Annotated in this window: 57 protein-coding genes, 1 tRNA gene and 1 pseudogene (2 of these 59 cut by a window edge); 23 read left to right on the top strand and 36 right to left on the bottom strand. The window is 69.4% G+C overall.

Translation table 11 applies throughout. The annotated features are described in order from the left end of the window. A protein-coding gene (gene pgi / locus I7X39_RS03640) for a glucose-6-phosphate isomerase (RefSeq protein WP_198109607.1) crosses the window boundary here: on the top strand, nt 1-809 show its 3' portion. It extends 799 nt beyond the left edge of the window; 809 of the gene's 1,608 nt are visible here — the last part of the coding sequence; its start codon lies beyond the left edge, outside the window; its stop codon occupies nt 807-809. Continuing rightward, on the top strand, nt 809-1,435 hold the full coding sequence (locus I7X39_RS23600) for an HAD family hydrolase (RefSeq protein WP_375140732.1): 627 nt from the start codon (nt 809-811) through the stop codon (nt 1,433-1,435). Before pgi ends, I7X39_RS23600 begins: the two co-directional genes overlap by 1 nt. Here the strand turns inward: I7X39_RS23600 and I7X39_RS03630 are convergent. From I7X39_RS03630 to I7X39_RS03595, 8 genes are all read right to left on the bottom strand, one after another. After that, nucleotides 1,423-1,623 (bottom strand): DNA gyrase inhibitor YacG, encoded by a 201-nt coding sequence (locus I7X39_RS03630; protein WP_198109605.1) that lies wholly within the window; start codon nt 1,621-1,623, stop codon nt 1,423-1,425. The genes I7X39_RS23600 and I7X39_RS03630 overlap by 13 nt on opposite strands. Further along, nucleotides 1,620-2,372 carry a cell division protein ZapD gene (gene zapD / locus I7X39_RS03625; RefSeq protein WP_198109604.1) on the bottom strand — a complete coding sequence of 251 codons (753 nt, stop codon included), beginning with the start codon at nt 2,370-2,372 and terminating at the stop codon, nt 1,620-1,622. Before zapD ends, I7X39_RS03630 begins: the two co-directional genes overlap by 4 nt. Nucleotides 2,373-2,386: 14 nt before the next feature. Next, nucleotides 2,387-3,010 (bottom strand): dephospho-CoA kinase, encoded by a 624-nt coding sequence (coaE, locus tag I7X39_RS03620; protein WP_198109603.1) that lies wholly within the window; start codon nt 3,008-3,010, stop codon nt 2,387-2,389. A gap of 12 nt (nt 3,011-3,022) precedes the next feature. Beyond that, complete coding sequence (locus tag I7X39_RS03615; protein WP_198109602.1) at nt 3,023-3,946, bottom strand: prepilin peptidase; 924 nt, start codon at nt 3,944-3,946, stop codon at nt 3,023-3,025. A gap of 6 nt (nt 3,947-3,952) precedes the next feature. Beyond that, a complete protein-coding gene (locus tag I7X39_RS03610; protein WP_198109601.1) occupies nt 3,953-5,173 on the bottom strand; it encodes a type II secretion system F family protein in 1,221 nt (406 codons plus the stop codon). 45 nt (nt 5,174-5,218) lie between these two features. Continuing rightward, the gene (gene pilB, locus I7X39_RS03605; RefSeq protein ID WP_198109600.1) at nt 5,219-6,943 is read right to left on the bottom strand and encodes a type IV-A pilus assembly ATPase PilB; all 1,725 of its coding nucleotides are present in this window, start codon (nt 6,941-6,943) and stop codon (nt 5,219-5,221) included. Nucleotides 6,944-7,052: 109 nt separating this feature from the next. After that, a tRNA-Pro gene (locus I7X39_RS03600) sits at nt 7,053-7,129 on the bottom strand. 40 nt (nt 7,130-7,169) lie between these two features. Next, nucleotides 7,170-8,099 carry a polyprenyl synthetase family protein gene (locus tag I7X39_RS03595; protein WP_198109899.1) on the bottom strand — a complete coding sequence of 310 codons (930 nt, stop codon included), beginning with the start codon at nt 8,097-8,099 and terminating at the stop codon, nt 7,170-7,172. 245 nt (nt 8,100-8,344) lie between these two features. Between I7X39_RS03595 and rplU the strand changes: the two genes are divergently transcribed. The 4 genes from rplU (at nt 8,345) to proB (ending at nt 11,242) form a co-directional block, all read left to right on the top strand. Beyond that, entirely contained in the window at nt 8,345-8,656 is a 312-nt protein-coding gene (gene rplU / locus I7X39_RS03590) for a 50S ribosomal protein L21 (protein ID WP_198109599.1), read from the top strand. A gap of 24 nt (nt 8,657-8,680) precedes the next feature. Next, on the top strand, nt 8,681-8,938 hold the full coding sequence (gene rpmA / locus I7X39_RS03585; protein WP_198109598.1) for a 50S ribosomal protein L27: 258 nt from the start codon (nt 8,681-8,683) through the stop codon (nt 8,936-8,938). Between the two features lie 124 nt (nt 8,939-9,062). Then, nucleotides 9,063-10,115, top strand: a complete 1,053-nt coding sequence (gene cgtA, locus I7X39_RS03580) for an Obg family GTPase CgtA (RefSeq protein WP_198109898.1) — start codon at nt 9,063-9,065, stop codon at nt 10,113-10,115. After that, entirely contained in the window at nt 10,112-11,242 is a 1,131-nt protein-coding gene (gene proB / locus I7X39_RS03575; protein WP_198109597.1) for a glutamate 5-kinase, read from the top strand. Before cgtA ends, proB begins: the two co-directional genes overlap by 4 nt. On the opposite strand, the gene I7X39_RS03570 is transcribed toward proB, so the two are convergent. Further along, on the bottom strand, nt 11,229-11,870 hold the full coding sequence (locus I7X39_RS03570; protein WP_232351685.1) for an RNA pyrophosphohydrolase: 642 nt from the start codon (nt 11,868-11,870) through the stop codon (nt 11,229-11,231). The genes proB and I7X39_RS03570 overlap by 14 nt on opposite strands. A 139-nt stretch (nt 11,871-12,009) precedes the next feature. Between I7X39_RS03570 and I7X39_RS03565 the strand changes: the two genes are divergently transcribed. Further along, nucleotides 12,010-13,752, top strand: a complete 1,743-nt coding sequence (locus tag I7X39_RS03565) for a proline--tRNA ligase (RefSeq protein ID WP_198109596.1) — start codon at nt 12,010-12,012, stop codon at nt 13,750-13,752. After that, entirely contained in the window at nt 13,749-14,357 is a 609-nt protein-coding gene (locus I7X39_RS03560; RefSeq protein WP_198109595.1) for a lytic transglycosylase domain-containing protein, read from the top strand. The genes I7X39_RS03565 and I7X39_RS03560 overlap by 4 nt, the downstream gene beginning before the upstream one ends. A gap of 1 nt (nt 14,358) precedes the next feature. On the opposite strand, the gene I7X39_RS03555 is transcribed toward I7X39_RS03560, so the two are convergent. From I7X39_RS03555 to hemA, 7 genes are all read right to left on the bottom strand, one after another. Continuing rightward, complete coding sequence (locus I7X39_RS03555; RefSeq protein ID WP_198109594.1) at nt 14,359-14,928, bottom strand: UbiX family flavin prenyltransferase; 570 nt, start codon at nt 14,926-14,928, stop codon at nt 14,359-14,361. Further along, nucleotides 14,925-15,239, bottom strand: a complete 315-nt coding sequence (gene grxD / locus I7X39_RS03550; protein WP_198109593.1) for a Grx4 family monothiol glutaredoxin — start codon at nt 15,237-15,239, stop codon at nt 14,925-14,927. Before grxD ends, I7X39_RS03555 begins: the two co-directional genes overlap by 4 nt. A gap of 45 nt (nt 15,240-15,284) precedes the next feature. Then, the gene (locus I7X39_RS03545) at nt 15,285-15,818 is read right to left on the bottom strand and encodes a hypothetical protein (RefSeq protein WP_198109592.1); all 534 of its coding nucleotides are present in this window, start codon (nt 15,816-15,818) and stop codon (nt 15,285-15,287) included. 87 nt (nt 15,819-15,905) lie between these two features. Further along, nucleotides 15,906-16,727 carry a peptide chain release factor N(5)-glutamine methyltransferase gene (prmC, locus tag I7X39_RS03540; RefSeq protein ID WP_198109591.1) on the bottom strand — a complete coding sequence of 274 codons (822 nt, stop codon included), beginning with the start codon at nt 16,725-16,727 and terminating at the stop codon, nt 15,906-15,908. Continuing rightward, the gene (gene prfA / locus I7X39_RS03535) at nt 16,724-17,806 is read right to left on the bottom strand and encodes a peptide chain release factor 1 (RefSeq protein ID WP_198109590.1); all 1,083 of its coding nucleotides are present in this window, start codon (nt 17,804-17,806) and stop codon (nt 16,724-16,726) included. Before prfA ends, prmC begins: the two co-directional genes overlap by 4 nt. Beyond that, on the bottom strand, nt 17,806-18,282 hold the full coding sequence (locus I7X39_RS03530) for a GNAT family N-acetyltransferase (protein WP_198109589.1): 477 nt from the start codon (nt 18,280-18,282) through the stop codon (nt 17,806-17,808). Before I7X39_RS03530 ends, prfA begins: the two co-directional genes overlap by 1 nt. Before the next feature lie 79 nt (nt 18,283-18,361). Continuing rightward, the gene (gene hemA, locus I7X39_RS03525; RefSeq protein WP_198109588.1) at nt 18,362-19,639 is read right to left on the bottom strand and encodes a glutamyl-tRNA reductase; all 1,278 of its coding nucleotides are present in this window, start codon (nt 19,637-19,639) and stop codon (nt 18,362-18,364) included. Nucleotides 19,640-19,666: 27 nt separating this feature from the next. Between hemA and I7X39_RS03520 the strand changes: the two genes are divergently transcribed. After that, entirely contained in the window at nt 19,667-19,942 is a 276-nt protein-coding gene (locus I7X39_RS03520; RefSeq protein ID WP_198109587.1) for a hypothetical protein, read from the top strand. 305 nt (nt 19,943-20,247) lie between these two features. Here I7X39_RS03520 and I7X39_RS23785 read toward each other — a convergent pair. From I7X39_RS23785 to I7X39_RS03495, 5 genes and pseudogenes are all read right to left on the bottom strand, one after another. Continuing rightward, nucleotides 20,248-20,364 (bottom strand): annotated as a pseudogene (locus tag I7X39_RS23785) (ribosomal protein L7/L12); the annotation flags it as partial. A 60-nt stretch (nt 20,365-20,424) separates the two neighbouring features. Next, nucleotides 20,425-21,909: an amidase gene (locus I7X39_RS03510; RefSeq protein ID WP_198109585.1), complete on the bottom strand. Its 1,485-nt coding sequence runs from the start codon at nt 21,907-21,909 to the stop codon at nt 20,425-20,427. Nucleotides 21,910-21,994: 85 nt separating this feature from the next. Further along, nucleotides 21,995-23,614, bottom strand: a complete 1,620-nt coding sequence (locus tag I7X39_RS03505; RefSeq protein WP_198109584.1) for a GMC family oxidoreductase — start codon at nt 23,612-23,614, stop codon at nt 21,995-21,997. After that, nucleotides 23,614-24,108 carry a hypothetical protein gene (locus I7X39_RS03500; RefSeq protein WP_198109583.1) on the bottom strand — a complete coding sequence of 165 codons (495 nt, stop codon included), beginning with the start codon at nt 24,106-24,108 and terminating at the stop codon, nt 23,614-23,616. The genes I7X39_RS03505 and I7X39_RS03500 overlap by 1 nt, the downstream gene beginning before the upstream one ends. After that, entirely contained in the window at nt 24,108-25,523 is a 1,416-nt protein-coding gene (locus I7X39_RS03495) for a coniferyl aldehyde dehydrogenase (RefSeq protein WP_198109582.1), read from the bottom strand. Before I7X39_RS03495 ends, I7X39_RS03500 begins: the two co-directional genes overlap by 1 nt. A 114-nt stretch (nt 25,524-25,637) precedes the next feature. Here I7X39_RS03495 and I7X39_RS03490 point away from each other — a divergent pair, with 114 nt between their 5' ends. The 3 genes from I7X39_RS03490 to I7X39_RS03480 are packed head-to-tail and all read left to right on the top strand — an operon-like array spanning nt 25,638 to nt 28,505. Beyond that, nucleotides 25,638-26,678, top strand: coding sequence for a 6-phosphofructokinase (locus I7X39_RS03490; RefSeq protein ID WP_198109581.1), 1,041 nt, complete (start codon nt 25,638-25,640; stop codon nt 26,676-26,678). Further along, on the top strand, nt 26,678-27,190 hold the full coding sequence (locus tag I7X39_RS03485; RefSeq protein WP_232351684.1) for a GNAT family N-acetyltransferase: 513 nt from the start codon (nt 26,678-26,680) through the stop codon (nt 27,188-27,190). The genes I7X39_RS03490 and I7X39_RS03485 overlap by 1 nt, the downstream gene beginning before the upstream one ends. A gap of 37 nt (nt 27,191-27,227) precedes the next feature. Beyond that, complete coding sequence (locus I7X39_RS03480; protein WP_198109580.1) at nt 27,228-28,505, top strand: GNAT family N-acetyltransferase; 1,278 nt, start codon at nt 27,228-27,230, stop codon at nt 28,503-28,505. Here I7X39_RS03480 and I7X39_RS03475 read toward each other — a convergent pair. Together I7X39_RS03475 and I7X39_RS03470 are read right to left on the bottom strand one after the other, a co-directional pair. Further along, a complete protein-coding gene (locus I7X39_RS03475; RefSeq protein WP_198109579.1) occupies nt 28,495-29,235 on the bottom strand; it encodes a hypothetical protein in 741 nt (246 codons plus the stop codon). The two genes, I7X39_RS03480 and I7X39_RS03475, sit on opposite strands and share 11 nt — an antisense overlap. 8 nt (nt 29,236-29,243) lie before the next feature. Beyond that, nucleotides 29,244-30,101 carry a DUF2167 domain-containing protein gene (locus I7X39_RS03470; RefSeq protein ID WP_198109578.1) on the bottom strand — a complete coding sequence of 286 codons (858 nt, stop codon included), beginning with the start codon at nt 30,099-30,101 and terminating at the stop codon, nt 29,244-29,246. 123 nt (nt 30,102-30,224) lie between these two features. Between I7X39_RS03470 and I7X39_RS03465 the strand changes: the two genes are divergently transcribed. From I7X39_RS03465 to I7X39_RS03455, 3 genes are all read left to right on the top strand, one after another. Continuing rightward, on the top strand, nt 30,225-30,980 hold the full coding sequence (locus tag I7X39_RS03465) for a substrate-binding periplasmic protein (protein ID WP_198109577.1): 756 nt from the start codon (nt 30,225-30,227) through the stop codon (nt 30,978-30,980). Between the two features lie 129 nt (nt 30,981-31,109). After that, on the top strand, nt 31,110-31,829 hold the full coding sequence (locus I7X39_RS03460; RefSeq protein WP_198109576.1) for a substrate-binding periplasmic protein: 720 nt from the start codon (nt 31,110-31,112) through the stop codon (nt 31,827-31,829). 15 nt (nt 31,830-31,844) lie between these two features. Next, nucleotides 31,845-32,618, top strand: coding sequence for a class I SAM-dependent methyltransferase (locus I7X39_RS03455; protein WP_198109575.1), 774 nt, complete (start codon nt 31,845-31,847; stop codon nt 32,616-32,618). Here the strand turns inward: I7X39_RS03455 and I7X39_RS03450 are convergent. The 3 genes from I7X39_RS03450 to I7X39_RS03440 are packed head-to-tail and all read right to left on the bottom strand — an operon-like array spanning nt 32,581 to nt 35,632. Further along, a complete protein-coding gene (locus I7X39_RS03450) occupies nt 32,581-33,276 on the bottom strand; it encodes a serine aminopeptidase domain-containing protein (RefSeq protein ID WP_232351683.1) in 696 nt (231 codons plus the stop codon). The two genes, I7X39_RS03455 and I7X39_RS03450, sit on opposite strands and share 38 nt — an antisense overlap. Nucleotides 33,277-33,302: 26 nt before the next feature. After that, nucleotides 33,303-34,406: a methyltransferase gene (locus I7X39_RS03445; protein ID WP_198109574.1), complete on the bottom strand. Its 1,104-nt coding sequence runs from the start codon at nt 34,404-34,406 to the stop codon at nt 33,303-33,305. Next, nucleotides 34,403-35,632, bottom strand: a complete 1,230-nt coding sequence (locus I7X39_RS03440) for a BaiN/RdsA family NAD(P)/FAD-dependent oxidoreductase (RefSeq protein ID WP_198109573.1) — start codon at nt 35,630-35,632, stop codon at nt 34,403-34,405. Before I7X39_RS03440 ends, I7X39_RS03445 begins: the two co-directional genes overlap by 4 nt. 54 nt (nt 35,633-35,686) lie before the next feature. Here I7X39_RS03440 and I7X39_RS03435 point away from each other — a divergent pair, with 54 nt between their 5' ends. The 3 genes from I7X39_RS03435 to I7X39_RS03425 all read left to right on the top strand — a co-directional run bounded on the left by I7X39_RS03435 (nt 35,687) and on the right by I7X39_RS03425 (nt 38,897). Continuing rightward, complete coding sequence (locus I7X39_RS03435) at nt 35,687-37,123, top strand: cation:proton antiporter (protein WP_198109572.1); 1,437 nt, start codon at nt 35,687-35,689, stop codon at nt 37,121-37,123. 56 nt (nt 37,124-37,179) lie between these two features. Next, on the top strand, nt 37,180-38,112 hold the full coding sequence (locus I7X39_RS03430) for a hypothetical protein (protein ID WP_198109571.1): 933 nt from the start codon (nt 37,180-37,182) through the stop codon (nt 38,110-38,112). A 125-nt stretch (nt 38,113-38,237) separates the two neighbouring features. Beyond that, nucleotides 38,238-38,897: a DsbA family oxidoreductase gene (locus I7X39_RS03425; RefSeq protein ID WP_198109570.1), complete on the top strand. Its 660-nt coding sequence runs from the start codon at nt 38,238-38,240 to the stop codon at nt 38,895-38,897. Here the strand turns inward: I7X39_RS03425 and I7X39_RS03420 are convergent. Continuing rightward, nucleotides 38,870-39,223: a nuclear transport factor 2 family protein gene (locus tag I7X39_RS03420; protein ID WP_198109569.1), complete on the bottom strand. Its 354-nt coding sequence runs from the start codon at nt 39,221-39,223 to the stop codon at nt 38,870-38,872. The two genes, I7X39_RS03425 and I7X39_RS03420, sit on opposite strands and share 28 nt — an antisense overlap. Further along, nucleotides 39,220-40,530 carry an NCS2 family permease gene (locus tag I7X39_RS03415; RefSeq protein WP_198109568.1) on the bottom strand — a complete coding sequence of 437 codons (1,311 nt, stop codon included), beginning with the start codon at nt 40,528-40,530 and terminating at the stop codon, nt 39,220-39,222. Before I7X39_RS03415 ends, I7X39_RS03420 begins: the two co-directional genes overlap by 4 nt. Before the next feature lie 86 nt (nt 40,531-40,616). On the opposite strand from I7X39_RS03415, the gene I7X39_RS03410 reads away from it, so the two are divergent. Then, nucleotides 40,617-43,109: a Lon protease family protein gene (locus I7X39_RS03410; protein WP_198109567.1), complete on the top strand. Its 2,493-nt coding sequence runs from the start codon at nt 40,617-40,619 to the stop codon at nt 43,107-43,109. Here the strand turns inward: I7X39_RS03410 and I7X39_RS03405 are convergent. Further along, the gene (locus tag I7X39_RS03405; protein WP_198109566.1) at nt 43,093-43,959 is read right to left on the bottom strand and encodes an HDOD domain-containing protein; all 867 of its coding nucleotides are present in this window, start codon (nt 43,957-43,959) and stop codon (nt 43,093-43,095) included. The two genes, I7X39_RS03410 and I7X39_RS03405, sit on opposite strands and share 17 nt — an antisense overlap. A 320-nt stretch (nt 43,960-44,279) precedes the next feature. Here I7X39_RS03405 and I7X39_RS23595 point away from each other — a divergent pair, with 320 nt between their 5' ends. Continuing rightward, nucleotides 44,280-45,827: a methyl-accepting chemotaxis protein gene (locus I7X39_RS23595; protein WP_198109565.1), complete on the top strand. Its 1,548-nt coding sequence runs from the start codon at nt 44,280-44,282 to the stop codon at nt 45,825-45,827. Nucleotides 45,828-45,885: 58 nt separating this feature from the next. On the opposite strand, the gene I7X39_RS03395 is transcribed toward I7X39_RS23595, so the two are convergent. After that, complete coding sequence (locus tag I7X39_RS03395) at nt 45,886-46,032, bottom strand: hypothetical protein (protein ID WP_198109564.1); 147 nt, start codon at nt 46,030-46,032, stop codon at nt 45,886-45,888. 171 nt (nt 46,033-46,203) lie between these two features. Here I7X39_RS03395 and I7X39_RS03390 point away from each other — a divergent pair, with 171 nt between their 5' ends. Together I7X39_RS03390 and I7X39_RS03385 are read left to right on the top strand one after the other, a co-directional pair. Next, nucleotides 46,204-47,769, top strand: coding sequence for a methyl-accepting chemotaxis protein (locus tag I7X39_RS03390; protein ID WP_232351682.1), 1,566 nt, complete (start codon nt 46,204-46,206; stop codon nt 47,767-47,769). 13 nt (nt 47,770-47,782) lie between these two features. Then, on the top strand, nt 47,783-49,030 hold the full coding sequence (locus tag I7X39_RS03385; RefSeq protein WP_198109562.1) for a diguanylate phosphodiesterase: 1,248 nt from the start codon (nt 47,783-47,785) through the stop codon (nt 49,028-49,030). Here I7X39_RS03385 and I7X39_RS03380 read toward each other — a convergent pair. The 6 genes from I7X39_RS03380 to I7X39_RS03355 all read right to left on the bottom strand — a co-directional run bounded on the left by I7X39_RS03380 (nt 48,943) and on the right by I7X39_RS03355 (nt 52,264). Beyond that, nucleotides 48,943-49,443, bottom strand: coding sequence for a hypothetical protein (locus I7X39_RS03380; protein ID WP_198109561.1), 501 nt, complete (start codon nt 49,441-49,443; stop codon nt 48,943-48,945). The two genes, I7X39_RS03385 and I7X39_RS03380, sit on opposite strands and share 88 nt — an antisense overlap. After that, a complete protein-coding gene (locus tag I7X39_RS03375) occupies nt 49,440-49,751 on the bottom strand; it encodes a hypothetical protein (protein ID WP_198109560.1) in 312 nt (103 codons plus the stop codon). The genes I7X39_RS03380 and I7X39_RS03375 overlap by 4 nt, the downstream gene beginning before the upstream one ends. Before the next feature lie 13 nt (nt 49,752-49,764). Next, a complete protein-coding gene (locus tag I7X39_RS03370) occupies nt 49,765-50,406 on the bottom strand; it encodes a hypothetical protein (RefSeq protein ID WP_198109559.1) in 642 nt (213 codons plus the stop codon). An 11-nt stretch (nt 50,407-50,417) separates the two neighbouring features. Then, complete coding sequence (locus I7X39_RS03365) at nt 50,418-51,077, bottom strand: carboxypeptidase-like regulatory domain-containing protein (RefSeq protein ID WP_198109558.1); 660 nt, start codon at nt 51,075-51,077, stop codon at nt 50,418-50,420. 115 nt (nt 51,078-51,192) lie between these two features. Beyond that, complete coding sequence (locus tag I7X39_RS03360) at nt 51,193-51,837, bottom strand: class I SAM-dependent methyltransferase (RefSeq protein WP_198109557.1); 645 nt, start codon at nt 51,835-51,837, stop codon at nt 51,193-51,195. Between the two features lie 58 nt (nt 51,838-51,895). Then, complete coding sequence (locus I7X39_RS03355; RefSeq protein ID WP_198109556.1) at nt 51,896-52,264, bottom strand: hypothetical protein; 369 nt, start codon at nt 52,262-52,264, stop codon at nt 51,896-51,898. Nucleotides 52,265-52,380: 116 nt separating this feature from the next. Here I7X39_RS03355 and I7X39_RS03350 point away from each other — a divergent pair, with 116 nt between their 5' ends. Beyond that, nucleotides 52,381-52,803: the beginning of a LysR family transcriptional regulator gene (locus I7X39_RS03350; protein WP_198109555.1), read on the top strand. The gene runs 480 nt beyond the window's last position; the window shows 423 of its 903 coding nt (coding positions 1-423); its start codon is at nt 52,381-52,383; its stop codon lies off the right edge, out of view.

Genomic DNA, 52,803 nt, shown 5'->3' with positions numbered 1-52,803 from the left:
CAGAGCGTTTCCGTGCGCTGCTGGCGGGCGCGCACGCCATGGATCGGCATTTCGCGGAAGCACCGGCCGAGCGCAATCTGCCCGTGCTGATGGGCCTGCTGGACGTCTGGTACCGGAACTTCCTGGGCTTTTCCAGCCGCTCGGTGGCGCCCTACCACCAGGGGCTGCGGCGGCTACCGGCGTACTTGCAGCAACTGGAGATGGAGAGCAATGGCAAGTGCGTCGATCGTGAAGGCAACCCACTGACCTTCGCCACCTCGCCGGTGGTCTGGGGGGAGGCCGGCACGAACGGCCAGCACGCCTACTTCCAAATGCTGCATCAGGGGACGGAGACCGTGCCGGTGGAGTTCATCCTGGTGCGCCAGCCCCGCTACGGCTTCCAGCCTCCGCCCGCGCTGGCGGCGCGCCTGGCGGACCAGCACCGCAAGCTCCTGGCCAATGGCATTGCGCAGGCGCAGGCACTGATGCAGGGCAAGCGTTTCGATGAGGCCTTGGGCGAGAAGGCGCCCACGGCCAACCCGCAGCTGGCGGCAGATGCATTGGCACGGCACCGCAGCTTTCCAGGCAACCGGCCGAGCAGCTTGATCTTGCTGGAGCAATTGGATGCGCACAGCCTGGGGGCGCTGATTGCGCTGTACGAACACCGCGTGTTCGTCAGCGGCGCGGTATGGGGCATCAATAGCTTTGACCAATGGGGCGTTGAACTCGGCAAAGCCTTGTGCAGCCAGCTGCTGCCGCGGCTTGATAGTGGCGATGTGCACGGGCTGGACGGCTCGACGGCCGCCGCGCTGCGCTGGGTCCGTGCTTGATGCTGCCGGTTTTCGACTTTGGAGGGGTGGTGTTTCGCTGGCGGCCGGCCCGGCTTGTGGCCAAGGTTTGGCCTCAGCGAGCCCGCACCGGCGCCGAGCTGGAGGCCACGGTGCAGGCCCTGTTCCAGTCCTACCAGGGCGACTGGGGCCATTTTGATCAAGGCCTGCTGGATGCGGCAGGGCTGATTGAAGCCGTGTGCATTCGCACTGGCTGGGCGGCCGAAGAGATGGAAGCGCTGCTCGCCGCGGTGCCCGAAGAGCTGGTGCCCCAGCCCGAGACGGTGGCATTGGTGCAGGAGCTGCGTGGGGCGGGCCACCGGCCTGTGTTTCTCTCCAACATGCCCACTCCCTTCGTGAGCTGGTTGGAGGCGAACTACCCGTTGGGGCAGTGGTTCGCCGACGGCGTGTTCTCCAGCCGCGAGCGCCTGTGCAAGCCCGACGTGGCCCTGTTCGCCCGTGCGGCACAGCGATTCGGCCGGCCGGCCCACGAATGCCTGCTCATTGACGACCACCCCGTCAATGTGGAGGCTGCGCGCCATTGCGGCTGGGAGGCAGAGCTGTTCACCAGCGCAGAGGCGCTTCGCACGCAGCTGCTCGCGCGCGGCCTGTTGACTCAGTCGGGCTGAAGCGCGTCGTCCTCGTCGGCCGAACTGGGCGCCGCTGGCACACGAAAGCGCTCATCGCCCCAGGCGCCGAGGTCGATCTCGCGGCAGCGCACGCTGCAAAACGGGCGCCAGCGGTTTTCAGGGCTGAAGAGTGCCGGTTGCCTGCAGGTTGGGCAGGGCACCGTGCGGGTGGGCGGCGAAGTGCTCATGTGCACAGGCTCAGCTCAAAACTGGCATCGTCGCGGGCGGCGCGCCAACGGCCTTCTTCCTCGCGCAGCAGGCGGATCGAAACCATCAGCCGGTGACCGCTGATCTCTGGCACCAGGCCCAGCGCGGGGTCGATGCGCAAGCGTAGCAACTGGTGCGAGCGGCTGGCGTTCAGCGTCTGCTGAAATTGCCCGCCCTGCGCCGCCACTTTTTGAGGGACACCGGTCTGGCGCAGCAGCTCCAGCAGCAGGCTGACCGCCTGCGCCACCGGCAGCACGGAGTCCATCCAACCCAGCAGCTGCGGCTGGCGGATCTGGGGTGGCAGCTGCTGCCAAGCGTGGTACGCCGGCAGATCGAATTCACAGGTGCCGCCGGGGACGGCAATGCGGCTGCGCAAGCCGCTCAGCATTTCGCAGCTGGCCAGCGACGCGCCGGGCTTGCCCGGCAGGGCCTGCAAGGAAGCAATCGCGTCTTCAACGCGCCGCAATACGGCCAGCAAGGCCTCTTCGGACACTGCTGGGTTACCCCGGTAGGCATTGAGCTGCTGCTTGTGGCGCTCGAGTTCCTTGAGCAGTTCGCCCTTGAGGTCGGAGCGCGCCGCCACCTCCACCACCTCGAACAGCGTGGTCAGAGCGAAGTGGTGGTCAAGCGCGGAATCGCGTGCCGCCAGCTGAGCCAGGCGATCGAACAGGTGTTCGAGCCGGAGCAGGGTGCGGATGGTTTCGTTTAAAGGGAACTCGTAGAGCAGCACAGCCGACCCTGATTTCAGGGGCGCGATTCTTCCACAGGCCACTGGCGAATTCCCCAGTGGACGGCGACTGCTTGCAACGATTGGTGCAGTTGCTCCAGGCTGAGCCGGCTGTTGTCCAACGTGGCGTCGGCGGCCGCGCGGCGCTGCGCGCGGCTGGCCTGCGCCGCCATGATCGCCTGGACCTGGGCCACGGTCCAACCGGGTCGGGCGCTGCCCCGCTGCAATTGCACGGCTTCGTCACAGTCAATCAGCAGCACACGATCCACCTGGCAGCGCCAGGCGCGACTTTCCACCAGCAGTGGTACGTCGAACACGATCGGCCGGCCGTCAGCCTGGGCTGGCGCGGCCTGCGCCGCCGCGCGCGCCTGAATGAGCGGATGAAGGATCGCCTCGAGATCACGCCGCGCTCCTTCGTGGCTCAGAACCAGCTGCCGCAGTTGCGCGCGATCCAGGCCGAGCTCGGGGTGCAGTACCGAGCTACCGAAGCGTTGGACGATGGCAGGCAGTGCCTCACCCCCGGCCTGCGTCAGCTCCCGAGCCAAGGCGTCGGTGTCGACTAAGAGTGCGCCCCGGGCTTTCCACCAAGACGCCACCGTGCTCTTGCCGCTGGCGATGCCGCCCGTCAGCCCAATGTGCATGCTGGCTTCGCTTCAGGCCCAGCCCATCCAGCCCAGCACACGCGGCGCACCTGCCAACAGCACCACCAACCCGCCGCCGGCAAGGAAAGGGCCAAAAGGCACGAAGCGACCCTCACGCAAAGCGCCGGTCACCTTCATGCCAATGCCGACCACCGCTCCCAGCGCCGATGCGCCCAGGATGATGGGCAGCAGCATGTGCGGACCCAACCAGGCGCCCAGCGCGGCCAGCAGCTTGAAGTCTCCGTAACCCATGCCTTCTTTGCCCGTGGCCAGCTTGAACAGCCAATACACGCTCCAAAGTGACAGGTAGCCGGCGGCCGCACCCAACACGGCATCCGGGAGTGGAAGCGTCACGCCCCACCACGAGGCCAACAAGCCGGCCCACAGCAAGGGCAGGGTGATGTCGTCCGGCAGCAAAGTGGTGTCCCAGTCGACCAGCGAGGCTGCCAGCAAAGTGGCGGCGAATACGCACCACAGCAAGGCAACCGGCTGGGCGCCGAAACGCCAGCCAATGGCTGCAAAAAGCAGGCCGCAGCCCAGTTCGACAAGCGGATAGCGCATCGAAATGCGCCCCTTGCAGGCAGCGCAGCGGCCGCCCAGCCGCAGCCAACCGAGCAGCGGCAAGTTCTCATGCCAGCGCAGAACATGCCCGCACTGAGGGCAGCGCGAGCGTGGGCGCGCCAGACTCAGTGTGGGCCCCGCTTCGAGCGCCGACACGGCCGTATGCGCCTGGGCGGCAAGTGCCTTGGCCTGTGTCGCATCCCAAGAAGTCACTCGCTGCACAGCCTCGGAGTCAGACAGCTGCCAACTCGCATCAAGCAGCCACCGCCGCTCAAGCATGCGCGGTAAACGGTGCGCCACCACATTGAGAAAACTACCGACGCAAAGCCCAAGGACTCCGAGTGCCCACCATTGCAGCAACAGCTCCCAATCCATCTGCACTCAGACCACCTGGCCGAGCTTGAAGATGGGCAGGTACATCGACACGACGATGCCGCCGATGATGGTGCCAAGGATCACGATGATGAAAGGCTCCATCAGGCTGGAGAGCGCCTTCACGGCCTCGTCCACTTCGTCCTCGAAGAACTCAGCGGCCTTTCCCAGCATGTGATCAAGGGAGCCGGACTCCTCGCCGATCGAGGACATCTGCAGCACCATGGTGGGGAAAATGCCCACGCCTTGCATGGAGGCCGTCAGCGAGGTGCCGGTGGAAACTTCGCGCTGGATCTTTTCCGTTGCCTCTGCAAATACGGCGTTGCCCGAAGCCCCGCCCACGGAATCCAAAGCTTCCACGAGAGGCACGCCCGCGGCAAACATGGTCGAGAGCGTGCGGGTCCAGCGTGCGACAGCAGACTTGTAGAGCAGGTCGCCAAAGACAGGCACTCTCAGCAGCAGCCGATCCATGGTCTTCTGCATCTTCTCGCTGCGTTTCCAGGTTTGCAGAAAGAAGTACACGCCGCCGCCGATGGAGCCAAAGATCAGCCACCAATAGGACACAAAGAACTCGGACATGGCAATCACGAACAAAGTCGGCGCAGGCAGATCGGCGCCGAAGGACGTGAACACCTCCTTGAAGGCCGGAATCACGAAGATCATGATGACCGCCACCACCACGAAGGCCACTACCAGCACGGCAATGGGGTAGGTCAGCGCCGACTTGATCTTGTTTTTGATGGCAACTGTTTTTTCCTGGTAGAGCGCCAGGCGCTCCAGCAGCGCCTCCAAGATGCCGCCCGCTTCGCCCGCCTCGACCAAGTTGCAGTACAGGGCGTCGAAGTAAATGGGGTGCTTACGGAATGCGGCAGAGAGGCTGGTGCCGGTTTCCACATCCTGCCGGATGTCATTCAGCAGTTTCGTCAGACGAGGGTTGGTCGACCCGCGCGCCACGATGTCAAAGGACTGCAGCAGCGGCACACCGGCGCGCATCATGGTGGCGAGTTGGCGCGTGAAGACCGCGATGTCCTTTTGCTTGATCGACGAGCCGCCGCTGGTGCGCCGCTTCTTGATCTTGGTGACCATGACACCTTGACGCCGCAACTGTGCGGATACCACCGCTTCACCAGCGGCGCGCGTCTCACCCCGTACGACCTTGCCGTTCCGGTCTTTGCCTTCCCATTCGTAGACCTGCTCTGCGGTCTTCGGGGCCTGTGCTGCCGTTGCCATCGGTTCTCCAATGAGTCTTCTTGTTCAGTCGCGACCGCGATACGTCTATTCGTTGGTGGCCGAAAGCACCTCTTCCAAAGAGGTCACGCCCAGCTTCACTTTGTGCAGGCCTGCTTGGCGCAAGTCGCGCACGCCTTCCTTCTGGCCTTGGCGTGCGATGTCTAGCGCCGTGCCTTGATTCAGGATGATGGACTGCGTTTCCTCGGAGATAGGCATGACCTGATAGATGCCCACGCGCCCCTTGTAGCCCGCGTTGCAAGCGGAGCACCCGACGGCGCGATAGGGCTTCCAACTTCCATCCAACTCCTCTTCGGTGTACCCGGCCTTCAACATGGCGTCGATCGGGTATTCCGCGGGCTGTTTGCAGCTTTCACACAGGCGCCGCGCCAGACGTTGAGCAGTGATGAGGATGACGCTGGATGCGATATTGAACGGCGCAACCCCCATGTTCATCAGGCGCGTCAGGGTGGTCGGCGCATCGTTGGTGTGCAGGGTTGACAGCACCAAGTGACCGGTTTGTGCGGCCTTGATCGCGATATCGGCAGTTTCAAGATCTCGAATTTCGCCGACCATGATGACATCAGGATCCTGTCGCAGGAACGACTTGAGGGCAGCCGCAAAAGTCAATCCGGCCTTGTCGTTGACATTCACCTGATTCACGCCGGGAAGGTTGATTTCCGCCGGGTCCTCCACCGTCGAAATGTTTACACCCGGCTGATTCATGATGTTCAGGCAGGTGTAGAGCGACACCGTCTTGCCGGAACCGGTCGGGCCGGTTACCAAAATCATTCCGTAAGGGCGATGCACGGCATGGAGCAGACGCTCCTTTTCGGTTTTCTCGTAACCCAGCGCATCAATGCCCAATTTCGCGGAAGAGGGATCCAAGATACGAATCACGATCTTTTCGCCGAACAGCGTGGGCAAGGTGCTGACACGGAAATCAATCGCCTTGGCCCCGAACTTCAATTTCATGCGGCCGTCCTGAGGAACCCGCCGCTCGGCGATATCCATGCGCGAGATCACCTTGATCCGGGACGCCAGCTTGTCCTTGATGGCAATCGGAGGCTGCGTAATTTCTCGCAGTTCGCCGTCCACACGGAATCGGACCCGATAGTGGTATTCGTAGGGCTCGAAATGCAGATCGGACGCGCGCATGTTGATTGCATCCACCAGCATCTTCTGGAGGAAACGCACGACCGGTGCGTCCTCCACCTCCGCCATGTCTTGGGCGTCTTCCTTCTTTTCGGAGTCCTCTTCGGCAATGTCGAAATCGAAATCTGCACCCGCCAAACTGTCCAAGGTCTCCGAAGCCGAGGCGCTGGAGTTCTGCAGGAACTTGGCGAGTTTGTCTTGCTCGACGATCACCCAGTCGCACTGCAATTGCGATGCAAACTTGATGCGCTCGACGACCTCTTGATCGGTGGGATCGGCGCCTCCGATCGTGAGGCGGTTCCCGCGGCGTGCCAGCGCTACGACCTGGTATTGCTGAGCCAGTTTGCCTTCCAGGATGTCCCTGGGCAGTCGCTGCGGATCGATCGCATTCAGGTCCAGCAGTGGAATTGCCAGCACCTGAGACAGCGTGTAGGCCAATTCACTGGCGCCAATGGCTCCAGCGCCAACCGCCGTCGAGACGAAGGTCGTCTTCTTTTCCTTGGCCTGGCGGGCCAAATCTTCCGCTGCGCGCGCCTGAAGACGCCCAGCGTTCACGAGCACGCGCGCTGCGCCGCTCAGTAGGGAGATGGGTTCTGGAGTTTGCTGCTCAGCTTGCATGGTTACTCTGGGCGCCACAGGCGAAAGCGTTTCGCACTGTAAACCCGGAGCAAGGCCGCAATGTGCCGCCGACTGCTACAGAAAGCAATTGACCAAGAAAGAAGGATCTTGGTCGGGGTGAGAGGATTCGAACCTCCGGCCTCTACGTCCCGAACGTAGCGCTCTACCAGGCTAAGCTACACCCCGATTCGGTCTGACCTTGGGCGTTGCACCCAGGCCGACGGTTTCAAGAAGATCTATCTACCGACCGAGCCGAAAATTCTAGCAGACTTTTTGTCCACTTGTTAAGAGGCAACAAGTTCAAGCTGTCCGCGGCGCGCCCAGCTTCTTGGCGAGCGACCGTGCGGGTGGCTTCAAGGGAGCCGCTGCGGGTGACGATCTCAACCACTTGAGCGAGCTTTTCCTCTTCGCCGTTGAGCACGGCTTGCCGAAGCAGATCTCGCTCCGCTGCGCTGCAGCGTGACATCGCCAGCAAGATGGGGAGTGTTGGCTTGCCCTCTCTGAGGTCATCCCCCACGTTCTTGCCGAGCGTCATGGCGTCGCCTTCGTAGTCCAGGATGTCATCAACGAGTTGGAAAGCGGTTCCCATTGCGCGGCCGTACTGCGCCGCAGCCTCTTCCTGTTCGCGAGGCGCGTCAGAAAGCAGGGCGCCTAGGCGTGCACTCGCTTCAAAGAGTTTGGCGGTCTTGTAGCGAATGACCTGCAGATAGCGCTCCACGGTCGTATCCGGGTCGTGCACGTTGAGCAGTTGGAGTACCTCTCCCTCAGCGATCACATTCGTGGCTTCGGCCAGCACGTCCAGAACGCGCATGCGGTTCACGGCTACCATCATCTGGAAGGCGCGCGAGTACAGGAAGTCGCCCACTAGGACACTCGCTGCGTTGCCAAACAAGGCGTTTGCTGTTTGCTTGCCCCGGCGTAGGGCGGACTCGTCCACCACGTCGTCGTGCAGCAGGGTGGCGGTGTGGATGAATTCCACGACCGCAGCCAATTCGTGTCGATGGCCGCCCGGGTCGCCCAGGGCATTGGCGAACATCAGCAACAGCTTGGGGCGCATGCGCTTGCCGCCGGCGTGCACGATGTAACCGGAGATCTGATTGATCAGGGCGACATCAGACTGCAGGCGCCGCCCAATCACGCGGTCCACTTCCTGCATTTCTGCGCTGAGGGCTTCCAATGTGGTGGCGTGTTCGTCAGCGCTGATCTGGGCTTGCACTCTGTACTCGGAGGGGCGGCTTGGACTTTTGATTATAGAAAGAGGCTATCGCCGGACTGTGCGAGCTCCGGGCGGCCTCATTGTGACGGTGTCTGGCGTGGTCAGCTGTGCTAGACTAGCAGGCTCTTTGCCGTGTTGGCATGGAGTGGCGCGTCTGCGCCATGCATTTCTGAAAGAGGTCAAACATGTACGCGGTCATAAAAACCGGTGGCAAGCAATACAAGGTTGCTGCTGGCGAAAAGATCAAGGTAGAACAGATTGCTGCGGACGTTGGCCAAGAGATCGTGATCGACCAGGTGCTTGCCGTTGGCAATGGCGCCGAACTCAAGGTTGGCACGCCCTTGGTGACGGGTGCAACGGTCAAGGCTACCGTGGTGGCTCATGGCAAGCACGACAAGGTGCGCATCTTCAAGATGCGTCGTCGTAAGCACTACAAGAAGAGCCAAGGTCATCGTCAAACTTACACCGAGCTGCACATCAGCGCGGTGAACGGCTGAGCCGTCAGCACTTAGGAGTCAGCAATGGCACAGAAAAAAGGTGGCGGCTCGACGCGAAACGGCCGCGATTCCAAGCCCAAGATGCTGGGTGTGAAGGCCTTCGGTGGCCAGATGGTCAGCGCCGGCTCGATCATCGTGCGTCAGCGTGGGACCAAGTTCCACCCGGGCACCAATGTGGGTATCGGCAAGGATCACACCTTGTTCGCGCTCACCGATGGCCATGTCAGCTTCGCCGTCAAGGGCGAACTGGGCCGTCACACGGTGTCGATCGTCGCGGCCTGAGCCCCGGCGTTTGACCCATCAGAAGGCCCCGCACCGCGGGGCCTTCTCATTTTCTGCAGTGCTCTCTTGATCGGGTGCTGCGGCGCCCTGGCCTAGGATGGCGGGCTGCAGCCGGGAGAGGCTCATGAAGTTTGTAGACGAAGTCACCATCGATGTGGCCGCCGGTAATGGTGGTTCGGGGTGCGCCAGCTTTCGGCGCGAAAAGTTCATCCCTTTCGGCGGGCCGGATGGGGGCGACGGCGGGCGTGGGGGAAGCGTGTACGCGATCGGCGATCGCAGCCTGAACACGCTCATCGACTTCCGCTACGCACGCCGCCATGAGGCGCGCAATGGGGAAGCCGGTCGTGGTTCGGATTGCAATGGCGCCGCGGCCGAAGACATCGTGTTGCGCATGCCGGTTGGCACGATCGTGCGCGATGTCGAAACCGATGAGATCGTGGCCGAGCTGCTGGAGCCGGATCAGAAGGTGCTGCTGGCCAAAGGCGGGGATGGCGGTTTTGGCAACCTGCATTTCAAGAGCAGCACCAACCGCGCGCCGCGCCAGAAGACGCCCGGCTGGCCGGGTGAGGCCAAGACGCTGAAGTTGGAGCTGCGTGTGCTGGCCGACGTGGGTCTGCTGGGGCAACCCAACGCGGGCAAATCCACGCTCATTGCCGCGGTCTCGAACGCCCGGCCGAAGATTGCCGACTACCCGTTCACCACGCTGTATCCCAATCTGGGCGTGGTTCGCGTTGCACCGGAGAAGAGCTTCGTGATGGCCGACATTCCCGGTCTGATCGAAGGTGCAGCCGAGGGTGCCGGCTTGGGCCATCAGTTCCTGCGCCATCTGCAGCGCACTCGGGTCCTGCTGCACCTGGTGGATTTCGCCCCGCTGGACGAGGGCGTGGATCCGGTCGCAGAGGCCAAGGCGATCGTGGCCGAACTGAAGAAGTACGACCCCGAATTGCACGCTAAGCCGCGTTGGCTGGTGCTCAACAAGGTCGACATGGTGCCCGCGGGGGAGCGGGAGGCGAAGGTCAAGGACTTTCTCAAACGCTTCAAGTGGAAAGGGCCGGTCTATGTCATCTCCGGTCTGACGCGCGAGGGCTGCGAACCCTTGCTGCGCGATCTGTACGAGTACGTGGCGGCGCAGAAGAACGCCCCCATCCCCGAGCCCGATCCCCGCTTCGATTCATGACCCCCTTTGCCCCTGTGCAAGGTGCCCGGCGCATCGTCATCAAGATTGGCTCCAGCCTGGTCACGGACGAGGGCCGTGGTGTGGATGCCAAGGCGATTGCCGATTGGTGCCGCCAGCTCAGTGAGTTGGCGGAGCAGGGGGTTGAGGCGCTCATCGTCTCCAGTGGCGCCATTGCCGAAGGCATGAAGCGCTTGGGCTGGCGGGAGCGGCCCAAGGAGGTGCATGCACTCCAGGCGGCGGCGGCGGTGGGGCAGATGGGCCTGGCGCAAATTTACGAGACCAGCCTGCGCGAGCTGGGCCGTGCCAGTGCCCAGGTCTTGCTGACCCATGCCGACTTGTCCGATCGGGAGCGCTACCTCAATGCGCGCAGCACCTTGCTGACCCTGCTGCAGCACCGGGTGTTGCCGGTGATCAACGAGAACGACACCGTCGTCAACGACGAGATCAAGTTCGGAGACAACGACACCCTCGGGGCGCTGGTCACCAACCTGATCGAGGCCGATGCCTTGGTGATCCTGACGGACCAGCGCGGCCTGTACTCGGCCGACCCGCGCAAGAACCCAGAGGCGCAGCTCATCCAGTTCGCGCGTGCGGGGGATCCGGCGTTGGCGCAGATGGCGGGAGGCGCGGGCTCGTCCATCGGTCGCGGTGGCATGTTGACCAAGGTGTTGGCGGCCGAGCGTGCTGCTCGCAGCGGCGCCGCCACCGTGATCGCCTATGGGCGCGAGCCGGACGTGTTGCTGCGCCTGGCTCGCGGTGAGGCGATCGGCACCGCTCTCCAGGCCGATCTGCCCAAGCGGGCCGCGCGCAAGCAGTGGATGGCGGACCACCTGCAGTTGCGTGGCCGTGTCACGGTGGATGAAGGGGCCCAGCGCGCGCTGCGCAGCGAGGGCCGCAGCCTGCTTCCCGTGGGCGTGCGCGAAGTCAGTGGCGAATTCCACCGCGGCGACGTGATTGCCGTGCTCGATGCGCAGGGCAATGAATGCGCACGCGGTCTCGCGAACTACGCCGCGGCCGAGGTGCGCCTGCTGGCCGGACGCGGGAGCCAGGAGATCGAGGCCCTGCTCGGCTATGTGGCCGAGCCGGAGCTGATCCACCGCGACAACCTGGTGCTCAGCGCGGTGTAGTGGCTTCGTCTTCCGGGGGCGAGGTGCCTTCCGATTGCGCGGCGGCGTCCAACGCATGCGCGGATCGCGCCACCGAGCCGTAGGGCGAGCGCGGTGCCGCTTCGCCGCGCACCGGGGCGCGCAGCCCGCCTCGCAGGAAGCGGTTGTGCGGATGCTGGCGCGGCAGGAAGCGCGCCAACTCGTTCAGGGCCAATTCGTACACGCCGCGCTTGAACTCGATCACGGCTTCCAGCGGCACCCAGTACTCGTTCCAACGCCAGGCGTCGAACTCGGGGTGGTCGGTGGCGCGCAGGTTCAGATCGCTGTCGTGGCCCAGCAGCTGCAGCAGGAACCAGATCTGCTTCTGACCCTTGTAATGGCCGCGCGCCTCGCGCCGGATGTAGTGATCGGGCACCTCATAGCGCAGCCAGTCGCGTGTGCGCGCCACGATGCGCACATGCTCGCGTGTCAGCCCCACTTCCTCGTGGAGCTCCCGGTACATCGCCTGCTCAGGCGTCTCTCCGTGCTTGATGCCGCCTTGCGGAAACTGCCAGCTGTGTGTCCGGATGCGTTTGCCCCAGAACACCTGGTTCTTGTTGTTGAGCAGGATGATGCCGACGTTGGGCCTGAAGCCTTCCCGGTCGAGCATAATCAACCTCGAATTTTTGAACTGTCTTGATTGTGCACCCCTATGGGGGGGCTCTCAGGGCAGTGAAATCCTCAATCCCCTTGTCTGACGCGGGCTTGCTGTGTTGCGCGGCAGGCCCTTTTTGCTTTTAGTTCCCGCCATGAAAGCCTCGCAGTTCCTGATCTCCACGCTCAAGGAAGCCCCCGCGGACGCCGAGATCGTCAGCCACAAGCTGATGATGCGCGCCGGCCTGATCAAGCGACTCGGCGCTGGCATCTACAACTACATGCCCATGGGTCTGCGCGTGATCCGCAAGGTGGAGGCCATCATCCGCGAGGAGATGGGCCGCGCCGGCAGCATCGAGATGCTGATGCCCGTGGTGCAGCCGGCCGAGCTCTGGCAGGAAACCGGCCGCTTCGACAAGATGGGCCCCGAGCTGCTGCGCGTGAAGGACCGCCATGGTCGCGACTTCATCATCCAGCCCACCAGCGAAGAGGTGATCACCGACGTCGCCCGGCAGGAACTGCGCAGCTACAAGCAACTGCCCAAGAACCTCTATCACATCCAGACCAAGTTCCGCGACGAGCGCCGGCCCCGTTTTGGCCTGATGCGCGGCCGCGAGTTCACGATGAAGGACGCCTATTCCTTTGACCGTGATGTGGAGTCCGCCGGCAAGAGCTACGACGCCATGTTCGGCGCCTACTGCAAGATCTTTGACCGCCTGGGCCTGGAGTACCGCGCGGTGGCCGCGGATACCGGCGCGATTGGCGGCGATCGCTCGCATGAGTTTCAGGTCATCGCCGAAACCGGCGAGGACGCCATCGTCTACTGCCCGACCAGCAGCTACGCCGCCAACATCGAACTGGCCGAGGCGCTGGCGCCCAGCGCGCCGCGTGGTGCCGCCAGTCAGGCGCTGACACTGACGCCCACGCCGGGCAAGAGCACCTGTGCGGATGTGGCCGACCTGCTGGGCCTGCCGCTGACGCAGACCGTCAAGAGCCTGGTGCTGGCCACCGACACCCTGGATGACAAGGGCGTCGTCACTGGCACGCAGATCTGGTTGCTGCTGGTCCGCGGCGACCACGAGCTCAACGAAGTCAAGGCCGGCAAGGTCAAAGGGCTGAAGGGCGGCTTCCGCTTTGCCACCGCGGGCGAAATTGACGGCGCCTTCGGCTGCAAGCCGGGCTACCTGGGGCCGATCGGTATCAAGGGCGTGAAGATCGTCGCCGACCGCACCGTGGCCGCGATGAGCGACTTCGTCTGCGGTGCCAATCAGCTTGACCACCACTACACCGGTGCCAACTGGGGCCGCGACCTGCCCGAGCCCGACCTGGTGGCCGACATCCGCAATGTCGTGGCCGGCGAGCCCTCGCCGGACGGCCAGGGCGTGCTGGCCATTCAGCGCGGCATCGAGGTCGGCCATGTGTTCTACCTCGGCAAGAAGTACTCCGAGGCGATGAATGCCACCTTCCTGGCTGAGGACGGCAAGCCGCGCCACTTCGAGATGGGCTGCTACGGCATCGGCGTGACCCGCCTGCTGGGCGCAGCCATCGAGCAGGGGCACGACGAGCGCGGCATCATCTGGCCGGTCAGCATGGCGCCTTTCGAAGTGGTGATCTGCCCGATCGGCATGGACCGCAGCGAGTTGGTGCGCGAGCAGGCCCTGAAGCTCTATGAAGAGCTGAAGGCTGCCGGCGTGGACGTGCTGCTGGATGACCGCGGCGAGCGCCCGGGTGCGATGTTTGCCGATTGGGAGCTCGTGGGCGTGCCGCTGCGCGTGGTGCTGGGCGACCGCGGCCTCAAGGAAGGCCTGGCCGAAGTGCAGGGCCGGCGTGATGCCCAGGCCAGCAATGTGGCCCTCGCTGAGCTGCTGGCCCAGGTGCAAGCCCGCCTGAAGGCTTGAGCGCGACGCGTCGCCTGGCGCTGGCGGCGCTGGCGCTGCTGCCCCTGCGCAGCCGCGCCGGGGCCCAGGTCGAAGAGCCGCTGGCCGATTCGGTGCGCTCCGCCCTGAGTGCCTCCATCGCCCAAGCGGCGCCGCCCAAGCCGCAGTTCGATGACATCGAGGCCCGGCTGGTCTACCTGCGTTGGCTGGGCGAGATGAGCCAGCGGATGAAGAAGCGCATGCCCGAGGGGCAGACGCGCATCGAGTTTCTGCAGACGGTCTGGTACGAAAGCCGGCGCGCCGGGCTGGAGACCAGCCTGGTGCTGGGGCTGATTCAGGTGGAAAGCGGCTTTCGCAAATACGCCATCAGCGTGGCGGGTGCGCGCGGCTACATGCAGGTGATGCCCTTCTGGGCGCGTCTGATTGGCGACGGACATGTCTCGCGCCTCTTTCACATGCAGACCAATCTGCGCTTTGGCTGCGTGATCCTGCGCCACTACCTGGACCGCGAGAAGGGCGACCTCTTCATGGCCCTGGGCCGCTACAACGGCAGCCGCGGGCGGGCCGAGTACCCGGACAAGGTGCTGGCCTGCCGCCGCCTGTGGCTGATGCCCGGCGAGCGCTGAGCTATTTGCGCAGGCCCTGCCAGGCCTGCGGTTGGGCGCCGCCGATGCCGCACAGCTGCAGCACGCGCTCCACCGATTCATCGATCAGTGCCTGCACCGAATCGGGCTTCAGGTAGAAGGCCGGCAGCGGCGGGAAGATGATGCCGCCCATCTCGGTCACGGCCGTCATGTTGCGCAGGTGGGCCAGGTTAAGAGGCGTTTCGCGCACCATCAGGATCAGACGGCGGCGCTCCTTGAGCGTGACGTCGGCGGCGCGGGTCAGCAGGTTGTCCGACAGGCCATGCGCGATTGACGCGAGGGTCTTCATCGAGCAAGGCGCCACCACCATTGCATCGGTGACGAAGCTGCCGCTGGCCACGCAGGCGCCCACGTCGCCAGGGGCGTGGGCCTCGTCGGCTTCGGCTTCCAGTTGTTCGCGGCTCAGGGCCAGCTCATGGTGGGCGTTGAGCACACCGGCCGGGCTGACGATCAGATGCGTGCGTACGCCCAAGGCGCGGGCGCGGCGCAGCAGGCCCAGGCCGTAGGCCGCACCGGTGGCGCCGGTGATGCCTACGACGAGTCGTTGCGTCATGCCTGGGTGAGCAGCTGCTGCAGCTCGCCGGACTCGTACATCTCCATCATGATGTCCGAGCCGCCGACGAACTCCCCGTTCACATAGAGCTGGGGGATGGTGGGCCAGTTGGCGTAGTCCTTGATGCCCTGGCGCACTTCGGGGTCCTCCAGCACATTGAAGGTCTCCAGGTCCTGCACGCCGCAGGCCTTGAGGATCTGCACCGCGCGGCCGGAGAAACCGCACATCGGGAACTGGGCCGAGCCCTTCATGAACAGCATCACGCGGTGGCCCTTGACCATGGCGTCGATGCGCTGCTGCACTGCATCCATCGTTTCGTCCTCACGCCGCACGGGTTGCGCGGCAAACAGGGGATTCTAGAAACGGTAGAACAGGCCCATCTGCACCAGGGGCGTGAACTGCAGGCTGCGCAGCGATTGATCCAGGCTTTGGGCAAAGGCATCGCTGTTGCGCAGGCTCAGGCCGGCGCCGCCGCGCATGGCCACACCCAGATCGGCCGAGAAACCCCAGCCCAGGCCCTGGCTGCTGTAGCCGATGCCCACGTAGGGCTGGTGCAGTGCGGATTCATTGGTGCTGCCGGCCAGGCTGCGCTGGCCCAGCGAGATGGCTTGTGGCCCGCCCAGGGCCAGGCCGGCACCGGAGCCGAGCAAGGACATCGGCCCGCTCATCAGTCCGCCGCTGAGCCGCAGGCCGTGGCTGCGTGTGCTGAGGTAGTAGTCGCCCAGCAGGCTGGCGCTGAGCAAACGGGTGCCGCTGAGCTCGTCGCTGGACAGCAACTGCACCCGCGCCTGCCAGCGGGGCGTCTCCTCCAGACCGGGCAGGCGCAGGCCTTCGGCGGCCTGGGCGCTGGCTGCAAAGCTGAGCAGCAAGGCAAGACTGATGTTGCGCATGGCGGGCTCCCGGTTTGGCTCTGGTTTGGCCAACTCTAGCGCTGCCGCTGCGCGCTGACGCTTGAAATGCGCTGAAGGAAAACTTCTTTACGCACCCAGTGAAATGCGGGCGCCGGTGCAGCGCCGGTGGCCGGCCAGATCGAGCCGGTGTTGCGCCGGCGCAAATCCGGCCTGGCGCAGCAGGTCGGCCACGGCATCGGCCTGGTCGAAGCCATGTTCCAGCAGCAGCCAGCCGCCGGGGTTCAGGTGCTGCGGGGCCTGGGCGCAGATCCAACGCAGGTCGTCCAAGCCGTCCGCCCCGGCCGCCAGGGCGCTGATCGGTTCATGGCGCAGCGCGGCCAGGTGCGGGTCATCGGCGGGGATGTAGGGCGGGTTGGAGACGATGAGGTCGAAGCGCTGCCCCACCAGCGGGGCGAACCAGCTGCCCTCGTGCCAGGCAACCGCCAGGCCCAGCCGTTCGCCATTGGTGCGCGCCTGGGCCAGGGCGGCGGTGCTGCGGTCCACGGCGCTCACCTGCGCCTGCGGCCGGGCGGCCTTCAGCGCCAGGGCAATGCAGCCGCTGCCGGTGCCCAGGTCCAGCACGGTGCATGGGGCCTCGGTCGGCAGCAGTTCCAGCGCCCAGTCCACCAGGGTTTCGGTGTCCGGGCGCGGCACCAGGGTCGCGCGGTTGACGTTCAGTTCCAGGCCGTGGAACTCCTTCTGACCGGTCAGATAGGCCAAGGGCACCTCGTCGGCGCGCTGCTGCAGGAGTGCCAGGTATTGCCGAGCCAGCTCGGAGGGCAGGGCCTCGGTGTCGTGCGCGATCAGCCATTCGCGCGGGCGATCCAGCAAATGCGCCAGCAGCAGCTGCGCGTCCAGGCGGGCGATGCCCAGCCGGGCCGCCTGCTGCAGGGCCTCCTGAATGGTCACCGCCGACCTTCCAGCTCGGCCAGTTGCTCGGCGGCCTGGGCGGCCTGCAGGGCGCGGATGACTTCGTCCAGATCGCCCTCCATCACCATGCCCAGCTTGTAGAGCGTCAAGTTGATGCGGTGGTCGGTCAGCCGGCCCTGCGGGAAGTTGTAGGTGCGGATGCGGTCGCTGCGGTCGCCCGTGCCCACCAGGCTCTTGCGGGTGGCGGCTTCCTTGGCTTCGCGGGCGATGCGCTCGCGCTCGCGCAGGCGCGCCAGCAGCACCGCCATGGCCTTGGCCTTGTTGCGGTGCTGGCTGCGGTCGTCCTGGCACTCCGCCACGATGCCGGTGGGCAGGTGCGTGATGCGGATGGCCGAATCGGTCTTGTTGACGTGCTGGCCGCCGGCGCCGCTGGCGCGGAAGGTGTCGATGCGCAGCTCGGCCGGGTTCAGCTCCACCTCGGCGGCCTCGCCGGGGTCGGGCAGCACGGCCACGGTGCAGGCGCTGGTGTGGATGCGGCCCTGCGACTCGGTGGCCGGCACGCGCTGCACGCGGTGGCCGCCGCTCTCGAACTTCAGCTGCCCGTAAGCGCCGTCGCCCTCGATGCGGAACACCACTTCCTTGTAGCCGCCGAGGTCCGACTCGTTCGCGCTCATGATCTCGGTGCGCCAGCCCTGGCGCTCGCAAAAGCGCAGGTACATGCGCGCCAGGTCGCCGGCGAACAGCGCGGATTCATCGCCGCCGGTGCCGGCGCGGATTTCCAGCAGGGCGGGGCGCTCGTCGTCCGGATCCTTGGGCAACAGGGCGAACTGCAGTTGCTGATGCAGGGTCTCCAGCTCGGCGTCGGCGGCGGCGATCTCCTCCCTGGCCATCTCGGCCATGTCGGGGTCGTCCAGCAGCTCCTGCGCGGCGGCGCGGTCGGCCTCGCGCTGCTGGAAGCGGCGCCATTGCGCCACCAGGCCGCCCACCTCGGTCTGTTCCTTGCCGAGCTTGCGCAGGCGTTGCGGGTCGGCATGCACGCTGGGGTCGCCCAGCAGGGCGTCAAGTTCCGCCAGGCGCAGTTCCAGGCGCTGGAACTGCTGGCGCAGGGAATCGCGCATCACTCCAGCTCTTTCATCATGAAGACCGAGAGGGGATCCTCGGCGTAGGCCCCGAAGGGACCGATGCGGACAAAGCCGGCGCGCTCGTACAGGCCCAGGGCCTCGGGCTGGCGGCAACCGGTTTCCAGGTAGAGCCTTTTCGCGTCCTGTTGGCGGGCATGCTGCTCCAGCGCCTGCAGGATCAGGCGCCCCAGGCCTTGGCCGCGCAGGGCGGGACGCACGTACATGCGCTTGAGCTCTCCCGCGGGCTCGCCATCCACGGGGGCCACGAGCACCGCCCCGCAGGCTTGTGCCTCGCCCGAGGCGTCACGCGCCACCAGGAAGTGCACCTCGGGCGCACACAAGGCCTCGATGTCGATGCCATGGTGGCTCTCGATCGGGTAGAGCGGGATCTGGTAGGCGTCGAGCTCGTCGATCAGCGCCCGCACCGCCGGCTGGCGGGGCGATTCGACCGCCAGCGTGAAGACGGTGCTCATTGGTTGACCTTCCGGTCACTTCGTGACCACCTCCCCAGGGGAGGAACGCGCCCCCTTCGGAGCGGCCGTGCGGGGGCGCTCATCGCTCGTGGGTGCGCAGAAACAGGCGCTGGATCAAGGCCTCGAGCTGGCGGCGCTCCTCGCCCTGGGCGCCATGCAGTTCGGCCAGCAGGCCATGCATCAGCTTGTGGCTGAACTGGTGGGCAAAGGCGTCCAGCGCGGCCTCGGGGGCCTCGCCGCGCTGCAGTTGGCGGCGCGCACGCGCCAGCGCTTGCTGGCGCCAGTCGTCCACCTGGTGCTGCAGGGCTTGGATCAGCGGCACCGAGTGGCGCTGGTCCAGCCACTGCGCAAAGCCCTGCACGCCTTGGTCGACGATGGCCTCGGCCTGGGCCACGGCGGCCTGGCGCTTCTCGCCGGCGGTCTGCACCAGGGCGGAGAGGTCGTCCACGCTGTAGAGGTAGGCGTCGTTCAACTCGCCCACGGCGGGTTCGATGTCGCGTGGCACGGCCAGGTCCACCAGGAACATCGGGCGGCGGCGGCGCGCCTTCAGCGCGCGCTCCACCATGGGCCTGAGGATCAGCGGCAGCTGGCTGGCGGTGCAGCTGATGATGGCGTCGAACTGGTGCAACTGGGTGCTGACTTCGGCCAGCGGCATCGTGTCGCCGCCCAGGTGCTGGGCCAACTGCTCGGCGCGCGCGGCGGTGCGGTTGGCAATCACCAAGGCGGCCGGATGCTGGGCGGCGAAGTGGGTGGCGGCGAGCTGGATCATTTCGCCGGCACCGATGCACAGCACCCGCACGCGCTTCAAGTCCTCGAACAGCTGGGCGGCCAGGCGCACGGCGGCTGCCGCCATGGAGATCGAGTGGGCGCCGATCTCGGTGCTGGTGCGCACCTCCTTGGCCACCTGGAAGCTGCGCTGGAACAGCTGGTGCAGGGTGCTGCCCAGCGTGCCGGCGGCGTCGGCCTCGCGCACGGCCTGCTTGAACTGGCCGAGGATTTGCGGTTCGCCCAGCACCATGGAGTCCAGCCCCGAGGCCACGCGAAAGGCATGACGCGCGGCATCGCTGTCGCGCTGCACGTAGGTGTGGGGTCTGAGGGTGCTGCTTTCCAGCCCGGCACGCTCGGCCATCCAGCCCTGCGCCACCTCGGCCAAGCCCGAGGGCCCAGCCACATAGAGCTCGGTGCGGTTGCAGGTGGACAGCAGGGCCACCTCGGCCTTTGCCATGGGGGCGGCGGCCTGCAGACGCTGCTGCAGCGCCTGCACCTGGGGCACGAGTTGATCGGGGTTGAAGGCCAGCTTTTCACGCAGCGCCAGGGGGGCGGACGCGTGATTGAGGCCGAGGGCGAAAACGGGCATTGGGGCGGATTCTAAAATTTTGACCCCATGTCCTTCTTGACCTTGTTCTGGCATCTCGCCAATTTCCTTGCTGCGCCCCTGGCGGTGGCGGCGCTACTGGTGCTGCTGGCCAAGGGCCTGGTGTGGCGTCAGCCCCTGCGGGCGGCGGGCTGGAAGCGGCTGTGGGGGGAGGCTGCGGCGGCGGCGCTGCTCGGGCAGATCGCCGCCTTGGCGCTCTGGGGCGTCGAGGGCAAGCTGCTGGGTTACGCCCTGATGCTGGGCCTGATGGTGCTGCCGCTGGGCTGGCGGCTCTCAAGAGCTTGAGCCGGGCCGCGCGGCGGCGCTGATCAGTCCAGCGGCGGGCGCAGCAAACGCCAGGCCGCCCAGGCGGCCAGCGCCAGCAGCGCCGCCGTGAAGGCCCAGCGCCCCAGGGTGGCCAGGGTGGCGTTGCGGCGCTCCAGATAGGCCTGCTCGGCCAGCGCCTTCAGCGCCGGGTGCTGGGCCAGATGCGCCTCGATGCGCTCCTTGGCCTCTTTCAGCCCCAGCCCGGGCTGCTGCTCGCGCAGCCGGCGGATGGCCTCGATCAGCTGGCCCTGCTGCAAGGCCTGGTGCACGGCGTCGCCCACCGGCCCTTGGGCTGCCGGGCGCGGCGCGGCGGCGGTGGGCAGGCGGCCGCCGTCCACCGCATCCTTGGCTTCCTTCAGGCCCAGGCCGGTGAGCTCGCGCAGGCGCTTGATCGCTTCCAGGGTCTGGCCGTTGCGCAGCAGTTGCTGGATCTCGGGGGGCAGGGGCTGCATCTCACCCTCTCATTCGCGCGGGAAGCGCTCGAACCAGGGCTGGGCCTGTTCCAGCTGGGTCGCCAGCTGCAGCAGCAGGGCCTCGCTGCCATGCGGGCCATGGAACTGCACGCCCAGGGGCAGGCCTTCGGTCGTCCAGTGCAGGGGCAGGCTGATGGCGGGGGTGCCCGTCACATTGGCCAGCTGGGTGAAGGGCACATGGCGCAGGTTGTCGCGCGCGATCTGCGCCACCGCGGCGTCCAGCAGGCCCAGGCGGGAGAGCAGGCCGAGCAGGCCGCTGGCGCGCAGGGCCTTGAGCACCATCATCTGCAGCGGGGGTGGGTCGCCGGTGCCATGCGGCACCGGGGGCGAGGCCAGCGTGGGCGTGAGGTAAAGGTCGAACTGCTGGTGGTAGCGACCGAGCGCACGTGCAAAGCCGTTCCATTGGTCCAGCACCGTCACCACCTGGGCGGCGCTCTGGCCGCGGCCCAGCGTGGCCATGATGCGCGTGAGCGGCTCGAAGTCCGCCGCACGCGCGCCCTGCGCCACGGCCTGGTCGATCGCGGCCGGGATGAGCGCGAAGTACATCTGCAGGAAGGTCTGCGCCAGCGCCGCGCCGTCGATTTCGGGCTCGGCCTCGGTCACCTCATGGCCGAGCCGGCGCAGCAGCGTGAGCGTGCGCTGCACGGCCTCCACTGCCTCGGGGTGCACTTCCGTGCCGATGGGCGAGGCCGTGCTCCAGCCGATCTTCAGGCGCCGCGGTGCCTGCATCGCCAGCTCTGCAAACGGGGCGGGCGGCGGGGCGATGACGAAGGGGTCGCCGGGTTCGGGGCCGGAGAGGATGTCCAGCATGGCGGCGCTGTCGCGCACCGAGCGGGTGATCACGCCCTGGCTGTTGCAGCCAAGCCAGACCTCGCCGAAGCCCGGGCCTTCCGAGATGCGCCCGCGCGAGGGGCGTAGGCCCACCAGGCCGCAGCAGGCGGCGGGAATGCGGATGGAGCCGCCACCGTCCCCCCCACCGGCCATGGGCACGATGCCGGCGGCCACCGCCGCGGCCGCGCCGCCGCTGCTGCCGCCCGGCGTGCGGCCCGGGTCCCAGGGGTTGGACGTGCGTCCGTAGGCGGCCGGGTCGGTCACGCCCTTCAGCGCCAGCTCCGGGCTGTTGGTCTTGCCGAAGATCACCAGGCCGGCGCCGCGGCAGCGCTGGGTGTAGTGGCTGTCCTGCGCGGCCTGGGTGCGAATGGCGCGGCTGCCGTAGCTGGTGGGCACGCCCTGCACGTCGTGGCCGGCGTCCTTGAGCAGGAAGGGCACGCCGGCAAAGGGCCCGTGCACGCCGGCTTCGATCTGTGCGCCGGCTTCCTTTTCCAGCAGGCGCGCCACCGGGTTGAGCCTGGGCTGCACGGTCTGCAGACGCGTCAGGGCCGTCACCAGCAGGTCCAGCGGCGTGGTCTTGCCGGCCTGCACCAGGGCCGCCAGGGCGGTGGCGTCGTGGCGGCGGTAGTCGTTGAAGTTCATGGGCGCAGACGGGCTTGAGGGCCGTAGTCTGCGGGAGCCCGGCGGCCCGCCGGCCTGACGTTTGCTCGGGGGTAAGGCCCCTTGATCAAGCGGCCGCGGCGAGCTGCACGGCGCGTCCAGTCAGGCGCTGCGCCAGGCCGCTGGTCAGCCGCGTCACCAGGCCGTAGATTGAGAGCTGCGGGTTGGCGCCGATGCTGGTGGGGAAGAGGCTGCCGTCGTGCACGCTCAAGTTCTGCAACTGCCAGTGCTTGCCGTCCGGGCGGCAGACGCCGAGCTGCTCGTTGCCGGCCAGGTTGCAGCCGCCCATCACATGGGCGCTCACCACGCGGGTGCTGAGCGGCCGGTAGTCCAGCGCCTGGATGGCGGCCTTGGCCTCGGCCCAGCTCTTGTAGGGCGCGGCCTGCTCATGCAGGGGTTGCACCGTCCGCGCGCCGGCCGCGAACTGGATCTCGGCCATCGCCAGGTAGGCGCGGCGCACGCCGTCCATCAGGGTGGCGGTGAGCGGGTAGTCCAGCACCGGGCTGCCATCGCTGCGCAGCTGCACCTGGCCGCCGGGGGCGTCGGGGTGGAAGCCGTCGCGCAGCAGGGCCAGCAGCACCTGGGTGTGCGGGAAGTCCTTCAGCTGCTGGGCCATGCCAGGCCCGAAGCCGGCCATGGTGGTGGCCATGATGACGGGGTAGAGCGGCGGCGCCTCCAGCTTGAAGCCGATGGCACCGTCGATGGCCTGGGTCTCGAGGTAGTGGTCGGAATAAATGGATTGCGGCGCGCCGGCCCAGCCCTCGATGCGTTCGTCGAACTGCGCCGAGGTGCCCACGGTGGGGTGCAGGAAGGTGCGCCGGCCCAGCAGGCCGTGGGGGTCGGGCGCCTGAGAGCGCAGCAGCAGCGCCGGCGAGTTGATGGCGCCACCGGCCAGCACCACATGCCGGGCCTTGATCACGCAGGCGCCCGGCTGCGCGGCACTGTTCAGGCTGACGGGGACGCAGTGCAGGGCCTGGATGGTCTGGCCGTCGTGTTGCAGACGCTGCACGCGCGTCTGCACGAAGAGCTGGGCGCCGGCCTCCAGGGCGGCGGGCAGGGTGGTCACCAGCATGGACTGCTTGGCGTTGGTCGGGCAGCCCATGCCGCAGCTGCCCAGGTTCCAGCAGCCCTTCACATTGCGGCGGATGTGCGGGGTCTTGATACCGAGCTTGTTGGCGCCGCGCTCCAGCACGGTGTTGTTGGCGTTCGGCGCGGTCAGCCAGTCGCTGACGTTCAGGCGCTGTTCCGCCTGCGCGAACCAGGGGGCCATCTGCTCCGGGCCGAAGTCGCCCAGGCCGAAGTGCTGCTGCCAGTACGCCAGCGTGGCCGCGGGGGTGCGGAAGCTGCTGGTCCAGTTGACCGTGGTGCTGCCGCCCACGCAGCGGCCCTGCAGGATGGTGATGCCCTTGTCCGCCGTCTTGCGGCCGGCCGATTCCTGGTACAGCTGTGGGTAGGCCTCGGCCTCGCGCTGGCGGAAATGGCGGCTGCTGCGCAGCGGGCCTTCCTCGATCACCAGCACCTTCAGACCGGCCTTGCTCAGCATCTCGGCCGTGATGCCGCCCCCGGCACCGCTGCCGATGATGGCCACGTCCACCGCTACTTCGGCGGGCAGGGCGCCATGCTCGCCGCCACGCACTTGCCAGCCACGCGCCAGGCCCTCTTGAATCGGATCGGGGAGGGAGCTCATCAAATCTCTCGGGGGCCTGGGTAGCCCATCGTGGCCCAGGCGGAAGGCTGGCTGTAGAAGGCCGCGCAGTTCAGGTCGCGCAGCGCGAAGTACACCTGCTGGCGCAAGGCCAGGCGGCTGTGGCGCAGGCTTTGCAGCGCGGCGCTCAGCGCGGGCAGGGGCTGCTCGTGCAGGGGCTTGGCCATGCCCAGCAGACCCAGGCGGCCGGGGCCGTTGGCGATCAGGCCCATCAGCTGCTCCAGCTCGGCCTGCACCGCCGGCGGCAGGCCGGCGAAGAGCTTTTCCAGTTCGTCCAGGTGGCGGCTCAGCGCGGCCTCATCGGCCGGCAGCGCGCCTTCCAGCACGGCGCGCGCCACGGCCCCCATGGCCTGGCGGCCGGCGGGGGTGAGCTTGGGGCCTTGCAGGCCCGGGGTCCAGAAGGCGGCAATGCCGCCGGCCAGGCCCAGCAGCACCGCGCCGCCCAGGCCCAGCTTCAGCAGGGAGCGGCGCTGCATCAGGACAGCTTGCGCAGCACGCCCAGCAGGCCCTCGAACACCTTGCCGTAGGGCGGGTAGAACAGGCGCGTGCCGGCCATCATGGGGTTGCTGAACACCGGCTTCTCCTTCGAGAAGGTGCGGAAGCCCCACTCGCCGTGGTAGTGGCCCTGGCCGCTGGCGCCCACGCCGCCGAAGGGCTGGTCTTCCTGCCCAAGGTGCCAGATGCAGTCGTTGATGGTGACACCGCCCGCATGCGTTTCGCGCAGGATGCGCTGCTGCGCTTTCTCGTCGTGGCCAAAGATGTAGAGCGCGAGCGGGCGCTCGCCCTGCTGCACGATGTGGATGGCCTGGTCGAGCTTGTCGTAGGGCAGCAGGGGCAGGATGGGGCCGAACAGCTCCTCGCGCATCACGCCCATCTCGGGTTCGGCGTTCAGCACCAGGGTGGGCATGAGCTTGCGCTCGTGCGGGTCCAGCTCTTCCTCGTGCGAGCGCAGCAGCTTGGCACCGCCTTGTTCGGCCTCGGCCAGCAGGTCCAGCAGGCGCTGGTGGTGGCGGGGCGAGACGATGGCGCTGTAGTCCGGGTTGTCGGCCAGCGTCGGGTAGAAGCGCCGCATGGCCGCCAGGATGGCCTTGGCCAGCTCGGGCAGCATGCGGCGCGGGCACAGGATGTAGTCCGGCGCCACGCAGGTCTGGCCGGCGTTCAGCAGCTTGGAAAAGGCCAGGCGCTCGGCGGTGACGCTCAGGTTGGCGTCGCTCAGCACGATCACCGGGCTCTTGCCGCCCAGCTCCAGCGTCACCGGCGTCAGGTTCGCGGCGGCGGCCTGGGCCACATGGCGGCCCACGGCGGTGGAGCCGGTGAAGAACAGGTGGTCAAAGGGCAGGCGCGCGAAGGCGGCAGCCATCTTGGCGTCGCCGGTCACGACCTGGAATTCTTCGGGAGCGAAGAACTCGCCCACCGTCTGCGCCAGCAGTTCGGAGCAGCGCGGCGTCAGCTCGCTGGGCTTGACGATCACCCGGTTGCCGGCGGCCATGGCGGCCACGGCGGGCGTGAGCGCCAGGTAGATCGGGTAGTTCCAGGGCGAGATGACGCCCACCACGCCCAGGGGTTGCGGCATCAGGCGGTTGTGGCCGGGCAGGAAGTGCAGGGCGGTGGAGATGCGCCGCACCTTCATCCAGCTGGCCAGGTTGCGCAGCGCATGGTTCACCGCGGCCTCGGCGGTGAAGAGTTCGGTCAGCCGCGTTTCGTGCACGCTGCGGTGGCCGAAGTCCGCGTCCACCGCCTTGGCAAAAGCGTCGCCATGCTTCTGCACCAGGGCGCGCACGCGCTCCAGGCGGTCGCGCCGCGTGGCCAGGGTGGGGTAGGGCTCGGCCCGGAAGGCGGCACGCTGCTGCTGGAGCAGCAATTGCAGGCGTTCGTTCAGTTGGTGGTCCATGGCGGGTACTGCAGAAGTCGGCGCAGGCTAATGGCGATCGGCCATGCTCACCCCAAGGACTTGCCCGTGCTTAGAGCCGGGGCTCTAGAGTGAGGCTCCGCAAGGAGGAATCTGATGAAAGTCGGTGTTTTGACCGGTGGGGGCGACTGCCCCGGCCTGAATGCGGTGATCCGCGCCGTCACCCTGGCGCTGTGCCAGGCCGATGCGCGCACCGAGGTGCTGGGCATCCAGCGCGGCTTCTGGGGCCTGGTGGAAGACCGCCTGCAGCCGCTGCGGCCCACGGCCGTGCGCGACCTGCTGGACGAGGGCGGCACGGTGCTGGGCACGCACAACCGCGCCGACCCCTTCGATTGGCAGGGCCGCGACGCCTCGGCCGAGGCCCTGGCCACGGTCGAGCGCCATGGCATCGAGGCCCTGGTGGTCATCGGCGGTGACGGCAGCCTGACCATCGCCGACCGCTTTGCCCGCCTGGGCCTGCCCATCGTCGGCGTGCCCAAGACGATCGACAACGACATCGCCGACAACGAGCGCAGCTTCGGCTTCGACTCCGCCGTGGCCGTGGTGGCCGATGCGCTCACACGCCTCAAGACCACCGCGCACAGCCATGGCCGCGTGATGGTGCTGGAGACCATGGGCCGCAACGCCGGCTGGATCGCGCTGGAAGGCGGCCTGGCCGGCGGGGCCGACGCCATCCTGCTGCCCGAGCAGCCCTTTCACCTGGACGCCCTGACCGAACGCCTGCAGCGCCGCGTGGCCGAGCAGGGCCATGCCCTGGTCTGCGTGGCCGAGGGCGCCACCCTGGCCGACGGTGCGCAGCATTGGCAGCAGCTGGGCGGCGTGGCGCGGCTCGGCGGCATCGGCCAGGCGCTGACGCACGAGCTCGACCAGCGCCTGGGCAAGCAGGGCACCGAGGTGCGCGCCACCCTGCTCGGCCATCTGCAGCGCGGCGGCGCGCCCACGGCCTTCGACCGCGTGCTCTCCACCCGCTTCGGCGTGGCCGCCGCCCAGGCCCTGCGCGAGCGCGCCTTCGGCCACACCATCGCCCTGCAGGGCGACCGCTGCGTGCGTGTGCCCCTGAGCGCCGTGGCCGGACGCCAGCGCTGCGTGCCGCCCGGGCACGAACTGCTGGACTGCGCCGCGGTGGTGTGCGCGTGATGCCGATCGAGTTCCGCCCCGCCGAACCCGGCCCGCTGCGCGCGCTCAACCTCGAATACATGGGCTGGATCGACGCCCAGCTGGCGGCGCACTTCGGGGTCTCGCTGGTCGAGGTGAACGGCCGTTCGATCGAGCAGTATGTGGATGCCACGCTGGACAAGGTCTGCGGCGAGCCGCCGCCGCGCGGCTGCTTCCATCTGCTGTGGCAGGGCGGCGAAGCCTTGGGCATGGGCGGCCTGCGCACGCTGACACCCGGCGTGGGCGAGATCAAGCGCGTCTACCTGCGCCCCGCCGCGCGCGGCCGCGGCCTGGCCGAGGCCCTGCTGCAGCGCCTGCTGGCCGATGCGCGCAGCTTTGGCCTGCACACCCTGCGCCTGGACAGCGCGCCCTTCATGGCCGCCGCCCAGGCCCTGTACGAGCGCCACGGCTTCGTGGACCGCGCGCCGTACCCGGAGACCGAGGTGCCGGTGCATTTCCAGGGCCGCTGGCGCTTCATGGAGCGTGCGCTCTGAGCCCGACACTCCCGGCCCCGGCCACCCGCCCCGATCCATGCTGACCCAAATCACCCAAGCCCTGAAGGCGCGCCAGCGTGCGCGCCACGCCGCCAAGACCGTGGCCCGCGCGCTGCGCCAGCCCTCGGGCTTCCGCATCGCCCTGGCCGAACGCATCGCCCAGCTCAATCCGGCCGACTGGGACGCGGTGGTGGCCGGCCAGTCCTGGTTCTTCAGCCGCGACTACCTGGCCCTGCTGGAGGCGGTGCCGCCCGATGACATCGAGCCGCGCTACGCGCTGATCCACGACGACGACGGACCGGTGGCGGCGCTGGTGCTGCAGTGGGTGGCGCTGGCCGGGGCCGATCTGCGCCCCCTGCCCGAGACCCCGGACGATGAGGCCAGCCCGCTGCGCCGTCTGCTTGGCCGCGTGGCCCGCAAGCCCAGCCAGGCTCTGGCGTCTCGCCTGCAGGAACGCGTGCTGGTGTGCGGCAACCTGCTCACCTACGGCGAGCACGCGGTGGCCGTGGCGGCGGATGTCGAGCCTGCCTCGATCTGGCCCGCGGTGGCCGAGGCGCTGTACCGGCTGCGCCGGGCCGAGAAGCTGGCCGGCCAGGCCGGCTTCGTGCTGATCAAGGACGTGCCGCTGGAGCGGCCGCAGGGCATCGAGCTGCTGCGCCGGGTCGGCTACCGGCAGATCGAGTCCGAACCGAACATGGTGCTGACGCTGGACCCGGCCTGGCGCGACCACGCGGCTTATCTGGCCAGCCTGACCTCCAAGTACCGCAGTGCGGTGAAGAAGCAGATCGTCGAGCCCATCGAGGCCGCCGGCCTGCAACTGCGCGCCTTCGAGGCCGACGCGCCGCTGGGCGCGCGCATGCACGAGCTCTACCTGCAGGTGCACGCCAAGGCGGCGCTGCGCCCCTTCACCCTGCACCCAGGCTACTTCCACGCGCTGCAGCAGGCCGCGGGTGCGCGCCTGCGCTGCAGCGGCTTGTTCGACGCCGCGGGCCAGTTGCTGGGTTTCATCTGCACGCTGCGCGATGAAAGCCAGGCGCTGGCGTATCACATCGGCTTCGACCGCGCGGTCGCCGCCGCGGCGCCGCTGTACCTGCGCCTGCTGCACGCCAGCATTGCCGACGCCATCGCGCTCGGCGCCACGGAACTCTCCTTCGGCCGCACCGCGCTGGAGCCCAAGGCCCGGCTGGGCGCCAAGCCGCAGGCGCTGACGGTGTGGGTGCGGCATCGCCAGCCCCTGTTCAACCGCCTCATCAAGCCCCTGCTGCTGCGCGCGCACCACGACGACGCGCCGGAGTGCAACCCCTTCAAGAAGTAGGGGCGCGCAGGCGCTGGCGTGCCTGCTGCAGCCAGGCCAGCTGGGCGCCGGCGGCGCCCTCCTGCTCCAGCTCTTCCAGCCGGCCGCGCAGTTGCACGGCCAGCAGCTGGGCGGCCGCGGGGTCGCGGCGGCGCAGCGCACGCCATTCGTGCAGGCCCAGGCCCAGCGCGGGCAGGCTGCTGGGGTGGCGGCGCAGCAGGCGCTTGCCCAGGTTCAGCGTGTAGGCCGGCACCAGCAGGGCCTCGAACAGCAGGGCGGCCGCCTGGCCGCCCGTCAGGCCCAGGGGCGCGCGGCGCCACAGCACCAGGCCCGCGCTCAGGCTCCACAGCAGCAGGTGCAGGCTGAGCAGGGCCGCCAGCACCAGGCCGGCGTGTGCCCGCCAGGACAGCAGCCCCAGCAGGCCCAGGCCCAGCAGGTACACGAGCGCCAGTGCATGCAGGGGCGCCACGGCGCGCAGCAAGGCCCGCAGCCGCTGGCGCTCGCGCGCCGGCTGGCCCGGTGCCAGCGCACCCAGAGCCAGCGGCGTGGGCAGCAGCCGGTCCCAGGGGTTGAGCGGGTTCATCCACGCCGATTCACGCCGCAGCAGCTGCAGGCGCAGGCCCGGCCGGTAGCGCGGCCGACCGCGCGCATCCAGGCGCAGGGCTTCGCCGCCCGGGGTCAGCAGCAGGCAGCTGTCCACCACCAGGAAGCCCAGCAGCACCAGCCAGAACAGTGCCAGCTCGCGCACCATTCAGGGGCTCAGGACTTCCGGCCGAAGAGCTTTTTGATGCCGGTCCAGAGGGCCGCGGCACCGGCCGCGATGGCCAGCAGGATGCCCTTGAGCCCGCCCTTGCTGCTGGCCACGGCGGCTGCGCCGCCCACCACCAGGGCACCGAGGCCGATGGCGGCCACCTTGTCGCCCTGCTTCCACTCGCTGTACTTCTCGCCGCTGACGTAGTCGTAGTCCTTCAGCGCGCTCTTAAAGTCGGCCAGGTCGGCGTCCAGCGTGGCCGGGGAGGTCACCAGCACCGCCGAGGTGTAGCCGCTGCGGCCCAGGATGCGGGTGGAGACGTTGACGACGGGCTGCTTGTCGGCGTCGCTGATGAAGCGGGTGCCCCATTCGAGGCGCTTGCTGCTGCTGTCGTAGCGCGGCGGGATGGCCCAGCCTTCCAGCGTCATCGTCGGGTAGCCCTGCTGGCGCTTGCGCTCGTTGCTGGCGACGTTCTGCTCCTTGAGCTGCTTGAGCAGGGCTGCCGCGTCGATCTGCTCGTCGTCCTTGATGTAGCCCTCGTCGGCAAAGCTGAGGATGCCGAACCAGCTGCCCTGCACGGGCGCGATCGTGTAGGCGTCGCCCGGCGGCGGGTTGCCGTTGAGCTGCAGGAACTTGTCGGTGTCGGCCGTGCCCAGGAAGGTGTACTTCTCGCTGGCCTTGAAGGCGGCCTTGTTGGCCACCGAACCGCTCGTGCCGGGCTTGAGCCAGCCCAGCGCGCTGATCTGGCGCCCCAGTTCCTGCTCGGCGTTGGCGGCGCTGCTGGCGGCCTCGGCCGGGGTCCCCTGGGCCTGTGCGGCCCAGCTGGCCAGGGCGAGCGCGGCAGCGCCGGCAATTTGCTTCCACATGATGTTCTCCTCCCTTGATGTGTGAGCCGGCGAGGATCGCACAGCCGCCGGTGCTGGGATTCCCCGGAGTGCGGGGCGGGCGCAGGGCGCTACGCTCGGGCGGGAACAAGCCGTGGGGGTGCGATGCGGGTACTGCTCGGGGTGGTGGCGATGCTGGCGGCCGTGGCCGCAGCCTGGGCGGGCCCCGAGGCCGCGGCCGAGGACGAACTGCGCATGGCCTTCACCAGCACCTGGAGCCTGCCCTGGGGCAAGCTCGAAGGCACGCGCGTGAGCGGCGGCATTCAGCACGATGTGGCGCTGGCGGTGGCGCGCCGCCTGGGCTGGAAGTTGCGCTACGTGCTGCTGCCGGCCAGCAAGGGCGACCGCAGCGAGCTCGACCGCCACACCGACCTGCACTGCGGCATCGACCCGAGCTGGACACGCCGCCCCGAGGCCTACCACTGGAGCGAGCCGCTGTTCGACACCTCGGACCTGCTGATCGGGCACAGCGATGCGCTGCCGGTGCGCAGCCTCAGCGAACTGCCCAGTGGCAGCCGCGTGGGCGCCGTGGGGGGCTACCGCTACCCCACGCTGGAGGCGCGCTTCGCGGCCGGCCAGCTCAAGCGCGACGACGCCCCCGACCAGGCCCGCGTGCTGGAGAAGCTGACCCGCAAGCGCACCGACTACGCCGTCGTCAGCCCGCAGGCGCTGGGCTGGTTTCTGCGCCACAACCCGCAGTCGCTGCCGGCCGAGTGGCGCGTCACCGTGCAGCAGTCGGCCTTCTACTGCGCCGTGCCGCAGAGCAGCCCGCGCGACGCCGCGCAGATCCTCGACGCCGTGCACGCGCTGCAGCGCGAGGGCGAACTCGCGCGCATCCTGAGCAGCTACAGCGCGCGCTGAACGCGCTGCCGTGTGGAATTGCCGCCGTCTGGCGGCGCCCACGCCCGGCCGTGCGCTAGCCTCGCCAGCCTTGCGGTTTGTCACGGGGTTGGGATGTTCGGTCGTTGGTGCTGGGCCTGGATGGGGGTGTTGGGAGTCTTTGGCCAAGCCGCCCAGGCGCAGGAAGCGCCCGAACTGCGCATGGCCGCCAGCGGCAGCTGGAGCCTGCCCTGGGGCCGCTGGGAGGGGCAGACCGTGGTGGAAGGCATCCACCACGACCTGGCCCAGGCCGTGGCACAGCGCCTGGGCTGGCGCCTGCGCTTCGTGCGCCTGCTGCCCACCAAGGGCCATTTCAGCGAGGTCGATCGCGAGACCGATCTGCGCTGCGGACTGGACCGCAGCTGGGTGCCCGACCCCAGCCTCTACCAATGGAGCCCGCCGCTGTTTGATACCTCGGACCGCCTGGTGGGCCACCGCGATAGCCCCGTGCCGCGCAGCCTCGACGAACTGGACGACGGCCAGCGCATCGGCACCGTGCGCGCCTACCAGTACCCGACGCTGCAGGCGCGCTTCGAGAACGGCCGGCTGCTGCGCGAGGACGCCTTCTCGCAGATCCAGGCGCTGGAAAAGCTGTCGCGCAAGCGCAGCGACTACGCGGTGGTCAGCCCGCAGGTCTGGGCCTGGTACCGGCGCAGCGCCTCGGAACATCAGCTGGCCGGTTGGAGCCTGCTGGTGCAGCCTTCGGCCTCCCACTGCGGCGTGCCCAGCAGCTCGCCGCGTGATGCGCGCGCCATCCTGGCCGCCCTGCAGACGCTGCGCGACGAGGGCGAGATCGCGCGCATCCTGGCGCGCTATGGTGCGGCCAGCTGAGCTCAACCCCTGCCCATGTCCGACTCTCCCTACAGCGCCGGCCTGGCGCGCTTCTTCATTGCCGTGGCCGATGGGGCCCGCGCCCAGAAGAGCTTCGACGCGCTGCACAGCCTGCTCAGCCCGGGTGCGGCGGTGCTGGAGATCGGCACCGGCCTGGGCCTGCTGGCCCAGCGCCTGGCCGCCGCGGGCCACCCCGTCTGGGCGCTGGAGCCCGACGCCGACATGCGTACCGTGCTGCTGGCGCAGTGGCAGCTGCAGCCGCCCCAAGCCCAGGCGCGGCTGACGCCCCTGCCCTGGGTCGCCGCCGCGGACACCCCGGACCTGCCCGAGCCCGTGCACCTGGCCTGCGCCTTCAGTCTGCTGCACCTGCTGGCCCCTGCCGCCCGCCACGGCCTGCTGACCTGGGCCTGGCGCCAGTTGCGCCCGGGCGGCCGCCTGGTGCTGGAGCTGCCGGTGCGCAGCCCGCAGCGCCAGGCCGGTGATTGGCAGCTCTACACCGAGCTCCCCATCGGCGCGAGCCGCCTGCGCATGGAAACCCGGCTGCAGGGATCGGACGCCGAGGGCTGGTGCACCCACTGGCGCTTCGAGCAGCGTCTGGGCGAGCAATTGGGCGAACAATTGATCGACCAGGGCGAGCGCAGCTGGCACTGGCAGGCCTTTGCCCCCGAGGCCGCGCCCTGGGCGGAGCTGCCGGGCTGGGAGTTCGAAGCCGAGGCCTCGGACGAGAGCGGGGCGCCTTTTGAGCCCGGCCTCAGCGCGCGGCGCTTTGTGCGGCTGCGCAAGGGCTGACGAGTCGGTCGACAAAGGCCAGCAAGGCCTGCGCGGCCGCCTGGGGCGCGCACTGCAGCAGCAGGTGCGGCGCCGCGAACGCGACCCGCTCGGCGTCGGGCCGCAGGGCCAGCAGTTCGCGCTGGCAGCGTGCCGGTACCAGGCGGTCGTGTTGGGCTTCGAGCAGGAGCAAGGGCAAACGGGTCTGGCGCAGCGCGGCGCGCACATCGCCGTGCAGCACCGCCTGAAGCCGGGCCGCCAGCACGGCCGGCGGCAACTGGGCAAGCGCGCCAGTCAGGCGTTCCCGCAGCGCCGGCGTGGCATGCGGGCCGAGCAGCGCGGCGCTCACCGCCCAGGTTGGCCGCGGTAGCTGGGCCAAGACCTTGGCCAGCGGTGCGAGGGCCGCGGGCAGCCGCGAGGGCTTGCGCGCAAAGCTGGCGCACAGCACCAGGCCCTGCAAGCCGGGCGGCGCGGCTGCGGCCAGAAGGATGGCCACCGGCCCCGAGAACGATTCGCCGAGCAGCACGAAGGGCCGATCGGCTGGCAGCTGGGGCCCGACCCAGTTCGCCAGCGCGGCGGGGTGTTGCGGCCCGTCCAGCGGGTAGCGCAGCACCAGCACGGGCTGCGTGGCGGGCAGGGCTTGCAACAGCGGCTCGAACAGCTCGCCCGTGCCGTCCATGCCGGGCAGCAGGACGAGGGTCGGTCTCAGCGCCCCAGCCGCCACAGGCTGGTGACCTCTTTCGAGCGCGCCGCGTGCAGCGGGTCCTCGCGGTCCTGCGCCTTGCCGTGGCGCGGGCGGATGTCCAGCCGGCCCAGCACCTTCAGGCCGGCGGCGGCGATCCAGGCTTCCAGCTCGGCGCGGCTGCGCAGGCCCAAGTGTTCGGCCAGGTCCGAGAGGATCAGCCAAGCCTCGCCGCGTGGCGCCAGGTGGGGGCCCACGCCGGCCAGAAAGCCCTTGAGCATGCGGCTGTCGGGGTCGTAGATGGCAGTCTCGACGGCGCTGCTGGCCTTGCCGGGCAGCCAGGGCGGGTTGCAGACGATCAGGTCGGCCGGGGCCTCGTCCGTGGGGAAGAGATTGGCCTCGCGCAGGCGCACCGGCAAGCCCAGCTGCGCGAAGGTCTCGGCCGCGCAGGCCAGGGCGGCGGGGGCGTTGTCGGTGGCGACCACCGCTTGCAGCCCGCGCCGCGCCAGCAGGGCGGCGATGACGCCGCTGCCGGTGCCGATGTCCCAGGCGCGTCGCGCGCTGGCCGGGAGTGGGGCTTGGGCGATCAGATCCAGGTACTCGCCACGCACCGGACTGAAGACGCCGTAATGCGGGTGGATGCGCGCGCCGCCCAGGGCCGGCACGGGCACGCCCTGTTGGCGCCACTCCCAGGCACCGATCCAGCCCAGCAGCTCGCGCAGCGAGGCGAGGTAGGGCTGCTCGGCGGGGCCGATGGCGGCCTCGGCCGCGGCGCGAACATCGGGCGCGCGGCGCAGCTCCAAGGCATGCCCGGCCTCGAAGCGCAGCACCAGCAGGCCGAGGATGCGGGCGCGCTCGGCCTGAGCCTTGCGGTGCTGGTGAAAGGCCTCCAGCAGCGTGGCCGGCGGCGCGGCCTTGCGGCGGGCGCGCGCCTGCTCGATGCGCCGGCCCAGGGCCTGCAGCATCTGGCGCGCCTGGTGGTAATCGCCCTGCCAGAGCAGGGCGGTGCCTTCGCACACCAGTTTGTAGGCGCGGTCGGCATTGAGTGTGTCGTCCACCAGGGCCCAGCGCTTGGGCCGTGGCGCGCCGCTGTGGCTGCGCCAGGGCAGGGCGTCCAGTTCACTCATGCCAGGGATTCCGCCATGCGCTGCCCCACCCAGCGGCCATGGGCCAGGCAGGCATTGAGCAGGTAACCGCCGGTGGGGGCCTCCCAGTCCAGCATCTCGCCGCTGACCCAGACGCCCGGCAGGGCCTTGAGCTGGCCGTGGCCATCCAGGACCTCGAAGCGCACGCCGCCGGCGGTGCTGATGGCCTCGTCGATCGGCCGCGTGGCGCTCAGCGTCAGCGGCAGGGCCTTCAAGCCTTCGGCCAGGCGGGCGTGGTCGTGCACGGCCTCGCCCAGCACCTCGTGCAGCAGCGCCAGCTTCAGGCCCTGCAGGCCGAACTGGCTCTTCAGGAAGGCCGCCAGGGACTTGCTGCCCTGGCCGCGCGCCAGCTGGGCGCGCACTTTGTCGATTGGGTGCTGGGGCAGCAAATCGAGCGTCAGCGTGGCTTGCCCCTCGCGGGCGATGGCCTCGCGCAGTGCGGCGCTGAAGGCGTAGACCAGGCTGCCCTCGATGCCGTGTTGGGTGAGCACGAACTCGCCCTGCTGGTTGCGGCCCTCGAAGCGCAGGCTCACCGGCTTGATCGGCTGACCGGCAAAGCGGCTGCGCAGGTACTCGCTCCAGCCGCCCCGCACCTCGAAGCCGCAGTTGCTGGGGCGCAGCGGCGCCAGATCCACGCCGCGCGCGGCCAGCAGCGGCGCCCAGCTGCCGTCCGAGCCCAGGCGCGCCCAGCTGGCGCCGCCCAGGGCCAGCAGGGTGGCGCGCGGGCGGCACAGGGTTTCGCCGCCGGGGTGGGTGAAGCGCAGTGCGCCGTCCTCACTCCAGCCCTGCCAGCGGTGGCGGCTGTGCACCTGCAGGCCCTGCGCGTGCAGGCGGCGCAGCCAGGCGCGCAGCAGGGGCGCGGCCTTGAGGTCGAGCGGGAACACCCGGCCCGAGCTGCCGACGAAGGTGGCGATGCCAAGCTCTTCGCACCAGTCGCGCAAGTCGGTGGGCGTGAAGGTGTCCAGCATGGGCTGCAGCGCCGCGGCGCGCTCGCCGTAGCGCTGCAGGAACTGCGGGTAGGGCTCGGAATGGGTCAGGTTCAGGCCGCCGCGCCCGGCGAGCAGGAATTTGCGGCCCACGGTGGGCATGGCGTCGAACAGTTCGACGCGGCGGCCGGCGCGGCAGAGCATCTCGGCGGCCATCAGGCCGGCCGGGCCGCCGCCGATGACGGCGACCTCGGGGCTGAGCTCAGTAAGGGTTTCGGACATGGCCCGGAGTGTCCCCCGTAGGATGCCGCCCCCCATTCCCAAGCTCCCTCCCGCATGAAGCCGCGCGTCGTTCTGGCCTATCTGATCAGCCTGCTGGCCGCGCTGTGCCTGATCCTGGGCGTGCTGCAGCTGGGTCAGGGCCTGGCGCCGCCCCCTGCAGCGGGGGTGCTGCCTGCGCCAGCGGCCGATGCGGTGCAGAGCTGGCTGCAGGGCCTGCGTGCGCAGCTGGACCACCCGCTCAGCCATCTGCTGGTGCAGCTGCTGGTGGTGATTGCCGCCGCGCGTGGCTTGGGCGCGCTGTTCCGGCGCCTGGGCCAGCCGGCGGTGGTGGGCGAGATGGCGGCCGGCATCCTGCTTGGGCCCTCCCTCTTTGGCTGGCTGGCGCCGGCCGGCTTTGCCTTCGTGTTCCCGGCCGAATCGCTCGGCAGCCTGAAGCTGCTGAGCCAGCTGGGCGTGTGCCTCTTCATGTTCGTGGTGGGCATGGAGCTGGACCTGGGCCAGCTGCGCCGCAAGGCCGGCGTGGCGGTGGCCGTCAGCCACGCCAGCATCCTGCTGCCCTACACCCTGGGCGTGCTGCTGGCCTACGCGCTGTACAGCGAGTTGGCCGCGCCCGGCGCGCGCTTCAGCGCCTTCGCGCTCTTCATGGGCATCTCGATGAGCATCACCGCCTTTCCGGTGCTGGCGCGCATCCTGCAGGAGCGCGGCCTGGCCCAGAGCCCGCTGGGCCAGACGGCGCTGACCTGCGCCGCGGTGGACGACGTCACGGCCTGGAGCCTGATGGCCTTCGTGGTGGCGGTGGCCCAGGCCGGCAGCCTGGCCGGCGCGGCGCTGAACCTGCTGCTGGTGGCCGGCTTCATCGCCCTGATGCTGCTGGCCGTGCGCCCGCTGCTGGCCAACGCGATTGGCCCGGCCGCGCTGCAGCGGCCCGAGCCCAGCCAGGGCAGCCTGGCGGCCATCGTCTGCCTGGTGGTGGGCGCAGCGCTGTGCACCGAGCTGATCGGCATCCACGCGCTGTTCGGCGCCTTCCTGGCCGGCGTGGTGGTGCCCGCCGCCCAGGGCTTCCGGCGCAAGATCGGCCTGCAGGTGGAAAACCTCAGCGCCGTGCTGCTGCTGCCGCTGTTCTTCGCCTTCACCGGTCTGCGCACCCAGATCGGCCTGCTGGAGGGCGCGGGCGACTGGCTGCTGTGCGCGCTCATCGTGGCCGTGGCCACACTGGGCAAGCTGGGCGGCAGCGCCCTGGCGGCGCGCCTGGGCGGCCTGGCCTGGCGCGAGGCCCTGCAGCTGGGTGCGCTGATGAACACGCGCGGGCTGATGGAGCTGATCGCGCTGAACGTGGGCTACGACCTCGGCATCCTGTCGCCGCGCATCTTCACCATGCTGGTGCTGATGGCCCTGATCACCACCATGCTGACGGGCCCGCTGCTGGGCCTTTTTGCACGCCTGCCGGCGCCTCGCCATCCCCCGGCGCAGGGGGTGAAGGGCTTGCCCTGAGGCCCCGTCGGCAGCCGCCCCGTATAAACCCGTGACAACCCTGACGGAGACCGCGGATGGCCGACTTTGAACCCAAAGAGGAGTACCAGAAGAAGCTCAAGGCTTTTCTGTCTCCGCTCCCCGATGTCGGCGGCCCGGAGGTCAAGTCCGGCACGCCGGCATTTCCGCGCCCCTATGACGCGGACAAGCTCGCCACCATCAAGGACAAGTGCGTGACCAACGCGCACTTCAAGGACTTCACCGGCTGGGAGCACTACGACCTGCTGAAGAAGTGGCTGAGCGATCGCACCACCACCTGCAACGAGTTCTGCCAGAAGTGCGCGCTGAAGATGGGCACGCCCTCGGACATTTCGCTGAACCGCTTCGACATCGCCGAGTGGCTGTCCGGGAGGGGCCTGGGCCATTGCTGGATTCCCGGCGACAGCGGTGCGACGCCCGAGTACGGCGACATCTTCCGCCTCTACGAAGCCAAGCCCGACCACAACGGCGTCTCACTCAACCATATGGGCGTGTCGCTCTTCGTGAGCGGCAGCGAGTGGTTCACGGCCGAATCCGGCCAGGGCGGGCCCAGCAAGGGCTTTGATGCGGTGGCGCGCAAGAAGCGCGTCTGGAAGCCGGCCTCACTGACCGGCTGGGTCAGCATCAAGGCCATCCTGAACGCCGGCAAGCCCCTGCCCAACTGGGCCGGCGGCTGGTGGGAGGTGACCGAGGGCTCGCAGGTCTATTACTACTACCTGGAAGCCGGCGGCAAGATCAGCTTCACGCCCGTCAAGCCGCTGGCGCTGGCGCAGCGCCCGCCCTTCGCCTCAATGACCGGCACTTTCCGCGTCAAGGGCATGTTCGGGCTGGAGATCAGCTGGGCCGGCCCGGATGTCGACGAGAGCTTCATGCTCACCGAGCAGGACGCCAAGAAGAAGCGCTACTCGATGGAGGGCAAGACCTCGGGCGGCGTGAAGATGAAGGCCAAGCGGATGATGGCGAGCTTCTGACGGCGCGCTTCTGATGCCGCGTCAGCCGGTGGGCGATGCGCCGGGCGGCCACGCCCACACCCTGGAAGCCAAGGCAGAACCCTGAGCCTGCGCACAATGCCGGTCCCTGCCAGCGGACACCTGCCATGCCCAGCCTCGAAATCGACTTCATCAGCGACATCGCCTGCCCCTGGTGCGCCATCGGCCTGCAGGCGCTGGAGCAGGCGCTGCGCAACATCGGCCCCGAACTCGAGGTCGAGCTGCGCTTCCAGCCCTTCGAGCTCAACCCCCGCATGCCGCGCGAGGGCGAGGACGTGCGCGAGCACCTGAAGGCCAAGTACGGCATCGACGACGCCCGCATCGACGAGGGTGCCGAGCTGATGCGCCAGCGCGGCGCCGCACTCGGCTTCCACTTCGGCCCGCGCAGCCGCATCTGGAACACCTTCGACGCCCACCGCCTGCTGCACGCCGCCGGCCTGCAGGACCTGACGCTGCAGCGCCGCCTCAAGCACGCGCTGCTGCAGGCCTATCACGGCGAGGGCCTGAACCCCTCGGACCCGGACCTGCTGCGGATGGTGGCCCTGGCGGCCGGCATGGACGCCGCCACGGTGGACGCCGTGCTGGCCAGCGATCTGCATGCCCGCGAGGTGCGCGAGGCCGAGCAGATCTGGCTGCAATCCGGCATCCACGCCGTGCCCGCGGTGGTGCTGAACCGCCAGCACCTGATCAGCGGTGGGCAGCCGGTCGAGGTGTTCGAGCGCGCGCTGCGCGAAGTCGGTCAGCTGGCGTCGCCACGCCCCACATAAGCCCGGATGGCCGCGATGCGGCCCTCAGCATCGAACGCAATCACGTCGGTGACGAAAAGCTCCTGCGCGCCGTCGATCAGGATGCGCAGCTCTGCCGCCACGGCGGCTTCGCTCTGGTGCAGCTGCAGCACCTCGATGACCAGGCTTTGCACCGCCTCGAAGTTCTTGCGCGTCTCGGCCAGCGCGGCGGCCTTGCCGACCACGCGGATCGTCCAATCGCGCAGCACCACGTCTTCGGCCAGCAGCGCGGCCACATCGTCCAGGTCCTTGCGGGCGTAGGCGTCCAGGTACTGCAGCGTGCGGCTGCGGTGCAGGTCGGAACTCATAGCAGCGCGAACTTGACGATGAACAGGGCTGCAATCGCCCACAGCAGCTTGGGAACCTCCTTGGCGCGCCCGGTGCCCAGCTTCAGTACCGCATAGCTGATGAAGCCGAAGGCCAGGCCGTGGGCGATCGAGTAGGTGAAGGGCATGGCCAGCGCGGTGAGCGCGGCGGGCACGACCTCGGTGCTGTCGTTCCAGTCCAGTTCAATGAGGTCGCGCAGCATCAGGCAGGCCACGAACAGCAGGGCCGGTGCGGTGGCGTAGGCCGGCACGGCGCCGGCCAGCGGGGCGATGAAGAGGCAGGCCAGGAAGAGCAGCGCAACCGTCAGCGCCGTGAGCCCGGTGCGGCCCCCGGCCTGCACGCCGGCCGCGCTCTCGATGTAGGCGGTGGCGCTGGAGGTGCCCAGCAGCGCGCCGCCGACGATGGCGGTCGAATCCGCCAGCAGTGCGCGGTTCAGGCGCGGCTGGTGCACCGGCAGTAGCAGGCCGGCGCGCTTGGCCACGGCCATCAGGGTGCCGGTGGCGTCGAACAGCTCGACCAGGAAGAACACCAGCACCACGTTCAGCACGCCCACGCCCAGGGCGGCGGGGATGTCCAGCTGCAGCAGCGTGGGGCTGAGCGCCGGCGGGGCCGAGAAGATGCCCTTGAAGGGGTTGCCGGCGAACACGAAGGACAGGGCGGTGACGCCCAGGATGCCGATCAGGATGGCGCCGGGCACGCGCAGCCGGTCCAGCACCACGATGGCGAAGAAGCCCGCCACCGCCAGCAGGGCGGAGGGCTGGTGCAGGTCTCCCAAGGTGACCAGCGTGGCCGGCGAGCCCTTGACGATGCCCGCGCTCTTCATCGCGATCAAGGCCAGGAAGAGGCCGATGCCGACCGTGATGCCGACGCGCAGCGCGGCCGGAATGGCCTGCAGGATGCGCTCGCGCAGGCCCGTCAGCGTCACCACCAGGAACAGGCAGCCCGAGATGAAGACTGCACCCAGCGCGGTCTGCCAGGGCAGGCCCATGCCCAGCACCACCACATAGGCGAAGTAGGCGTTCAGGCCCATGCCCGGCGCCACGGCGATGGGCACTTTGGCCCACAGGCCCATCAGCGCCGTGCCCAGCGCGGCGATCAGACAGGTGGCCACGAACACCGGGCCCTTGGGCATGCCGGCGTCGCCCAGGATGGCCGGGTTGACGAAGACGATGTAGGCCATCGTAAGGAAGGTGGTCAGGCCGGCGATCAGCTCGGTGCGCACGTCGCTGCCGTGGGCGTGCAGCTCGAACCAGCGCTCCAGCGCGCCGTTGGATGGGGTGGAGGCCATGCGGTGGAGGAGGGGTGGCGGGGCGCCGCAGCGTAGCAGCGCGGCGGTTTGGAGCGGCAGCGCAGAGGCGCCGCAGAATCAGTGCCATGAGCCTGCACGCACTGCCCCCTGCCGACCTGCGCCTGACCCTCAACCCCGCCGAGCTCGGCTTTGCCGACACCAGCGAGCTGGCGGAGCTGGCCCTGCCCTGGATCGGCCAGCAGCGCGCCGAGGCCGCGGCCCGCTTTGGCCTGGGGCTGGAGCAGCCTGGCTACAACCTGTTGGTGCTGGGCGAGATCGGCAGCGGCCGCAGCACCTTGCTGACGCAGCTGATGCACGAACTGGCGGCCAGCCGCGCGGTGCCGCCGGACCTGTGCTTCCTGCACAACTTCGACACCCCCGAGCGCCCGATGGCGCTGCGCCTGCCGGCCGGGCAGGGCCGCGAGCTGCGCCAGGGCATGGCCGAACTGGCCAAGCGCTTGCGCGAGGACATCCCGCGCCGCCTGGCCGAGCCCTTCGTGAAGAGCGAGTGCGAACGCCTGGAGGCGGCCGCCAAGGCCGACGAGGACCGTGCCTACGCCGCCCTGGCCGCCTTTGCCGAGGCGCGCCGCTTCGGCCTGCTGCGCGAGCAGGGCAATCTGGTCTTCACGCAGCTGGACGCCCACGGCAAGCCGATGACGGCCGAGGCCGCCATGGGCCTGAGCCCCGAGCAGCATGCCGAGATGGCCACCGCCGAGAGCGCGCTGCGCACGCAGATCGCCGCCTTCCTGGACACCGTGCACCGCAACGAGCGCACGCTCGAAGAGGCGTTGGTGGCGCTGCGCCGCCGCCTCATCACGCCGCTGCTGGAAGACGCGCTGGAGCAGATCCGCAAGCCGCTGCGCAAGCAGATCAAGGACGGCCGCAAGCTCGGCCGCTACCTGGAGCAGGTGCAGGCCCATGTGCTGGAAAACCTCGACCTCTTTCACCACCACCATGCCGAGGAGGACGATGGCAGCCGCGCGGCCGCGCTGACCGAGCTGCTGGCGCGCTTGCGCGTCAACGTGGCGGTGGACAACCACGAGCTGAGCGGCGCGCCGGTGCTGGTGGTGGACAACCCGGTGCACCGCGTGCTGTTCGGCAGCATCGAGTACGAGCTGCGCAACGACGTGCTGGTGAGCGACTTCGCGCGCATCCGCGCCGGCAGCCTGCTGCGCGCGCATGGCGGCTTCTTGATGCTGCATTTGTGCGATCTGCTGGGTGACCCGCAGGTGTGGGAATCGCTGCGCCGCTTCGTGCGCAGCGGGCGCCTGCAGATCGAGGAACCCGGCCTGGCGGCCGCGCCGCTGGCGGCGGTGTCGCTGCAGCCCGAGGCGGTGGACGTGGACGTCAAGCTGGTGCTGGTGGCCTCGGTGGAGGAGTACTACGCGCTGCAGGACGGTGACCCCGAGCTGGCGCGCCGCTTCGGCTGCAAGGTGGACTTTGCCGAGAGCTTCGAGGCCAATGCCGAGACCCGCCATGCCAGCGCCATCCTGGTGGCGCAGACCTGCCGGCGCCTGGGGCTACCGCCCGCCAATGCCGCGGCCGTGGCCGCACTGATCGAGGAAAGCCACCGTGACGCCGAGGACCAGCTGCGCCAGAGCGCCCGCTTCGCGCGCACCGAGGCCCTGCTGGTCGAAGCCGCCGCGCTGGCGCGCGCCCGGCAGTCCCGCCTGGTGGTGGCCGAGGACGTGTGGGCCGCGCGCGCCGCGGCGCGCCATCGCCACGACTACCCCGAGCAGCGCCTGCAGGAGGCCATTCGCGACGGCGAACGCGTGCTGGTGCTGCAGGGCGAGCGCGTCGGCCAGCTCAACGGCCTGACCGTCATCGACCTCGGTGACCACGCCTTCGGCCTGCCGGTGCGCGTGAGCGCGCGCAGCCATGCGGGTGAGGACGGCCTGCTCAACATCGAACGCGAGGTCGAGCTCTCCGGCCCCATCCACGACAAGGGCGTGCTGATCCTGCAGAGCTACCTCACCGCCCTGTTCGCCCACCTGGCGCCGCTGGCCCTCAATGCCTCGCTGGTGTTCGAGCAGGAGTACCAGGGCGTGGAGGGCGACTCGGCCTCCTGCGCCGAGCTGTGCGCCCTGCTCTCGGCACTCAGCGGCGTGCCGCTGCGCCAGGGCATCGCCGTCACCGGCGCGCTGAACCAGCATGGCGAGCTGCTGCCGGTGGGCGGCATCAACGAAAAGATCGAGGGCTACTTCCGCACCTGTGCGCAGGCCGGGCTGGACGGTCAGCAAGGCGTGCTGATCCCCAGCCGCAACCGCCGCCACCTGATGCTCAGCCCCGAGGTGACGGCCGCCGTGGCGGCCGGGCGCTTCCAGGTTTACGCCGCCGACTGTGTGGCCGATGTGCTGGGCCTGCTCAGCCCCCTGCCGGTGGGGGCTGATTGCAGCGGCTCTCCCGGCCCGCAGGGCTACCCACCCGGCACCCTGCTGGGCCAGGCGCAGCGCCAGCTGCAGGCCTATCGGCGGGCCTGCGGCGTGCCTGAGCATGGGCCGCGGCCGGATCGCGGCCTGCGCGGCCTGCATCCGCGGGCCCAACCCACCCGCAAACGGAAGGTCAACCGCCCTGGTTGAACATCAGGTGCACGTCGGCCGACCACACGGCCAGCTCGGCCTCGCTCAGGCCCAGGGTGCGTAGCGCGGCCTCGCCGCCCTTGTCCCATTCGCGCGTCTGGTTCAGGCCCTCGTAGCGCTGGATGATGTGCTCGACCACGCAGGTCAGCGCCACCAGTTGGCGCAGCACCTGGGGCGGTTTGGCGTCGTCCAGCATGGCGTAGTCGTGGTGCTGGCGCACCGCCAGCACCACGCCCTGGCCCACGCCCCAGCTGTGCGCCATGGCGGCGCCCACCAGCGCATGGTCCAGGCCATGGCGCTCGCGTTCGATCTGCGTGAAGGGCTCCAGCGAGTCGTTGGCGATCGCCAGCGTGTTGAGGTAGGGCGGCGTCAGCGGCCAGCGCAGCAGCAGGGCGATGCCCACGTCCAGGAAGAGGCCGCAGGTGTGTGCCACGTCCGAGGGCGCGATGCGTTCGCGCCGGGCCAGATAGGCCATGGCATGCGCGCGGCGGGTGGCCACGTCCCAGAAGCGCGTCAAGGTGGGGCCATCGCTGGGCAGGGCGCGGCGCAGCGCGATCTCCACCAGCAGCGACTCCACCGTCAGCATGCCCAGCAGGGTGAAGGCCTGGTTCACCGTCTCGGCGCGGCGGCTCAGGCCCATCAGCGGTGAGTTGGCGAGCTTGAGCAGCGCGGCCGACATGGCCACGTCGTCATTCACCAATTGGGCCAGGCGCTGGGGGTCGGGGTCGGCGGTCTGCAGTTCGGCCTGCACGGCGGCCAGCAACTCGGGGCGTGGCGGGATCTGCACCCCACGCAGCAGGGGGCTCAGCAGCGCGCGATCGATCTCGCCGGTGATGGTGTCGCCGTTCATGGCGGGTTCCCTGCGGTGGCCAAGTGCCGGTTTCTAACCGGCGCGGGCGCCCTTCAGCACCCACCGGGTGGAGGAGAGGCCGGCCGCGGGCGTGACGGATTGGCGCCTCTGCCGGCCTTTGTGCGGCCTGCGCGATTCATCCCCGCCGTCTGTGGATAAATCCGTGGATGGGCTTGGGTGGGCGGCGGCAAGTGCTTGTCGTGCTTGGGAGCTGGCCGGTTTGCTGCGAAATGAGGCAGCCCCCTGGGAATTCCCCAGCGCAAGTCCCGTTTTGGGCTCGGCCAGCCCTGGCAAGCTCCTTCCATTGGAGGACGACGACGATGGGATTCCTGAAGCAACTGCGTGTGGGTCAACGTCTGGGTGGCGCCTTCACGGCCCTGCTGGCCTTTTTGCTGGTGGTGGCGGCCATGGGCCTGGTGGAGCTGGACCGCAGCAACGCCCGGCTCAAGGCCGTGTACCTGGAGCGCACCGTGCCGCTGGAACAGCTCGGCCGCGTGAACGCCATGGCCATCCGCGACCGCTACCTGCTGGCCGAGGCGCTGCTGCTGCGCAATGAATCCGCCACCGCACGGGCCTTGAAGGAACTGAGCGAGAACGAGGCCGCTTCCGAGCGCCTGCTGGCCAACTACCTGGCCGGCAACCTCAGCGCCGAAGAGAAGGCCCTGGCCGACAAGCTCATGGCCGCGCGCAATGCCTACGCCCGCGAGGGCTTGGCCGAGGCCCGCAAGGCCTTGCAGGAAACCGATTTCAACGCCGTGCAGAACGCCTTCCTGGGCAAGGTGGCCGAGTTCGGCCCGCCGGTGGCCCAGCACCTGGGCGAGCTGCTGGCCCTGCAGACCAAGCTGGTGGAACAGCAGTACGCCGCGGCCACGGCGGCGGAGCGCCGCAGCACCTGGACGATTTCATTGCTCACCCTGGTGGCCCTGGTGCTCGGGGCGGCCCTGGCCTGGCGCATCACGCGTTCCATCACCGGTCCCACGCAAACCGCGCTGCGCCTGGCGCAGGCGGTGGCGGGGGGCGATTTGCGCACCCGCATCGAGGTGCGCGGACATGACGAAATCGCCCAGCTGCTCGAGGCCCTGGCCGAGATGAACAGCAAGCTCGGTGAGGTAGTGAACCAGGTGCGCATGAGCGCGGACTCCATCGCCACCGGTTCCGCCGAGATCGCCACCGGCAATGCCGACCTTTCCCAGCGCACCGAGCAGCAAGCCGCCAACCTTGAAGAGACCGCGGCCTCGATGGAGCAAATGAGCGCCACCGTGCGCCACAACGCCGACACCGCGCGCAGCGCCACGGAGCTGGCGGCCAGCGCCAGCCAGGTGGCCGAACGCGGCGGCGCCGTGGTGGGCCAGGTGGTGGCCACGATGGACGAGATCAGCGCCAGCTCCAAGCGCATCGCCGACATCATCGGCACCATCGACGGCATCGCTTTCCAGACCAACATCCTGGCGCTCAATGCCGCCGTGGAAGCAGCGCGCGCCGGCGAGCAGGGCCGCGGCTTTGCGGTGGTGGCCGGCGAGGTGCGCAGCCTGGCCAGCCGCAGTGCCGAGGCGGCCAAGGAGATCAAGTCCCTGATCGGGGCGAGCGTGGAGCGCGTGGATGCGGGCTCGCGCCAGGTGGCCGAGGCCGGCCGCACCATGAACGAGATCGTCGCCCAGGTGGGCCGCGTGGCCAGCCTGATCCAGGAGATGGACCACGCCAGCCGCGAGCAGGCGCAGGGCATCGGTCAGGTCAGCGAGGCCGTGGCCGACCTGGACCGCGCCACGCAGCAGAACGCCGCGCTGGTGGAGCAGGCCGCCGCTGCCGCCGAAAGCCTGAAGCAGCAGGCCAAGGCCATGAACGAGGTGGTGGGGGTGTTCCGGCTCTGAGAGGAATGAGCGTGGGCCGTGGCCATCCGTCGAACGGCGGCTGGCCACGGGCGGGGCCTCAGGCGCCCGTCTTCTTCTTGCCGCGCTCCATCACCTGCGTCACCACGGTGGGCATCGGCGCGCCGCCCGAAGCGGGCTTGGGGGGACCGCTGTCCTTCTTCGGCTTCTTGGCTTCCTTGTTGCTGCGTTGCTGGCCCTTGGGCATGGTGAGCTCCTGTCGAGTGAGGGCCCGAGCGTAGGGCCTGTGCGGCCGTGCGGGCGGCGCAAATTCCCCGAGCTGCCTAAGGCTTAGCCCGTCTGGGGCCAATCGCGTGCGCTTGGCGTCTCCTGGGGATAGCCCTTGGCCTGCGCGCCTCATCCACGTCGGGAGGCGACCATGGCTTGGGGACTTCGTCAAAGGCTTCTTGGGGCATTTGGGGTTTTGGCGCTGGTGACGGCCCTTGGGGGCCTGGCCGTCTGGCTCAACATCCACCGGGTGGACGAGCAGCTGATGGCCTCGCGCGACCGCTTTCTGCCCCAGGCGGAACGCATCGCGGATGTCAAGGCGGGGGTGATCAAGGCCTCGCTGGAAGCGCGCCACGCCATGCTGGCGCCCACCGAGGCCGGCCGCGAGGCCGCCCTGGCGCGCCTGCATGCGCTGCGCACGCAGACCGATGCGGCCCTGGCCGATTTCCAGCAGCACCTCAGCACGGCCCAGGGCCGCGCGCTCTATGCCGAGCTGGAGCAACGCAAGCAGCGTTTCTGGCGCGAGGCCGAGGCCCTGCTGCCGCTGATCCGCGCGGGCGAGCCGGCCCTGGCCTTCGCGCGCCTGGAGAGCGATGTGGTGCCGGCGCGCGATCACTTCATTGAGGCCGTGGCTGCACAGCGCGCCTGGCAGGCCGAGCTGCTGGCCAACAGCACCGCGCAGGCCCTGGCCCTGGGGCAGCGCAGCGAACGCATGCTGCTGGCCATCTCGCTCATCGGCCTGCTGGCGGGCTGCGGCTTCGCCTGGTGGCTGAGCCGCGAGCTGCTCGGCCAGTTGGGCGGCGAGCCGGCCCAAGCCGTGGCGGCGGTGTCACGCGTGGCCTCGGGCGATCTGAGCCAGGCGCCGCCGGCGGCGGGCGCGCAGGCCGCGCACAGCGTGCTCGGCGCCATCGGCCGCATGCAGCATTCGCTGCATGAGCTGCTGCTCAGCATCCACTCGGGCGTGAACCATGTGGCCACGGCGTCTTCGCAGATCGCCAGCGGCAACTCCGAGCTCTCGGGCCGTACCGAGCAGCAGGCGGCGGCGCTGCAGCAGGCCGCGGCCTCGCTGCAGCAGCTCAACGAAGCGGTGCAGCAGCACATCCAGGCCGTGGAGGCCAGCCGCGGCGAGGCCGAACAGGTGGCGCAGCTGGCGCACGACGGCGGCGCGCGCATGGGCCAGGCGGTGGCGGACATGGAGCGCATCCGCGGCAGCAGCCTGCGCATGGTGGACATCATCGGAACCATCGACGGCATTGCCTTCCAGACCAATATCCTGGCCCTGAACGCCGCCGTCGAGGCCGCCCGCGCGGGCGACGCCGGCCGCGGCTTCGCCGTGGTGGCCAGCGAGGTGCGCACCCTGGCCCAGCGCGTGGCCGAGGCCTCGCAGCAGGTGCGTCAGCTCATCCAGAGCAGCGTGGACGACGTGGGCGCCGCGCACCAGCGCATGGCCCGTGCCGGCGAGCAGGTGCAGGCCATCGTGCAGGGCATCGAGCGCCTGCGCGAGCACATGGCCCACATCAACCAGGCCATCCATCAGCAGGCGCAGGGCTTGCAGCAGGTCAGCGGCGCCGTCGGCGCCATCGACGAAGCCACGCAGCGCAATGCCGCGCTGGTGGAGCAAAGCGCGGCGGCCTCGGCCAGCCTGCACCAGCAGGCCATGCAACTGGAGCGCGCCGCCCGCCGCTTCAAGCTGCCGGCGCGCGGCGCCAGCGCCTGAATGGGAGGCCCGCATGCTGCACCAACTGATCTACCGCAGCCGCGCGGCGGCGGCGCTGCTGGCCCATGGCCTGGAGCGGCTGGCGGCCGAGGCCGGGCGCCGCAACCGGGCGCTCGGCATCAGCGGCCTGCTGGTCTGCGATGGCGACTACTTCCTGCAGGTGCTGGAAGGCCCGCGCAGCGCGGTGCTGACGCTCTACGACGCCATCGTGGCCGACCCCCGCCACAGCGCCGTGGTGCTGATCCGCTCCGAACCCGTGGCGCGGCGCCAGTTCCAGGGCTGGCGCTTCCTGGTGGCGCCGCCACAGGCCCAAGGGCGCCGCTGGCCGCCCCGCCTGTCACGTTCCGGCAGCCTGGCGGACGAGGGCGAGGACCGCGTGGCCGCCATCATCGACAGCTTCTTGTGCGGTGACTGGCGCGACCCCGCCGGTGCGCCGAGCGCAGGCCCGCCACTCGGGCCGGCGCGGGCTCGGGGTCCGGCCCAGCCCGGCCTGCCACATGGCTTGCACGGGCTGCCCGCGCTGCCCGAAGCGCCCCCGGTGCGCTTTGCCATGCAGCCGATCGTCGAGCCCCATATCGGGCGCATCTCCTCGGTCGAGCTGCTGCTGCGCGGGCCGGAAGGCGAAGCGCCGGCCGCGCTGCTGCGGCGCCTCTCGCGGGCCGAGCGCTACGCGCAGGATCTGGCCTGGAAGGAGCTCGCCTTCGCGCAGATCGCCCGCACCGCCTTCACCGGCAAGGTCGCCATCAACCTGCTGCCCGGCGCGCTGATGCGCGACCCGCTGGCGGCCGAGCGCCTGGCGCGCATCGCGCGCAGCCATGGCATCGAGCCCCAGCGCGTCATCGTCGAGATCACCGAGGCGGAGGCGATCTCGCAGCCCGAGCGCTTCTACCGCAACGTCGCCGAGCTCAAGGCCGCCGGTTTCCTCACCGCCATCGACGACTTCGGCGCCGGCCATGCCGGCCTGAGCCTGCTCACGAACTTCCAGCCCGACAAGGTCAAGATCGACCGCCAGCTCGTGCACGACATCCAGCGCTCCGGCGTGCGCCAGGCCATCGTGCGCGCCGTGCTGGACTGCTGCCGGCGGCTGGGCATCACCGTGGTGGCCGAGGGCATCGAGCAGCACGAGGAATACGCCTGGCTGTTCGCGGCCGGCGTGCGCCGCTTTCAGGGCTTCTACTTCGCCCGCCCGGCACTGGAGGCGGTGCCCGAGATCCGCTGGCCCGCGGCGCTGGAGGAAGCGGTGGAGGCGCGCGTGGCCTGATGCCCATCGGGCTGCGGCGCCAGCACCCGCCGGTAGCGCCACTCCAGTGCCCCCAGTGTGCCCACGAACACGGCCTCGCCCAGCAGGTGGGCGAGGCCGAACCCGCTGGCCTCGGCGCCCTGTTGCAGCGCCAGCAGCACGCACACGCCGGCCCAGAACGCGTTGGCCAGCGCCAGCAGCTGGACGGCCCCCCGAGGCCGCCCGCGCCAGCAGGCCAGGCCGAGCGAGCCGCTGCCGTACAACAGGTTCGCCGCGGCAATGCGCTGCAGCAACGGCACCGGCAGCCCGTAGAGGCCGCTCAAGGCCGGCGCGAAGCCGAACACCAGCAGGCCGGCGCCGAGGGCGGCCAGGCTGTCGATCCACAGCAGCCGCGGCGCCAGGCGCTGCCGCACGCCCGTGGCGGGGTGCTTCATGCGCGGTCGTCCGGCTGGCGCGGTGCCATGCGGTAGGCATCCGCTGCCGGCGGCACCGGGCCCTTCATGCGCCGCACCAGCCCGGCCGCCGCCATCAGCACCGCCAGCAGGCTGGCACCCGCAAAGGCCAGGCCCCAGCCCGCGAATTCCCACAGCAGCAGCTCGGGCTCGGTGGCGGGCGCCAGGCCGGCGTGCGCCAGCCAGGCGCGCAACAGCGGCAGGCCCAGGCTGACGAGCGCGATGCCGGCCAGCCCATATGGCCAGCGCCGGCCCACGCGCTGTTCCCAGGGCAGTGGGGCGGGCTTCATGCGCGGCGGCGGCTCAACGCATGTCCTTCACCTGCGGCAGCACCCGGCGCACCAGGTCGACCACGTCGATGGGGCGGTGGAAGTTGCCGGCGAACACCAGACCGTAGGCCTCGGGGCGCTTCAGGGCGTCGGGGTCGGTGGCGATGCGAAAGCCCAGCAGGTCGATCGGGCTTTTGAAGGTGGTCCAGTCGGTGGGCTGGCCCGGCACCACCTTGCCGCTGCCCGTCATCTGGTAGGCCGACACGGTGCGCACCTTCACGCTCTTCATCAGCGGCTGCAGCTTCTCCAGCGGGTCGCGCGCCAGCGCCACCTGCTCGGGGCTGGCCTGGTACTGCAGGGTGCCGCTCCAGTGGTCGAAGTCGCCGCTGGGGGTTTCACGCATCACCAGGGCCTGGGTCTCGTAGAGGCCCTCGCCCACCGGGCGGTAGCGCGCGTCCACCAGGTAGATCGAACGATCCGGCGCCTTGTTGCTGGAAAAGAAAATGAACCAGGCGGGCAGCTCGGTGCGCGGGGGCAGCAGCTTGGCGGGCGCCTTGGCGGTGGTCGCTGTTTGGGCCTGAGCTTGGGCCTGGGCCTGCGCTGTCGGCGCGCCGGTCAGGGCCAGGGCGGCGGCGAGCAGGGCAGGGCGCAGGGTGCTGAGCAGAAGGGGTTGCACGGGCAGGGCCTTCACTTCAGTTGGGCGCGTTCGCCGTGGATCTCGCCCAGGTCCACCACGCCCTGGCCGGGCGGAATGTCCACCACATGGATCACATGGTTCTCCAGCTCGCGCACCTGCTTGACGGAGCGCGTCACCGGCTCGCGCACGGCAGCGGTGACGATGCCGAAGTGCGAGAAGGTGGTGATCTGGTGCTCGCCAGTCTCCTGCGCAATCCAGCCCTCCACCTCGTAGGGGATCACCGCCCACAGCAGGTACTGGCCGGGCTGCAGGCCGCGGAAGCGGAAGCGCCCCTCGCGGTCGCTGAGGGTGCGCGCAGCCACATGGTCCAGCTCGGGCTGCAGGTCGAACATGCCCATGCGCAGGCCGTTGGGCGCATGGCGCTGCACCCAGGCGCGCAGGAACTTCGTCATCGGGAACAGGTACACCGGCTGCTCGCGGGCGTAGATCTTGGTACCCGGGCGCAGCTGCAGCAGGGTCTTGCGCAGCGTCATCGAGGCCTGGCCCTGCAGCGTGCTTTCGCCGATGGCCATCAGCCCGGAGGCTTCTTCCATGCTGAAGGGGTGGACGGTCTGCAGCTTGTCCTGCCGGTAGCGCACGTCCTGCGCGGCCAGCGGCAGGCTGGCACTCAGCAGCAAGGCGATCCCGAGTGTCTTGCAGGGTTTGAACATGGGGAAGAGGGCTGACGCGTTGGGTGCTGGGGCGGCGCGAAGTGTGACGGATGACGCCCGCGCGGCGGCGGCGCCCGCGGCTGAGAGAGCGGGCCGCTGGTTCGCGCTCGCCCACTCAGGGCTTGCGCGCCACGATGAACACGCGGATGTCCTTGCCCTGCGTGCCATGGCGCTCCACCGCCTCGATGCGCAGGCCCTGGCGCTCCAGTGCGGCCACCAGCGCCGGGGCCTTGAACACCAGCACCGGCGGCGCCTTGCCCAGCAGGCGAGCCAGCGGAATGCCCAGCCAGCCCACCAGCGGGTGCATCTCGCCCACGCAGGCCGTCTTGGAAATGAACAGGCCACCCGGTCTGAGCGGGCGCAGCGCCTGCGCCAGGCTGGTGTCCAGGTCGGGCAGCAGGTGCAGGGTATTGAAGGCCAGCAGCACGTCAAAGGCCTTGGGCTGCGCATGCGGCGCGGTGGCATCGGCCACCTCGAACTGCAGGCCCTGCGTGGGCTGCGCGGCCAGCTTCTCGCGGGCGATCGCCACCATCTCGGGCGCCAGGTCGCTGGCCACATAGCGCCGCGTGGCCCCGGCCAGGTTCAGCGCCGTGGTGCCGGTGCCGCAGCCGATCTCCAGCACCTCGTACTCCGGCCGCAGCAGGCCGCGCACGCGCTTAAGCGTGGCGGCGTAACCGCCCATGTCGGCAATCGGGTCGGCGGCGTACTTGCGGGCCAGGCGGTTCCAGAAGGTGGTCTGGGCGTTCAGGGTGGCTTGCATCGTGTGGGGAAGGGGTTGAACGGGGTTGGAGGGAGCGGGAGCGGTGTGTGCCGGCTGCTTACTTGCGGGGCAGCACGGGCTTCCATTGCTGCGTCTGGGCGTGGCATTCGTCGCTCGCGATCTGCAGGCTCACGGAGACGCTCAGGTAACCGGCCTTGCTGGCCACCAGCTCGTACTGCCCGCCGCGGCTGTCCACCGCGCAGGGCAGCAGCAGGCAGGTCTGCGTCTGCGCGCTTCCGCCATTCAGGCGCCAGCTGACCTGCACGCCCTCCAGCGCACGCCCCGCCTCGTCCACCGGCTGCACGGACACCGCGGGGATGTAGACCGCCGTGCACACCACCAGCCGCGTATCGCCCCCGCCGCAGGCGGCCAGCAGCAGCGGCAGCAGGGTGGCGAGGATGGGCAGGCGGAGCGGGGTGAGGCGCATGGCGGGGTCAGCGGCAGTGGGGTGGCAGCGCGGGGCTCGGGCGGCGTGGCAGCATGCTATGCATGCGTCTGCGTGCCGAACAGCCGCAAATCCGCAGATCACTCATGCATGGATGTATGGATCAACTCGACTGGAACCTGCTGCGCGCCTTTCTGCACACCGCCGAGGCGGGCTCGCTTTCCGCCGCCGCGCGCCGCCTCGGGCTCACCCAGCCCACGCTGGGCCGGCAGGTCGCGGCCATCGAGCAGCAGCTGGGCGTGAGCCTGTTCGAGCGCATCGGCAAATCCCTGCAGCCCACGCCCACCGGCCTGGCCCTGCTGGAGCATGCGCGCGCCATGGGCGCGGCTGCCGAGGAGCTGGGCCTGGCCGCCAGCGGCCATGTGCAGGCGGTGGATGGCGTGGTCAGCATCTCCGCCACCGACATGGTGGCCGCGCACCTGCTGCCGCCGCTGCTGCTGCGCCTGCGTGAGCAGGCGCCGGCGCTGCGCATCGAGATCGTCACCACCGACGCCCTTTCGGACCTGCGCCGCCGCGAGGCC

The organism is Inhella proteolytica (assembly GCF_016093275.1).
GTDB lineage: Bacteria > Pseudomonadota > Gammaproteobacteria > Burkholderiales > Burkholderiaceae_C > Inhella > Inhella proteolytica.
The sequence above is the reverse complement of the archived record's forward strand: the minus strand, read 5'-3'. Positions and strand labels throughout refer to the sequence as shown.

Bases quoted from the DNA above. Each gene is read 5' to 3' on its own strand.
- I7X39_RS23600 (WP_375140732.1), top strand. From the start codon at position 809: ATGCTGCCGGTTTTCGACTTTGGAGGGGTGGTGTTTCGCTGGCGGCCG.
- I7X39_RS03630 (WP_198109605.1), bottom strand. From the start codon at position 1,623: ATGAGCACTTCGCCGCCCACCCGCACGGTGCCCTGCCCAACCTGCAGG.
- coaE (WP_198109603.1), bottom strand. From the start codon at position 3,010: ATGCACATTGGGCTGACGGGCGGCATCGCCAGCGGCAAGAGCACGGTG.
- I7X39_RS03615 (WP_198109602.1), bottom strand. From the start codon at position 3,946: ATGGATTGGGAGCTGTTGCTGCAATGGTGGGCACTCGGAGTCCTTGGG.
- I7X39_RS03610 (WP_198109601.1), bottom strand. From the start codon at position 5,173: ATGGCAACGGCAGCACAGGCCCCGAAGACCGCAGAGCAGGTCTACGAA.
- pilB (WP_198109600.1), bottom strand. From the start codon at position 6,943: ATGCAAGCTGAGCAGCAAACTCCAGAACCCATCTCCCTACTGAGCGGC.
- I7X39_RS03595 (WP_198109899.1), bottom strand. From the start codon at position 8,099: ATGCAGGAAGTGGACCGCGTGATTGGGCGGCGCCTGCAGTCTGATGTC.
- rplU (WP_198109599.1), top strand. From the start codon at position 8,345: ATGTACGCGGTCATAAAAACCGGTGGCAAGCAATACAAGGTTGCTGCT.
- rpmA (WP_198109598.1), top strand. From the start codon at position 8,681: ATGGCACAGAAAAAAGGTGGCGGCTCGACGCGAAACGGCCGCGATTCC.
- cgtA (WP_198109898.1), top strand. From the start codon at position 9,063: ATGAAGTTTGTAGACGAAGTCACCATCGATGTGGCCGCCGGTAATGGT.
- proB (WP_198109597.1), top strand. From the start codon at position 10,112: ATGACCCCCTTTGCCCCTGTGCAAGGTGCCCGGCGCATCGTCATCAAG.
- I7X39_RS03570 (WP_232351685.1), bottom strand. From the start codon at position 11,870: ATGCTCGACCGGGAAGGCTTCAGGCCCAACGTCGGCATCATCCTGCTC.
- I7X39_RS03565 (WP_198109596.1), top strand. From the start codon at position 12,010: ATGAAAGCCTCGCAGTTCCTGATCTCCACGCTCAAGGAAGCCCCCGCG.
- I7X39_RS03555 (WP_198109594.1), bottom strand. From the start codon at position 14,928: ATGACGCAACGACTCGTCGTAGGCATCACCGGCGCCACCGGTGCGGCC.
- grxD (WP_198109593.1), bottom strand. From the start codon at position 15,239: ATGGATGCAGTGCAGCAGCGCATCGACGCCATGGTCAAGGGCCACCGC.
- I7X39_RS03545 (WP_198109592.1), bottom strand. From the start codon at position 15,818: ATGCGCAACATCAGTCTTGCCTTGCTGCTCAGCTTTGCAGCCAGCGCC.
- prfA (WP_198109590.1), bottom strand. From the start codon at position 17,806: ATGCGCGATTCCCTGCGCCAGCAGTTCCAGCGCCTGGAACTGCGCCTG.
- I7X39_RS03530 (WP_198109589.1), bottom strand. From the start codon at position 18,282: ATGAGCACCGTCTTCACGCTGGCGGTCGAATCGCCCCGCCAGCCGGCG.
- hemA (WP_198109588.1), bottom strand. From the start codon at position 19,639: ATGCCCGTTTTCGCCCTCGGCCTCAATCACGCGTCCGCCCCCCTGGCG.
- I7X39_RS03520 (WP_198109587.1), top strand. From the start codon at position 19,667: ATGTCCTTCTTGACCTTGTTCTGGCATCTCGCCAATTTCCTTGCTGCG.
- I7X39_RS03510 (WP_198109585.1), bottom strand. From the start codon at position 21,909: ATGAACTTCAACGACTACCGCCGCCACGACGCCACCGCCCTGGCGGCC.
- I7X39_RS03505 (WP_198109584.1), bottom strand. From the start codon at position 23,614: ATGAGCTCCCTCCCCGATCCGATTCAAGAGGGCCTGGCGCGTGGCTGG.
- I7X39_RS03500 (WP_198109583.1), bottom strand. From the start codon at position 24,108: ATGCAGCGCCGCTCCCTGCTGAAGCTGGGCCTGGGCGGCGCGGTGCTG.
- I7X39_RS03495 (WP_198109582.1), bottom strand. From the start codon at position 25,523: ATGGACCACCAACTGAACGAACGCCTGCAATTGCTGCTCCAGCAGCAG.
- I7X39_RS03490 (WP_198109581.1), top strand. From the start codon at position 25,638: ATGAAAGTCGGTGTTTTGACCGGTGGGGGCGACTGCCCCGGCCTGAAT.
- I7X39_RS03485 (WP_232351684.1), top strand. From the start codon at position 26,678: ATGCCGATCGAGTTCCGCCCCGCCGAACCCGGCCCGCTGCGCGCGCTC.
- I7X39_RS03480 (WP_198109580.1), top strand. From the start codon at position 27,228: ATGCTGACCCAAATCACCCAAGCCCTGAAGGCGCGCCAGCGTGCGCGC.
- I7X39_RS03475 (WP_198109579.1), bottom strand. From the start codon at position 29,235: ATGGTGCGCGAGCTGGCACTGTTCTGGCTGGTGCTGCTGGGCTTCCTG.
- I7X39_RS03470 (WP_198109578.1), bottom strand. From the start codon at position 30,101: ATGTGGAAGCAAATTGCCGGCGCTGCCGCGCTCGCCCTGGCCAGCTGG.
- I7X39_RS03465 (WP_198109577.1), top strand. From the start codon at position 30,225: ATGCGGGTACTGCTCGGGGTGGTGGCGATGCTGGCGGCCGTGGCCGCA.
- I7X39_RS03455 (WP_198109575.1), top strand. From the start codon at position 31,845: ATGTCCGACTCTCCCTACAGCGCCGGCCTGGCGCGCTTCTTCATTGCC.
- I7X39_RS03450 (WP_232351683.1), bottom strand. From the start codon at position 33,276: ATGGACGGCACGGGCGAGCTGTTCGAGCCGCTGTTGCAAGCCCTGCCC.
- I7X39_RS03445 (WP_198109574.1), bottom strand. From the start codon at position 34,406: ATGAGTGAACTGGACGCCCTGCCCTGGCGCAGCCACAGCGGCGCGCCA.
- I7X39_RS03440 (WP_198109573.1), bottom strand. From the start codon at position 35,632: ATGTCCGAAACCCTTACTGAGCTCAGCCCCGAGGTCGCCGTCATCGGC.
- I7X39_RS03435 (WP_198109572.1), top strand. From the start codon at position 35,687: ATGAAGCCGCGCGTCGTTCTGGCCTATCTGATCAGCCTGCTGGCCGCG.
- I7X39_RS03430 (WP_198109571.1), top strand. From the start codon at position 37,180: ATGGCCGACTTTGAACCCAAAGAGGAGTACCAGAAGAAGCTCAAGGCT.
- I7X39_RS03425 (WP_198109570.1), top strand. From the start codon at position 38,238: ATGCCCAGCCTCGAAATCGACTTCATCAGCGACATCGCCTGCCCCTGG.
- I7X39_RS03420 (WP_198109569.1), bottom strand. From the start codon at position 39,223: ATGAGTTCCGACCTGCACCGCAGCCGCACGCTGCAGTACCTGGACGCC.
- I7X39_RS03415 (WP_198109568.1), bottom strand. From the start codon at position 40,530: ATGGCCTCCACCCCATCCAACGGCGCGCTGGAGCGCTGGTTCGAGCTG.
- I7X39_RS03410 (WP_198109567.1), top strand. From the start codon at position 40,617: ATGAGCCTGCACGCACTGCCCCCTGCCGACCTGCGCCTGACCCTCAAC.
- I7X39_RS03405 (WP_198109566.1), bottom strand. From the start codon at position 43,959: ATGAACGGCGACACCATCACCGGCGAGATCGATCGCGCGCTGCTGAGC.
- I7X39_RS23595 (WP_198109565.1), top strand. From the start codon at position 44,280: ATGGGATTCCTGAAGCAACTGCGTGTGGGTCAACGTCTGGGTGGCGCC.
- I7X39_RS03395 (WP_198109564.1), bottom strand. From the start codon at position 46,032: ATGCCCAAGGGCCAGCAACGCAGCAACAAGGAAGCCAAGAAGCCGAAG.
- I7X39_RS03390 (WP_232351682.1), top strand. From the start codon at position 46,204: ATGGCTTGGGGACTTCGTCAAAGGCTTCTTGGGGCATTTGGGGTTTTG.
- I7X39_RS03385 (WP_198109562.1), top strand. From the start codon at position 47,783: ATGCTGCACCAACTGATCTACCGCAGCCGCGCGGCGGCGGCGCTGCTG.
- I7X39_RS03380 (WP_198109561.1), bottom strand. From the start codon at position 49,443: ATGAAGCACCCCGCCACGGGCGTGCGGCAGCGCCTGGCGCCGCGGCTG.
- I7X39_RS03375 (WP_198109560.1), bottom strand. From the start codon at position 49,751: ATGAAGCCCGCCCCACTGCCCTGGGAACAGCGCGTGGGCCGGCGCTGG.
- I7X39_RS03365 (WP_198109558.1), bottom strand. From the start codon at position 51,077: ATGTTCAAACCCTGCAAGACACTCGGGATCGCCTTGCTGCTGAGTGCC.
- I7X39_RS03360 (WP_198109557.1), bottom strand. From the start codon at position 51,837: ATGCAAGCCACCCTGAACGCCCAGACCACCTTCTGGAACCGCCTGGCC.
- I7X39_RS03355 (WP_198109556.1), bottom strand. From the start codon at position 52,264: ATGCGCCTCACCCCGCTCCGCCTGCCCATCCTCGCCACCCTGCTGCCG.